This window comes from Pseudomonas sp. Pc102 (genome assembly GCF_018408275.1).
Lineage (GTDB): Bacteria > Pseudomonadota > Gammaproteobacteria > Pseudomonadales > Pseudomonadaceae > Metapseudomonas > Metapseudomonas tohonis.
On the sequence record NZ_AP021905.1, the window covers coordinates 2,193,688 to 2,251,358 of the forward strand.

Sequence of the window (57,671 nt, forward strand, 5' to 3'; positions counted from 1 at the left end):
GCGCTGGTAGATGCGCTTCACCTTGTTCTCTTCGGTGTGATTCAGGCAGCGCTCTGCTACCTCCGGCAGGACGCCCATCATCGTCATGAGGGTGGCCCCGGTTCGCCTAAGGTCATGCGGAGTCCACTTGCCACCTTGTAGGAGGAGGGCATGTGCCATCGCGCTACGGTTGCTCATGACCTTCTGGTCCGGCCTCCGTTGCCTGTCGCCGATCTGTTTGGTAACAGTCTTCGGGCAGACTGGTCCGCTACCGTCGGTGTTCGGATAACACCAGGGAGAGGACCCGGTGATCTCACGAAGTTGCTGGAACTTCTGCGCCGTGAATTCCGAAAGCGTTATCAGATGGGCCTTCTTGTTTTTGCTGTTTTGAGCCGGGATCAGCCAGGTGCGCTTATTCAGGTCGACGTGCTCCCATCGTGCAGCCAGTAGCTCTCCGATACGGCAGCATGTTGAAAGGGCAATCCAGATTGCGGCTTGTGAGGTGATCAGAAGACCGGCAGCCGGCACTTGGTTCGCCAAGGCACGGATCTCGTCCTCGCTCAGCACTCGATCACGTTCGACATCCTTGCCGCCTATTTTTGCTTTTCGGATGCTGGCCGTTGGGTCGCTATCGATAAGGTCGCGATCCACCGCGAAGCGGAACATCTGGCGCATCAGCGAGAAGATCAGCTTCGCCATGCGGTTGACCCCCCGGGACAGAAGCTTGTCCGTCACTTCCGTGATGTGCCCCTTTCTGACGTCCTCGACGGCCAGGTGACCAATCAGAGGCAGCACATCCTTGTTGAACATGCGGCGCACCTCGGCGCCGCTGTCCTTTCGGTTGATCAGATCGACACGTGCCCAATGGTCGAAAAGCTCAGATACCGTTTTGCGGGCAGCTTGGCGGGCTAATGCAGCTTCGGATGCTGCCTTTTCTGCTTCGAGCCTGGCGATCTCGGCGTCTCTTGCAGCCTTGCGGGCAGCTTCTTCGGCTTCGAGATGCTCGCGTACGTCTGTAACTCCGCTCAGGTATAGCTCTGTCAGCTCCCGGGCACGTTGACGGGCAGCCTTGAGCGTCAGCCCTGAGGTGCCATCCCGGTCATAGGAGCCAATTGGAAGGCGCACCCTAGTCCCGGTTGAGTCGGTGTAGCGGTAGTAAAAGAGACGCTCGCCGTTTGGTCTGATACGGGCCATGAAGCGGCCGTGACCTTTGGGCGCGGATTCGTTGAGCCAGATGTCCCGAGGGCCGGGCTTAATGCTCATCTGTCGGTCTGTGATGTCTGCCATTTCGTCGTCCTTATCGGTGCTACATCCGGTGACCGTTTGTGCGTGGATTCGGACGCAGGCTACAAGACGACAGTGGAAGCTAAAATAAGGCATTATTGTATAGGAAACAACAAGTTACGCTTTTTAGGCGGTTCTCCTTGGGTTGTGCTGGATGAGCTTTCACCAGTATGGGGTGCAAGGGGTCGAGTGTTCGAATCACTCCGTCCCGACCATATTTAGAGAAAGGCCCAAGTCGAAAGACTTGGGCCTTTTTCGTTTTCCCTCTTTCTATCCCTGGCTGCGCCTCGATAAAGCAGCGCCGTCGGATAGCGTGTTGCCCGAGCGCAACTCGGCTTCAATACATAAGGACATGAGAATGCGCATAGCCGCTTTGTTTCTGACTGCCGCGATACTTGCCGGTTGTTCCGGCATTCCTTCCGAGCCCTATGTCGAACCCACCCAGCAAGAAAACACCGCTCGGGTGCGGGTCATCACCAACTCCTCGGTTTTCGGAGACAGCATCCAAGGCAGCTGCGCTCCCGCCCTTCGCCATAAGATGGCCGAGGCTGGGCGCTTCTCGGAAGCAGGACATCCCAGTATCAATTATCCGCAGTTTCCTCTGAAGCCCATCAGTTTGGGCATGCCGGATCGGGTAGCTCCCAAGTTGGTCCAGTACGTCGGGGCCGTGCGCATGGGGGAAGGTTTGTATACCGAGATCGTTACCGAATACCGCGTCAGGGCTGACTTGCCTTTTCAGGTAGCGACCTTGGGTGCGGCCGTCGGTAGTCTTGGAAGCACCTACTCCACATGCCCTGCGCAAGCCAAGGTATTCCAGCTGGAGCCGGGGCAAGATTATGAGCTGTTTGTAGGGGTTGGTATCCGGGGAGAGCAGCTCGCATGTGGTTTTGGCATGTACCACCTGATGACATTCGGTAAGTCGCCTATGGTTGTGCCGTTCCCACTCGAGGCCACCGAGGCGCCGCAGGCACTCTGCAAAAACTGACTCACATCTCACTCAATCTGCACCTCATTCGAGATCGCGCAAGGGAGTGTTCAATGCCTACAGGCGAAGCCCCGCCCACTTCAGCATCACCGCTCTTCATCGGCTGGGATGTCGGCGGCTGGAACTGCGACAAGAACCCCGCAAGTCGCGATGCCCTGGTCGTGCTCGATGCCGAGCGCCAACTCCTCGGCAAGCCATGGCGAGGCAATCTACGTCGGTGCATCAACCAGGCGGCTGATACCCATGAGTTCATCGCCCGGCTGCTTGATCTCTGCGAGCTTGATGCTGCCTCCTTCGCCAGCGCTCCCGTGGTGCTGGCTATTGATACGCCACTGGGTCTCTCCATCGCCTTCATCGAGCTGGTAGCGCAGGGCAGGGCGGTCGGTTCGATTGAGGGCTCGTCCAGCAACCCCTACCTGTTCCGCCACACTGAGCGCTTTCTCTTCGAAAGAGGGCTTACTCCGCTGTCCGCGATCAAAGACATGATCGGCAGCCAGGCCACCAAAGGCATGCATGTGCTCGCCCGTTTCGCACCGACCGTGAAGAGCTGTGGTGTGTGGACCGACAGCCAGCGGCTGCACGCCATCGAGGCCTACCCAGCAGCCTGCAGGCGCTCTGCTGTCATGCGTGCACTGCTGGAGGAGTACGCGCCGCTGCAACTCGATCACATCGACCAACGCGACGCATTGGTCTGCGCTCTCATCGCTTGGGTGTTCCATTTCCAGCCGGAATTGCTGGCGCAGCCCGGCTCGGAAGCGCCCGAAAGAGAGGGGTGGATATTCGTTCCAGCAGATGGACTTACGATCGACTCGACCCGCGCTGTGTAGCTCGTCGGATTCGTCTCTTCTGGTTTGCGGGGCTCGGGATGCGGGCCTAGATTTTTTGGCTATCCGTTGTTTCACCCAGGGAGATAGCCATGCCGGACCGGCAGATCGCACAAACGGCACTGGACGCATTCGTTCAGGGGAAATCCCAGTTCACACTGAGCAAAACCACCTTCTGTGCCCTTGTCGCACATACAGGCGATGGCAAGGTGGTCGTCGTGATAGCAACCGCGGGTTCCTCCGCTGCGGGCATCTCTCAAACGGATGTGGACCGGGTGGAGATAGCGGTTGGGAACGACGTCATCGTCATCCCAGCCGCAGTGCCGGATGACTTCGAGTGGGAGCACATCAATGACGCCGAGCGCCAGGCTCTCCGCTTCGTCGATGGCAGGTACAAGGAAACGGGCGACCTGTGGCAGATAAAGGTTGTGCAAGCTAGCCGTCCGATATGCAGCGAGTGCCGCATCTCACTGGGAGCCAGAGCCATCAAGGTCGGCGGCAATCCCAATATCGCGTGTCACAGTTCCGCAACCTGAATTGCGTATTCGCCATAGGAATGCGGAGGCTCAGTCAGAGCCTCCCACCAACCGCCCCCGCAAATACTCCGCCGTCTCCGCATCCGTACAGAACACATAGCACCCCTTCATCCCGCGCGTCATGAGAGTGCGGTAGGTGTTCTTGATGATCAGGTCCGTCTCCTGGCGGGCCAGGTCCGGGTGCTCCTTCATCAGCTTCTTGTAGCCACGGATCGACTTGTCGTGTTTATCGCGCTGGTCCGGCGCGGTGATCACCTGGCCGTTCCTCACTACAAGATCGGGTCCGATGATCACACCGATGTAATCCACCTCCAGCCCCTGGCAGGTATGGATGCAGCCCACCTGTTCGATCGAATTCTCCGCGATGATCCAGAGGCTGCCGTCCTGATCGAGGTTCCACTGCCGACGGTAGTTCTCGCCGATGACGATATCGTCCGCGCTCGGGTCCTTCTTGCTGCGCCAGGGCCAGCAGTAACCTGCTACCACACGGGCCTTGTTGTCGGCGTTCCTTGCCTCTACCGCAGCATGCAGCGCTTCCGGTGTATCGAACACCTTGAATTCATACTCGCTGCCATCGAGTTGCTGGTTGGCGGTCGGGCGAATGCCCAACACATCGTCCAGCCATGCCAGGTAGCCGTCCGAGCCACTGCAGCGGAACTGCGAAGCCAGGTTGTATTCCTCAACCAATGCGCCTTTGGCCTTGGCGAACTCGCGGATGGACTGCTTGCTACCGATGTCGCTCAGCGTCACCCGCTGGTCTTCATCGATGAAGAAGATGGCGCACTTCGATGAGTCGATCAGCTCCTTGATCTGGTTTTCGCCCAGGTTGCCGTACAGGCCGCTCTTCTCATTGAGGCGGTGCGCCTCGTCGACTATCAGCATGTCGAAGGTGTTCGGCTCGGTATCGATGAACGCGCCCGAACCCGTGAACATGTGCGAAAAGCGGCTACGCGTGATTGAGCCCACCAGCTTCGACTCATACACCTTGCGGGGCGCCGCATTCTTCGAAACGTATTTCCCCACCAAGCCTAATGACGTGAGCTGAACCAGCAGATTGATCGCCAGCACCGTCTTGCCCGTCCCCGGGCCGCCCTCGATGATCAGCACCCGGGGTTGCTGCTCGGAAGCCACCTTGGCTGCTGCAATCGCCGCTTCGTAGACCTCTTTCTGATCATCGATCAGCACGAACTCCGCCTGCTGGGCCAGCAACCCCTTGAGCGAGTCGGCTAGCGCCTTGGATGGGCGGATGCGCCCATTCGCCAACTCGTAGAGCACCTCTTTCGAGTCGCCGAAGCGGATGTGCTTCTTGATGAAGGCCCGTAGCCGCTCCAGCTCGTCCTTGCCCTTCAGGAAGAGCGGAGCCTTGTCCATGTAGCCCTGGTAATGGGGCGAGTCGATCACCCCGTCACGCACATAGTTGTGCAGGCACGCGCAGGGGCGCACCGCGATGCTCTTCTCGTAGACCGCTTCGTTGAAGCCCTCCAGCAGCGAGGCATAGGACCAGGCCTGATAGGAGGGGTGAACCACTTCCCGCAGCCCATTACCGAGTGCGGTCTTCACGATGGCATCCTTGCCGGTCGCCACCGCCTTCTCCCACTGCTTCAGCTCCACGAGCACGGCATGCTTGGTACCGGCATCGTCATGGCCGGTCAGGGTGAAGTCGATGCGCTTGGACGATTGGGGGATGTGCAGCTCGATGGCGAGCCCCGCGCTGTCAGGCACGCCCTCGTCCCGCAGCACCTTGGCCATATAGCCCAGTGAATGCTTCCAGGAATTGATTTCCGAGGCGGCCACCTTCTTGCCCGTGGCCGACTTGAAATGCTGATGGATCACGTCCTCGATATCGTCGTTGTCGTGGTCCTGCAGAAACTGTCTCTTCGTCGCTTCGTAAACGATCAACTGATGTCTTCCCTGGCAACGCCCACTCTCAGAGCTGGTCGTATTTCTTGCTCGTATCCCTGGCTTTCTCCACCGGGTACTTCTCGCCGTTTCGTTGCAGCTTTTGCTGCGCTGCCGCGTTCAAATCAACATCCAGAACCGATGCCAGCCGCACCAGGTACATCAGCACGTCGGCCAGTTCTTCGCGCACCGCCTGGGCCGTGTCTGGGTGGCGCGCGGCACCCCGTGAAGCCTCCTCGGTCATCCACTGGAAGATCTCGGTGAGCTCGCCCACCTCTCCACTCAGCGCCATCGCCAGGTTCTTGGGGGAATGGAACTGCTCCCAGTTGCGGTCGTCGGCGAACTGCTTGAGCGCAGTGGCCAGCCCGGTGACATCGACCAGCGGGGCAGGGGGCATTGAGGTATTCGTCACAGCGGTATCCCATCGTTCATGAACGCGACCGGCGAACCGGATCGCTCAGCCCGACACGATACGTCCTTCAGACAAGATGAAAAAGATTGTAAGCACTCGCCGGTAGACCTTAGTAGTGGCCGCACATGCCAAAAGGCCATTATTTTAAGCAAAACCATTGATATAGAAGGCTTGCACAGTGATCTGGCAGAGGCGGACGCAAGGTATCCGAGCACTTTCGTACTTGATTTCGTGTAGGACAACGATGAAAGATGTGGGAAATCTCCTACAGCAAGGATGCGTAGTCGGTGCCCCAACTCTCCCTTCTCAAGAGCCCCGCAGCCGTTCAGGCCGCTCTGGATGAATTCGCGCAACTGGGGCGCACTGCCTTCCTTCAGCGCTATGGCTACGGAAAGTCCAGGGACTATCTGGTCCGCAATCCCCGTAACGGCGAACACTGCGACTCCAAAGCCATCGCCGGCGTCGCCTTCGGCAAACAGTTCCCCAACCAAGGCCCGCTGAAGGCGGAGGACTTCTCAGGCGGTGAGGCCACCGTCGTCCCGTTGCTGCAGTCCCTGGGCTATGAAGTGATCCGTATCGGTGAGGATTGGTCCGAGCACGAAGTGCACTCCACCGTCACCGACTACTTCGAAATGCTGCGGCTCGAGGCCGATGGTCTGGCCTACAAGAAAACCGACCACAACGAAGCGCTGCGCAAGCAGCTCAACGGCCGCAGCAAGGCATCCGTCGAGCTCAAACACCAGAACATCAGCGCGGTACTCGCCGGCTTGGGGCTTCCCTTCATTGCCGGTTACAAGCCACGTGGCAACAGTCAGCTGTTGCTGCGCAAGTCCGTCCAGGAATACATCACCCGCCACCACGCCTTGGTGGGCAAGATCGTCGACGCGCTGGAAGAGGTGAAAACCCCAGCGCAGAAGACCTATTCAGCCGTGCTGGTGGAGTCCCCTCGAAAGGAGGAGCGCCAGCCGCTTGTAGTCCCAGGCCAGAGCCGCCAGCGCTTACCACGCAAACTCGACTACGCCGCCCGGGACGAAGCCAACCGCAAGCTGGGCAGAACGGGTGAGCAATGGGTCATCGGTTATGAACAGCACCGCTTGTTCGAAGCGGGCCATCCCGAACTGTTCCAGCGCCTGGAGTGGATTGCGGATACCCGGGGCGATGGCGCGGGCTACGACATCCTCTCCTTCGAGAACGAAGAGAAGCATCGCTTCATCGAGGTGAAGGCCACCAACGGTGGTATCGCCACCTCATTCGTGATCAGCCACAACGAGCTGGAGTTTTCCCAGGAGATGGAGGAGCAGTTCTGTCTGTATCGGGTGTTTCAGCTTGGGAGCGATCCGAGGTTGTTCATTCTGAGGGGGGATTTGTCAGAGCAACTTCATCTGAAATCGATGGATTTTAGGGCGAGCTTTCTACGTACATTCTGAGTTTAATTGAGTAATGAATATAAGCTCTATGCGGTTTGAAAGCGAGTGTCTCGGCGGGATTTGGTTGTTTGATTTTGTCGATTATTTTTAGGGTTAATGTTATGCAAAGCTTAGAAAATCTAAGGCCGTATGTTCAGAATCAAATATTTAAGTTGGAAACGGTCGGGGGGATATTTTTCAGAATCTTCATTTGGATTATGAGGGGAAAGTATACCGTGAGCGAGAATTAGGGAGGTTGATAAAAGACTCAGTGGAATATTTCGCTCTTACTCCGAATGAGTTTGAGGATTTCAGTTCTTCAGGGAATCTTATTGAGGCCAGGCGCACAGCTTGGGGGCGCATTTCTGAGGCTAGGAAAAATAAAAAAGGGGACTATGGTGAGCTTCTCCTTTTCTTAGCCCTTTATTTTTTCTACCCAGCCAGTCCGCAAAGATTCGTCACCAAGGTGAGGCTTAGAAGTTCTGTCAAAGAGCAGATAAAGGGTTTTGACTGTGCACATTTTACAATTGAAAATGATGACGTGTGTTTGTGGCTAGGGGAAGCTAAATTTCATAATTCGATCAGTAATGCAATCGCCGATGCTTTCAAGTCCATAGAGGATCATCTGCAACTGGATTATCTAAGGGGTGAATTTAAAATTCTTGGATCAAATATAGAGGCTAATAGAGGTATTTCTCCTGAGTATTTAAAAAAACTCCAAGCTGTATTTAAAGGTCGATCTATAAATAGTGTTAAGATAAAAATACCCGTTTTGTTAACTTATGATTGTAAGGTTGTTGGGGGTAATGATTCTGTAAGTGATATTTTTCGTGATGAGCTTAGAGGTAATTTAGAAAAGCTAAAAACGCGTATTTCTGCGAAGGTGCCTGTCCTGCCGGATAATGTGTCTTTAGTATTCATACTGTTTCCTTTTAAATCTGTTGATGTTGTTAAGAGCTACTTGGAGAATGCTGAGGATGTGATGAAATGAATTTTATTTTTGACACTCCAGAGGCGCGAGCGCTAGCTATTTCTAAGGCTGAATTTTTTACTAAGGAGATCTTGTCTGGCAATGAAATCTTAGCAGATGAAGCTTTGGAGGCTGCGAATTTACTTCTGTCATACTCCACTGAAGAAAGTGAAATAAATGCAGCCTTGGCGGTAATCTGCCATGTCGCGGAGAAGAGTTCTCTTAACGAGCTGGAGGTGACGCTACTCCATGACTGTATTGATGCCTCTCGGAATTTTCTGTACTTAGATATGCTGGGCCGGAGAAGCGCCGAGTGGAAGCAGTCGCTGAGCTACTTTGCGGAGTTTAGAAGGGCTGTTTACACTACTGAGTATGGAACTACTCTTACAAGGCAGCAGAAACAAATTATTGATAAGTTTCGAGAGGTAAGAAGGCTAGTCGTTAGTGCTCCAACCTCGTTTGGCAAGACAATGGCCATTCAAGAGATAATACTCCAAATGCATTACAGGTCGGTAGCCATTATTATGCCGACTATTGCGCTTATGGCTGAAACGGTTGCTAAATTCAAAAGCAATCTGAACTTTTCAAGATTTGAAGTTATAAATAATACCTCCGGATCAAGTGATAATCCCAATAAAATATATGTCTTGACGCCTGAGAAATTAGACCTGCTTCTTGAAGAAGACGCAGAATTGAAGTTCGATTTTTTTGCAATGGATGAAATCTACAAAATTCAAGATGACTTGGATAGAAGAGCTGTCTTCTCGAGTGTTTTGTATAGTCTTGTAAGCTCTGGTGCTGATTTTTATTTGATTGGACCATACTTCAAGAGGTTTAGCGAAAGGTTCCTTGATAAGACAAAGTCTGCCTTTCTTAGATACTCAACGGAAATTGTACAGAAAGAAGTTCACGATCTATCGGGCATCCCAGTCGGTGAGAAGGTTCGATTCGGGAATAAATATTTCAATAAGGCCGCGACTGATGAGACAAATATTAAGAGAATAGCGGGTGCTCTTGAGGAGCAGAAGATTTTTTATTACAAGGACACTCGTGGCGTTGAGACGATCGCAAAGAAACTTAGCGAATATAGTGCGCTGGATTGCTCTAGTAGGGTGGCGGAGCTCGTAGATTATATTTCTGAGAGCATATCTGATAAATGGAGTCTTATTGGCTATCTAAAGAAAGGAGTTGCATTTCATCATGGAGCAATGCCGAGGCATATTCAGGGTGAGATAGTCGAATTTTTTAATGCTGAGAAAATTAACTCTTTGGTTTGCACTACAACTCTAACGGAGGGTGTAAATACAACTGCAAAAAATGTAATTATTTTGAGTAATAAAAAAGGGACTGAGAATCTGACGGGATTCGATTATAAAAATATTAAAGGTCGTGCAGGTAGATTTCTCCATCACTTCACGGGGCGAGTCGTTAATCTAGTAGATGTCCCGGAAGATGAAAAGGATGAAGTGTTATTTCATTATTTCGATAGCGATGAGCTTGCGACTGATGAGGTTTTGAGGATACGTGACGGGGATTTGACAGAGGAGCACAGAAAAACTAAAGAACTTATTACTCATGAGCTGAACGTCTCTAAGATTCCTCTTTCTCTCGTTAAGGGTAACAAATATATACCGATAGAAAAGCAGATGGCGCTTATTGCTGTTCTGCGTGCAAATTATGCTTTGGTGGATGATATATATTTTTCGGGAAGTTATCCTGAGAAAAAAGTGCTGGATACTATTCTTCAGCTGTGTCATATGTATCTTTTTTCTCAAAAAGAGCATTCTGATAAGAGTTTTAACATATTTGAGTTAAGTAGGTTGGTGAAATATCACGTATACCATCATCCTTCTATCAAGCAGATGATATCCGCACAGTCAGGAAAAAGTGAGGATACTAGAATTCGGAATGCTTTTAAGTTGATAGCTAGATATTTTGAGTTTTCCCTTCCCAAATACTTGGTTTGCTTCGCAAGTCTATATAATTTTGTTGCAAGGGAGATGGGTAAAAAAGAAATATCTCTTTCTTGGGTAATTACTCTTCTCCAGTATGGGTTTGAAAGCCCTCAGGCGATAGCACTGAAAGACTCAGGAGTGCCTTCGGATATTGTTGCAAAACTTGAGGAAGGGTTGAGTGACTGTACAAGTATCGAAGAGATAAGGGTAAGGATTAGACTGCGGCCGAAGATTCTGGAGAAACTATCTAGCTTTGAGCGAAAGATACTAGAGAAACATATTTGATATTAAAGAACTACAGAATGTGGACCGATAACAACTCCTACGCTCCATTGAGGTCTGTCCGGCGTCCTGCAGGCATTTTGCGGTCATGCATGAGTTGCTGGAAGAGTAAGCGGCGTTGCAAGTGGCCACATTGATTAACGCGATGCGCTGGCTTGCGCCGTGGTCGTATGGCTATTCCACTTCGACCAGAACCGCTCGCGTAACCTGGCTCTGCATTATCTGAACAATAAGACCGGATATTCGTCCGGCCAATGGGCTGGCCTGATTAGTGTGATCTGCGATGTGCAGTCTGAGCAAACTAAGGCACCAGGCCTTAGAGGATCAGAGCTTCTTGATCGAAACTCCCACCAACACCCGCCCACGCACTTCCACATCCGCCATCGGCACCGTGCGCGGCTTGTGGCTCGGGTTGTCCGCAATCAGTTCGAGCTGCCCTTGTCCCGCCAATTGCAGGCGGCGGATGAACAGGTGGCCGGCCCAGTTGATCAGGTAGATGCCATCCCCGTTGAACGCGCTCACGCCGCAGTCGACGATGACGGCGTCGCGGTCGTTGAGGGTGTCGGCCATGCTGTTATCCCAGAGGATGACAATGGCCAGTTGCTCCGCACTCGAATACGCCGCAGCTTTTTCCTGCAGGAAGGCTTCATTGAGCGTCAGGCTGCTAATGGTTTCGCTGTAATCAGCCGGCCTCGGAGCGCTGGAGGGCGATTGATTGAAGTTGTAGTGAGAGACTGAAATCTCTTTGCGATCGCCACTAGTTGGGTGAGTGGTGGCCCCTTTCAACTCTTCCAGCACGACTTGAATCGCATCTGCCGTGATGGGCTCTTCGAGTTTGCTGAATCTGGCCTGCGCAGTGGTTAACCAGGATTGGATATCCACTGAAGCGGTGTCTTTGCGTGGCGGGGCGCCGGTGCCGGTAAGCAGCCAGTCGATGGTGGTGTCGTACTTCCTGGCAATGGCGATGAGGTTGTCATTGCGCAGGTTCTCGGTATTGCCGCTGTACCACCTACGCACCGCTTCGTAGCTGACTCCACATGCATCGGCAATATCCCTCTTTATCCGCCGTACATCGATATCCGGCTTCCGTGCCTGCACGAGTAGATCTAAGCGGTCAGTAATTTTCATGCGGCGCAATCTACAAGAGCGCACAGCAAGCAAGATTGTGTTTATTTCACAACTATGCTTGTATTTCGAGGTGCATGTTTTCTAAATGAGAGGGAGCTCAATTTTATGAACGCGAGTCTCGCTGAATGGACCCACGACATCACCACCATCCTCACCCAACCCCCGGGCCTACCCCAGCTGCAGGCTTTGACCGACTGGCTGAATCGCACCGCCCCGGTCGATCACTTCGCGCTGTTCCTCTTCGAAGGCAGCGATGCGCCCTTGCCGCTGTTCCACACCTTGCCCGCCGAGCTGCAGGCCACCTTCATCGACGACTACCGGGGCGGCGCGTACCTGTTCGATCCGTTCTTCCTCGCCTGCACCTTCGAGCGGCCGGATGGCCTCTACAGCATGCGCACGCTGGCGCCGGGGAGCTTTCGGGACAACCACTACTTCCAGCTCTACTACCACCGCCTGGAATTGAGCGAGGAGCTGGGCTTCTTCACCACGCCGGCGCCGGGTAGCCGCGCGGTGTTGTCGTTGATGCGCGGGCAGGGCGGGGCGGCGTTCAGCGAGGAGGAGCTGGAGCTCCTGGGCATCGCGGCGCCGGTGGTGCAGGAGGTGGTGCGCCTGGCCTGTGAGGCGCGGGGCCAGCCGCCGGTGGATGCGCTGCAGCCCAGCGACCATGTGCGCGAGGTGTTCAGCCTGTTTGCGCGGGAGCTGCTGACGCCGCGCGAGTGCAAGGTGGTGCAGCTGCTGTTGCAGGGCTATTCCAGCAGCGAGATCGCCCAGCAGCTGCGCATCACCCGGGGTACGGTGAAGGTCCACCGGCGCAACCTCTACGACAAGCTGGAGATCGGCACCCAGGCGGAGCTGTTCGGGCTGTTCGTGCGCGAGCTGATGGGCGCGCGGATGTTCAGCCGGCCGCAGCGACGCAGCCGCGCTCAGTCGCGCTCTGCTGTCAGCCGGGGCCAATGAGCACCTTCCTTGCGCGCCATAGAGCGCTGCATCCATGTATCTGTCCGCCTGCCTTGGCGGGCCCGATCCAGGCACATTGATAAATTCCATGCATCAATGGATGCAAACAAAGCACTTATCGTTTCAAAGTGTGTCAATCAGAATCCGGCGGCAGAAAGCGCTAATAAGCCCAAACAAGACCGCTGGAGAAACACCTCATGCATGCCTCCCCCAAGCCAGGCTCGTCTGCCGCCCGTTCCAAGGCGGGCGCCGTATTCCGAGTCACGTCCGGCAACTTTCTCGAACAGTTCGACTTCTTCCTCTTCGGCTTCTACGCCACGCAGATAGCGGCCGTCTTCTTCCCTGCCTCGAGTGAGTTCGCCTCGCTGATGATGACGTTCGCCGTGTTCGGCGCCGGCTTCCTGATGCGCCCGCTGGGGGCCGTGATCCTGGGCGCCTACATCGATGATGTCGGCCGCCGTAAGGGGTTGATCGTCACGCTTTCCATCATGGCCAGCGGTACGCTGCTGATCGTTCTCGTGCCGGGGTATTCGAGCATCGGCCTGTGGGCTCCGCTGCTCGTGCTCGTGGGGCGGCTGCTCCAGGGCTTCTCGGCGGGCGCCGAGCTGGGCGGTGTGTCGGTCTACCTGGCGGAGATGGCCACGCCGGGGCGCAAGGGCTTCTACACCAGCTGGCAGTCCGCCAGCCAGCAGGCGGCCATCGTCGTAGCCGCCGCGCTGGGGTACGGCCTCAACCAACTGATGGCGCCGTCGATGGTCGCCGACTGGGGCTGGAGGATTCCGTTCGCCATCGGCTGCATCATCATCCCCTTCATCTTCTTCCTCCGTCGCAGCCTCCAGGAAACCGAGGAGTTCACCCGCCGCACCCAGCGCCCGACGATGAAGCAGGTCTTCGCCACCCTGGCCGCGAACTGGAGCATCGTCCTGGGCGGCATGCTGATGGTGGCTATGACCACGACCGCGTTCTACCTCATCACCGTGTATGCGCCCACATTCGGCAAGACGGTGCTGAATCTCAGCACCACCGACGCCTTGCTCGTCACCCTGCTGGTCGGCCTCTCGAACTTCTTCTGGCTCCCCATCGGCGGGCACCTGAGCGATCGCTTCGGGCGCAAGCCCATCCTCATCGCCATGACCACGCTGGCCATCTTCACGGCCTACCCGGCGCTGTCGTTCCTCGCCCAGGCGCCGAGTTTCGAGCACATGCTGGAGGTCCTGCTGTGGCTGTCGTTCATCTATGGCCTGTACAACGGCGCGATGATCCCGGCCCTCACCGAAATCATGCCGGTGGAGGTCCGTGTCGCCGGCTTCTCGCTGGCCTACAGCCTGGCCACCGCCGTGTTTGGCGGCTTCACCCCCGCGATTTCCACCTGGCTCATCCACCTGAGCGGCGACAAGGGCGCGCCGGGCTACTGGGTGACCTTCGCCGCGCTCTGCGCCCTCTGCTCCACCCTCGTGCTCTACCGCCGGAGCGCCTCGCGCGCGCCCGTCCCCGCTTGCTGAGGATTGATTTCGATGAAGGTATTTTCAAAACGTCTCGTCGCGCTCGCCTTCGGCCTGTGCGCGATCCATGCAACCGCACGCGCGGAAGAACTGAACGTCATGACCTCGGGCGGCTTCACCGCGGCCTTCAAGTTGCTGAGCCCGCAGTACGCGCAGAGCAGCGGCGACACGGTGAACACCATTCTCGGCCCCTCCATGGGCAATGCTCATGAGGCCATCCCCAATCGCCTGGCGCGAGGGGAGCACGCCGACGTGGTGATCATGGTCGGGTATGCACTGGATGAGCTCATCAAGCAGGGCAAGGTGGACCCGGCCTCCAGGGTCGAGCTGGCGGATTCGCGCATCGGCATGGTCGTGAAGCAGGGCGCCCCCAAGCCGTCGATCGATACCGAGGAAGCGCTGAAGCGCACGCTGCTGAACGCCCGGTCACTCGCCTATTCCGATAGCGCCAGCGGGGTCTACATCAAGAACGAGTTGTTCAGGAAGCTCGGCGTCCAGCAGCAGGTCGGCCCGAAGGCAAACATGATCGAACGGATTCCGGTTGCCTCCACCGTCGCCTCGGGTGAATACGAGATGGGCTTCCAGCAAGTCGCCGAACTCCTGCCCGTGCCGGGCGTCACCTTCGTCGGCAAGATCCCGGAGTCGTTGCAGTCCGTAACCCGCTACTCCGCCGGTATTCCCCGCAATGCCGAGCACCCGGAGAGGGCGAAGGCGTTGCTGGCCTACCTGTCCTCGTCGGCGGCACAACCCGTCGTTCGTTCCACCGGCCTGGATTCAATCCCCCGCTAGCCTGGCCGGCATGCTCCGGACCAGCCGTTCCAGCTCGAGCGCAGCGGGCGTCAGCGTACGCCCGCGCCGCTTGATCAGGCCCACGTTGCGCAGCACCTGCGGCTCTTCCAGCGGTACGGCCTTGAGAATCGGGTGAGGGGTACGCGGCATGGCGATCGAGGGGACGGCCGCCACGCCCAACCCGGCCTCCACCAGGCCTATCGCCGTGGTGACGTGCCGGGTCTCGCAGATGCTGTCCTTCGCGGGGTGCAGGCGCTTCAGCGCCTGGCTCATGATGAGGCGGTTCCCGGATGTCTTGTCCAGGGCGATGTAGTCGTGCTCATACATCTCCGACCAGGTCACCGAGGCCCGGTCCGCCAGGGGATGGTCACGCCGGCAGGCCATCACATAGCGCTCTTCGAGCAGCAGGTCGAACGTCACTTCCGGGCTCAAGTGCCCACTGAAGCTGACGCCGAAATCCGCCTCGCCACTGGCCACGGCGCCGTTCACTTCATGGGCGCTCGCATCCACGACCGTGATCCTGATGCGTGGATACAACCGATGAAACTCGCTGATCGCCTGCGGCATGAAGTAATAGGCCGCCGAAGGCACGCATGCGACCGTGACGCGCTCCGTCCTGCTGGAGGCGATATCGCTGATGCTCATCAACGCGTTGTCCAGCTCGTCGAGCACCCGCTCCACTTCGGGAACGAAGGCGCGCCCGATCGCCGTCAGGCTCACCCGGCGGGTCGTCCGCTCGAACAGCTTCACGTTGAGGGCGGATTCGAGTTTCTCGATGCGACGGCTCAGTGCCGGCTGGGTGATCTTCACCGCCTCGGCCGCCTTGCGAAAACTGCCGTTCTCCACCACGGCCCGAAACGCCTGGAGGTCGTTCAAATCGAAGTTGATGCTCATCCGAGTCACCGTATTGATAACGGGAGTGCATCAATACCATGTTTGGAAATGTCCGGGTCGATGGGTTTCGCTTCGGTTCCCCACCAGGGCTGTGCAGGTAGGGAAGGGCGCTTCGGCCAGGTGGCTCGCGGATTCCGGCGCAGTGATCGGCGGGCTCCCCGGCTGTATCGCTCGTCGGCCTCGGCCAGGTCCACTTTCCCTACTTGCCTGCTATTGACCTCAACTTAACTTGAGGTTCTATCGTCCTGCCCGTTCTTGCCCGCCACCCAGAGCGTGGCAAGCGTCTTTTGCAACCAACAAGGACCCTGAATGAACACCCAGACTTCATTGATGATCTTCCAGGCCACGTGCTTCCTCGGGTTTGCGCTGTGGCTCGGCATTGCCCTGGTCAACAACCTGCACGGTTTCGCCAGCTCGGTGGGGGCGGTGGGGGCGACGCTGTCGATGGCGCCCTTGCGCCAGCCGCCCGTGGTCGACATCCCCTTGCTCAGCCGGGCACTGGTTTCGCCGACGCTGCATCGCCTGGCGCTGGGGGTGATCGTGGTGCTGCAGGCGGTGGCCGTTCTCGCCGTGTGGGCGGGTTGCTACCTCCTGCTGTTCGGCGGTGGGCTGGAGGCCGCTCGACCCTGGTTGAACCTGGCGCTGAGCGTGGCCCTGGCCTCGCTCTTCGCCATGCTGCTGGGCGGGCTCTGGTTCGCCTACTGGATACGCCAGGAGGGCCTGCAACTGACGCACCTGGTGCTGGTGATCTGGGTGTTGCTGAACTTCCTCGTGCTCAATCTGCGCTGGAGCTGACCTTGTGAAGATGATGGTGATAGGCGCCAGCCGGGGCCTGGGTCGTGCGTTGGTGGAGGGGCTGGGCAAGCCGGGGGACCGGATCGTGGGCGTGTCGCGCAGCCGGCCGGATCGGCTGGCGGTCGCCGCAGGCGTCGACATCCAGTGGATCGAAGCCGACCTGGCCGAGCCGAAGGTGGCCGTGGCGCATATCGAGGCCCAGGCACCGGCGGAGCTCGATGTGCTCATCTGCAACATCGGCATCTGGGAGCCGCAGGCCTTCAGCGAGGGGTACGACTTCCTGAACGACAGCGATGAGACGCTCGCCAGGTTGGTGGAGGTGAACATCACCGCCACGCTGTTGTTGCTCAAGCGCCTGGTGCCGCGGCTGCTCGGCTCTGCCAGGCCGCAGCTGATCCTCACCGGCTCCACCTCCGCCCTGCATCGCAGCGGGCGGCCCGAGGTGGCGTTCGGTGCCTCCAAGTCCGCGCTGAACGGGATGGCCGATGCATTGCGCGAGGGCTTCCGCGAGCAGCGGCTGGCGGTGACGGTGCTGCAACTGGGCTACCTGAATACCGATGACGGCCTCGCCACTCCGCTGGATGAGGCGGCGGCACGAGGGGAGGGGCAACTGATCCCGGTGCACGACGTGGTCACCCTGGTCGACGCATCGTTGCGCCTGTCGACGGCGTCCTTCGTGCGCGAGCTGGTGCTGCCGGCGATGGCGGACGAGCGCTTCTGAGGCGGATCAGGGGAAGAGGGTAGAGGGCTTGCCATGAGAGCGGACGCCGCCAACGGGTGCGGAGAAGCGTGGGGCGATCCGCTATGATCGGGCGGTTGCTGACAGGAGGTTCACCGATGCCAACGCCGTCCCTGCAAGCCAAGAGGGCTTATTACGCCAAGGCGCGCCGGTCCAACTACGCGGCCAGCCTGCGCCTGGAAGGGTTCGAGACCACGCCAGCCGATGGCGAGCGAAAGCTGCCCTCACGTGAGTCCGTACTGAGTGCCTACCGCTCCAGGCAAGACTGATGGTCGACAAGTACGGTACGGGCCAGGACCCGTACTGCTACCCCGCCACCCGGGTCCTGCGCAATCGCCTGGGTCTGACCAGCGACGTGGCTCTGAACCGAGCCGAACGCTCCCTCTCCGAGATCGCTGCCAGCGAAATCGAATTCGCACTCCCCCCCTATGACCTGGCAGCACTTCAGCGAATCCATCGGCAACTGTTTGCGGATGTTTATGACTGGGCTGGCGAGCTCAGAACGTTGGATATCTCCAAAGGCGATACTCACTTCTGCGTCCAGCAGCGCATAGAACCTGAAGCCGGCAAGATCTTCGCGGCCCTGGAGAAGGCCTCCTGGCTGGAGGGGTTGCCCCGTGACGACCTGGTGATTGCGGCGGCTGAGTACTTTGGCGACCTGAACGTGATCCACCCCTTTCGTGATGGCGACGGTCGTGCCCAGCGCATTCTCTTCGAACACCTCATCGTCAATGCGGGCTATGAAATCAGCTGGTGGTCGGCAGAGGCGGACGAGTGGCTGCGGGCCAACATCGAGGCTGTGTTCTGTGACTACCGGGGCCTTGAGCGAATCTTCGAGCGCTGCATTGGCGGGCCCATCGCTTAGCGTGCGGCGGGTCTGTCGTGTGCGGACTTCCGCCTCCGCTCTGGCAGGTGCCCCTTCCGTGTGTGTCCGTGTTTCCAACGCCACCCGCATCGCGCCTTACATCCCCGCCATCGCCTCTCTACCGCCCACGCCATAGCCCCCGTTCTCCCTGCATTGCTAGCGTCGCTTTCGCCCATTCGGGGCTCGCTTCAGGGAGAAGCCTTCATGCCGAAAATCGTGCGTATAGCGGACATCATCGACGACAGCCCGCTCTCCTGGTTGCAGGTGCGGGTACTGGTCCTGTGTTTTCTCATCGTGTTGCTGGATGGCTTCGACACGGCCGTGATCGGCTACGTCGCGCCGGAGCTGATCCTCGAGTGGGGGCTTGAGCGCAGCGAGCTGGCGCCGGCCTTCGGCGCAGGGCTGTTCGGCATGTTGCTGGGGGCGGTGTGCTGCGGGCCGCTGGCCGATCGCTTCGGGCGCAAGCGCGTGTTGCTCGCCGGCATCCTGGTGTTCGCCCTGGGCACGCTGGCGGCGGCGTTCTCCACCTGGCTGGGGCAACTGGTGGTGTTGCGCTTCGTCACCGGCATCGGCCTGGGCGGCGTGCTGCCCAACTGCATCACCCTGTCATCGGAGTATTCCCCACGGCGCCGGCGGATGCTGCTGGCCACCCTGAGCTATTCGGGGTTCATCCTCGGCCTGGCCCTGGGTGGCAGCGTGGCGGCCTGGTTGATGCCGGCGCTGGGCTGGGAGGGGATGCTCGCCCTCGGCGGCCTGGCGCCGCTGGTCCTGGTGCCGGTGCTGATGCGCTGGCTGCCGGAGTCGCTGTACTTCCTGGTGGGCCACAAGCGCCAGCGCAAGGCGCTGTTGCGCCTGGTCACCGCCATTGGCGGCAGGGACAGCTGGCGCGGCGCGATCCTGGTGGGCGACCTGCCCGAGCAGCCGCGCTCGCCGGTGTCCGTCCTGTTCCAGCGGGAACGGGTGCTGCGCACGCTGATGCTGTGGCTGACCTTCTTCTGCGGGCTCTTCGTGTTCTACCTGCTGACCAACTGGCTGCCCACCATCCTCCGTTCCAGCGGCTACGGAGCGAGCGAGTCGGCGCATATCGCCTCGATGATTCCCATGGGCGGGGTGCTCGGCAGCCTCGCCATGGCGCTGGTGCTGGACCGCGTCGGGCCGCGCTGGGTGCTGCCGTTGCAGGCGGCGTTCTCGGCGCTGGCCCTGGGGATGATTGGCGCGCAGCTGGGCAGCGCCAGGGAGCTGATGCTGATGGTGTTCATCGCGGGCTTCGGCCTCAGCGGGCTGCTGGCCAACCTGAGCATCGTCGCCGCCACGCTGTACCCGGTGGATGCCCGGGCCACGGGCGTGAGCTGGGCGCTCTCGGCGGGGCGCGCCGGGTCCATCGTCGGCTCCATGCTGGGCGCCTGGCTGTTCGCCCAGGCAGGCAGCCTGCCGGGTTTCTTCCTCTGGCTCGCGGTGCCGGTGCTGGTGGCCAGCCTGGCGCTGGCGGTGCTGGGCTATCGCCGCCGCGCCTTGCTGAACGTGGCTCCGGAATGACGCTTCCCGACCGGCCGGCGCGCGCTCTTTTGCGTCGGCCGCCTTTCTACCCGGCTCGCCAGCGGTCCACCTCGGCCGAGCACTCCTCTGGCGAGGCCGGAGGGGAGTGGGCGGTGCTGAATGTCGCCGCCACCGCGCGTCGCCGGGGGCCTGCCCCGGGCGACGCCCACAGCCAGGGCCCACGCAGGCCCATGAGTGAAGGAACCACCATGAACGAGGCAACGCTCTACATCGATGGCTGCTGGGTCCGCCCGAGCCGTCCCAACCGCTTGAGCAGCATCAACCCCGCCACTGAAATGACCCTGCAGGAGGTGTCGGCGGCCGGCATCGAGGAGGTGGACCTGGCGGTGCAGGCCGCGCGCCGTGCCTTCGAGGGGGAATGGGGCCACACCCGGGGTGCCGTGCGTGCACGCTTCCTGGAGGCCATGGCCGATGACCTCGAACGCCGTGCCGAGGAGCTGGCCCTGCTGGAGGTACTCGACAACGGCAAGCCGCTGCCCGAGGCCCGGCAGGATGTCGCCGAGGCCATCGCCTGCTTCCGCTACTACGCCGGGCTGGCCTGCGAACTGGACGAGCGCCAGGAGCAGCCCCTGGCGCTGGACGACCCACGCTTCAGCTGCCGCATCCGCCACGAGCCGGTGGGCGTGGCCGCGCTGATCGTGCCCTGGAACTTCCCCCTGCTCATGGCCGCCCGCAAGGTGGCACCGGCCCTGGCGGCGGGCGCCACCTGCGTGCTCAAACCCTCGGAGCTGACCCCGCTGACCGCCTTGCAACTGGGCCACGCCGCCCATGCGGTGGGCCTGCCGCCGGGCGTGCTGAACATCGTGCCCGGCCGTGGCCACGAGACGGGGCAGGCCCTGGCGCAGCACCCGGAGGTGGACAAGCTGGCCTTCTCCGGGAGGCTGATCACCGGCGCCAGGCTGGTGGCCGATACCGCTGCCGACTTCAACAACCCGACCCTGGAGCTGGGCGGCAAATCCTCCCTCATCGTCTTCGACGACGCCGATCTCGATGCCGCCGTGGAGTGGGCCCTGTACGGCATCTTCCGCAACCAGGGCCAGGCCGGCAGCGCCACCTCTCGGCTGCTGGTGCAGCAGGGCATCGCCGAACGCTTGCTGGAGCGGTTGGTGGAGGCCGTGCGCGATATCTGCATTGGCCCCGGCACCGAGCCGGGCGTGCAGATGGGGCCGCTGGTCAGCGCGGCCCGCTACAGCCAGGTGATGGAGGTCATCGCCCAGGGCCGGCAGGACGCGCGCCTGCTCATCGGCGGCCGCCGCCCGCCGGGCTTGCACATCGGCTACTTCATCGAGCCCACGATCTTCGACGAGCCCCACACCGGCAGCCCCCTCTGGCGCCACGAAATCCTCGGGCCGGTGCTGAGCGTGAAGCGCTTCGGCACCGAGGAGCAGGCCGTGGCGATGGCCAACGACAGCCTCTACGGCTTCGCCGCCGCCGTGATGAGCACCGACCTGGACCGCGCCCGCCGCGTCGCCGGGCAACTGCGGGTCGGCGTGGCCTGGATCAACTGCTCGCAACCGGCCCTCGTCCAGGCCCCCTGGGGCGGCACCCGCCTCAGCGGCCTCGGCCGCGAGCTGGGCCCCTGGGGGCTCGACAACTACCTGGAGGTGAAGCAGGTGACCGAATACATCAGCGAGGAGCCCTGGGGGTGGTACGGGCGCTAGGGCGGGGCCGGCAACGGGGGGCATGCAGGCCTGCGCTACACGAACAACAAGAAAGGGGTAACGCAATGCAGAACTCGACAATGCGCCGTGGGCTCAATGCCCGGCATATCCGCTTCATGGCCCTCGGCTCCGCCATCGGCACGGGGCTGTTCTACGGTTCGGCGGCGGCCATCCAGCGCGCCGGCCCCTCGGTGCTGCTGGCGTACCTGATCGCCGGCGCGGCGGTGTACCTGATGATGCGCGCCCTGGGCGAGATGGCCGTGCGCACGCCGGTGGCCGGCTCGTTCGGCCACTATGCCAACCGCTACCTGGGGCGCTTCGCCGGCTTTCTCACCGGCTGGACCTACGTCTTCTCGATGCTGATGGTGTGCCTCGCCGACGTCACCGCCTTCGGCATCTACATGGGCCTGTGGTTTCCCGATACGCCACGCTGGGTCTGGGTGCTGGGCATCGTTTTCGTCATCGCCGCGATCAACCTGTGCAACGTGCGGGTGTTCGGCGAGCTGGAGTTCTGGCTCTCGCTGCTCAAGGTCGTGGCCATCGTCGCGATGATCCTCGCCGGGTTCACGGTGCTGGTGTTCGGCATCCGCCTGGGCGATGCGGGCGGGGTGGCCTCCTTCGCCAACCTCTGGGCCCATGGCGGCTTCTTCCCCAATGGGCTGGAGGGCATGGTGGCGTCCTTCACCATCGTCATCTTCGCCTTCGGCGGCATCGAGGTGATCGGCCTCACCGCCGGTGAAGCGCAGGACCCGCAACGCATGATCCCCAAGGCCATCAACTCGGTGCCGCTGCGCATCCTGCTGTTCTACGTGCTGACCCTGCTGGTGCTGATGGCCATCTACCCCTGGCCGAAGATCGGCAGCCAGGGCAGCCCCTTCGTGCAGATATTCAGCGGGCTGGGCATCGACGCCGCCGCCACCCTCCTCAACCTGGTGGTGATCTCGGCGGCCATCTCCGCCATCAACAGCGACATCTTCTGCACCGGCCGCATGCTCTACGGCATGGCCGGCAATGGCCAGGCGCCGGCGTCCTTCGCCCGGCTCTCGCCTGCCGGCGTGCCCTGGATGACGGTCCTGGTGATGACCCTCGCGCTGCTCGTCGGCGTGCTGCTCAACTACCTGCTGCCCAACGAGCTGTTCCTGCTGTTCGCCTCCCTGGTGACCTTCGCCGTGGTCTGGGTGTGGCTGATGATCCTCCTATCCCAGGTCGCCATGCGCCGTCGGCTCGACGCGGAGGAGGTCGCCGCGCTGCGCTTCCCGGTGCCGTTCTGGCCCTGGGGGCAGTACCTGGCGATCGCCTTCATGCTGTTCGTCTTCGCCGTGATGGCGAGCTTCCCCGACACCCGCACCGCGCTCTATATCGGCGGCCTCTGGCTCATGCTCCTCGGCATCGCCTACCTGATGAAGGGGCCTGGCGACGAGCCGGCCGACGCTGCATCGACCCTTCGTCCCTGATCACGCACGCAAAGGAAACCGCCATGACCCGGCACCGCTACGAATTCGAGCTACCCCATTCGCTGATCGAAGACTTCCACCGCGACGGCGCCATCTGCGTGCGCCAACTCTTCAAGGCCCAGGAGGTGGCGCTGCTCAGGCAGGGCATCGAGCGCAACCTCGCCAACCCCAGCGAGCGTGCCAAGGTCGCCAGCCGTCCTGACGACCCGGGCTGGTTCTTCGAGGACTTCTGCAACTGGCGGGAATTCGACGAATACCGCCGCTTCATCTTCGAGAGCCGCGTCGGCTCGGTCGCCTCGCAGCTCATGGGCGGCGGCACCGCGCGTCTCTACCACGACCACCTGCTGGTCAAGGAACCCAACACCCGCCAGCGCACGCCCTGGCACCAGGACCAGCCCTACTACAACGTCGAGGGCCGGCAGAACTGCAGCATGTGGATGCCCGTCGACCCGGTGGCGCGCGCCTCCACGCTGGAGTTCGTCGCCGGCTCCCACCTCGGCCCCTGGCTCATGCCGCGCACCTTCCTCGATAACCAGGCCCGCTGGTTTCCCGAAGGCTCCCTGGCCGACCTGCCGGATATCGAAGCCGACCGCTCCCGCTGGAACATCCTCGGCTGGGAGCTGGAGCCGGGCGACGCGGTGTTCTTCCACATGCTCACCCTCCACGGCTCCGGCGGCGTGGGCGGCAACCGCCGACGCCGCGCCTTCTCCCTGCGCTTTCTCGGTGAAGACATGCTCCACGCCCCCAGGCCCTGGAACACCTCCCCGGAGTTCCCAGGGCTGGCGGACGAACTGGCAGCCGGCGCACCGATGGAGCACCGCCTGTTCCCGGTGCTCTGGCCGAGGGTTTGAGGGGGAGAGATGTAGGTTGGGCCGAGGCACGAGGCCCAACGTGCGGGGTTGAGCCTTGTACCGGAGCTTCGGTGGGCACATGGCCCGTGCTTCAGCGCGTGGATTGCCCCGGACTGAAGTCCGGGCTACGGAAACGGACTGTGATCAGGCCGACAACAGCCGCGCCCTGGCCTCGGCATATTCGCGCTTGAGCTGGGCGATGTACTCCGCCGCCTTCTGCACCTTGTCGATCGGGGCGATGCCCTGGCCACAGCCCCAGATGTCCTTCCAGGCCTTGGCCTCGCTGCTGCCGAAATTCATCTTGCTCGGGTCGCTTTCGGCGAGGTTGTCCGGGTCCAGCCCGGCCGCGAGGATCGAGGGCTTGAGGTAGTTGCCGTGTACGCCGGTGAAGAGGTTGCTGTAGACGATGTCATCGGACGAGCACTCGACGATGGCGCGCTTGTAGCCCTCGGTGGCGTTGGCTTCCTCGCAGGCGATGAAGGCCGAGCCGATGTAGGCGAAGTCGGCGCCCATCGCCTGGGCCGCGAGGATGGCACCGCCGGTGGCGATGGCGCCGGAGAGGGCCAGCGGGCCGTCGAACCATTGGCGGATCTCCTGGATCAGCGCGAACGGGCTCTTCACCCCGGCATGGCCGCCGGCACCGGTGGCGACCGCGATCAGGCCATCCGCGCCTTTCTCCACCGCCTTGCGGGCGAAGGCGTTGTTGATCACGTCATGCAGCACCACGCCGCCATAGGAATGCGCGGCGGCGTAGATGTCCTCGCGGGCCCCCAGCGAGGTGATGACGATCGGCACCTTGTACTTAACGCAAAGCTCCATGTCGTGCTCCAGGCGGTCGTTGCTCCTGTGCACGATCTGGTTGATCGAGAAGGGCGCCGCCGGGTTGTCGGGGTTCGCGCGGTTGTAGGCGTCCAGCGTCTCGGTGATCTCCGCCAGCCAGTCCTCCAGCAGCGAGGCGGGGCGCGCGTTGAGTGCCGGCATCGAGCCGACCACGCCGGCCTTGCACTGTTCGATCACGAGTTTCGGGTTGCTGATGATGAACAGCGGCGAGCCGATGACGGGGAAGGGCAAGCGATCCAGCGGGGCGGGGAGCCGGGACATGTGTATTCCTACCAGTCTTTGAATGAGAAGAGTTTGCAGACTGTCGTTCCGCTTCCCTTCCGGTCAAGCACCGGTTCGCGGGTTCGGCATGAAGGCCCCCGGGGTTGGCGGGAGTGCAATGCCCGCCCGCGCCATCACCCGCGAACACGGCGGCGAACTGCACCTGCACAACCGCCCCGAAGGCGGCCTGCGCGCGCGGGTGGAGTTGCCGTGGGGCTGATGGGCGCAGAAGGCCGCTCTTGTAGGTTGGGCTGAGGCACGAAGCCCAACGAGCCAGGCCGAGCCTTGCCCCGTTGGGCCTCGCTACGCTCGGCGCCAACCTACGGCGCTTAAAGCTCATATTGCTCCCACCATTCGCTCTGCTGGCAATGTGCCAATAAGCGACTATTCCTATATCCAGTGCATCAACTGGCACACAGTGGTGATGGAATACTTCACAGGGAGCGTGCAATGAAACTGAATTGGCCAAGCGTTGGACCTATTGTCGGAGCGACCGGCCCCGACGAGACACGTGTCTTCATTAGGGCTGGGAAAGAGGTGCTCGGACAGGATCAGCGGCGCTGTTTTGGGGCTTTGCGTTGGCGCCAGGCAGGGAGCGCCACCTGGTCCTTGCCCATCTTCAACAAGCTCTCTCCTATCTTCGACTTCAGTTGCGTATTCGTGATTCAGGGGCTCGCCCCTGAGACCTTGTACGAGTACCAGGTCGGTTGGTTCTTTGCCGAGGCTGAGTTGGAAGGCGTCCAGGCCCTTGCCGGCGATCTGCAATGGCCGGCTCCAGAACCGGATTTCACACTGAGCTTCACGACGGGTCCATCGGGGGATACAGCCCCGCGCCGCTACATCGTGGGTTCCTGCCGCTATGTACTGCGGCTATTCGGTGGCAACTTCTTTGATGATCGGGGCGACAAAGCCTTCCGTTCTGTTCTGGAGCAGATCGCCGGTGGCCAATCCGTCGATGCATTGTTGATGATCGGCGATCAGATCTACGCGGACGACCTCAAGGGGCTGGCACCGGACCAGACCCTGGATCAATTCCTTGAGCGTTATCGAGCTGTTTTCGCGCAGGAATACATACGCAAGCTCATGGCGAGAGTACCGACCTACATGATCCTCGATGACCACGAAATCGAGGACAACTGGCCGGTTGACGCCACGAGCAGTGACCGGACTTCGAAGTACATCTGGGCAATGCATGCCTACCAGATTTACCAGTGCAGCCACAGTCCACTTTTTCCTAGCCATGGCGAGCGTATCGAGGGGACGCTCTCGCATTTCTGGTACAGCTTCCGGGACGGCTGCGCCGACTGGTTTGTCATGGATGCTCGGACCGAGCGGGTACTCGAGGCGGGCGCTCGAAGAATGGTCAACGACAGGCAAATGAGCGCGCTGCTCAAATGGCTGGATGATGGCTCTGGGAACGTCAAGTTCATTGTGACCTCGGTGCCGATGTTCCCCGATATGAAGAGCGACAAGAACGACAAGTGGGATGCATTCCCTGAACAACGCCAGCAGATCCTCGACTTCATTCACAGCAAGCGGATCAGGAAAGTGGTCTTCGTTTCCGGTGATGTGCACTGTTCGTTCACCAGTGAACTGCGCCTGGTAGGAGACGACGACTTCCTCGTGCACCAGATCGTTTCCTCCTCGTTCTTCTGGCCTCTGCCGCATATGCGCCAATCAAGCTTCGGTTTTGGTGAGGTACTGAAGGGCAAGGGGAACCACCGCTACGTCGGCGCTCTTACTTCGGAGATGCACTCCAAAGACAACTTCGCGCGTATCGAAGTCGACCAGACGTCTGTCGTGGTGTCGTTCTATGAACGCAAGGGCGACGCGCTTGGAAGCACCACACTGGTTTTCTAATCGCCAGACTTAAAAAGGGTCGAGCCAGCCTTTCGGTACACGCAGTTTGTGCTTTTCAACAGCGAGGATTCTTCATGGACGAGCAGATCACCCAGGCATCGGATGTGTTGGCTTCTAGCCCGACGGCGACTGGTACCGCCCGATCCATAACTTCCCAGTCCACCGAGTTGTATGACTTGATGAGGGTCGTTGTAACTGATGCAAGTTTGTCGACCGAGGAGAAGAAGATACTCATCGACGAACTGCGCAAGAGCACCCCGGCCAGTGACCGCTGGACCTTCCGGTGGGCCATCTGGATTCTCGGGGTAGCGGTATTGCTGACCATCCTGGCCCTTTGGAGCCTCAGCTTTGTCAAAATGGATATTCCGGATGGGCTTGTGGCCATTGGGTCAGCTGCGGCTGGTGGGCTGGCAGGCTTACTAACTCCCAGCCGACGTGAGTGATTCAAAGGTGTGCGGTTGCTATGGAGTAGGCGATGACCAGTGCTTGGTTCGTTCTGTAAGGTAACAGCGGATTCACCTGCATTGAGATTCGACTCATTCCTGAAGCCAACCCCCACCGTTGGGCCTCGCTGCACTCGGCGCCAACCTACGCTGAGTCGGGCATGCCGCTAGATCTTGCCAAGAATCGCCTGCAACCCCTTCTGGTCCGCCTCGCTCACCGTGCCTTCCAGCCCGCAGCTGCTGAACTCCACCTTCCCGCCGGTGGCGAGGGTCTTGAACAGGCCGAGGTCCACTGTCATCACCACCTTCTCGCTGGAGGTTTCGTCGTCGACCTGCAGCTCGCCGTAGCCTTCGTTGGCGACGGTGCCATCGACCTTCCAGGTGATTTCCCCGCACGGCTCCATGACGGGCGTGCGGGTGCGGTGGACGATCGCAAGCGTGGCGAAGCTGGCCTTGCCGTCTTTCGGCACGAGTACGGTGGCGTTGAGCCCGGCGGGGCCTTCGAGTTGGGTGTCGCTGGTCCAGTTCAGCACCGTGCTGCGCAAGGACTTTTCGAACTGCTCGGTGAGCGTGCCGGCGAAGGTGGTAGTGGCTGCCAGGGTGAGGAGCAGAACGGAGATGGGGCGCAGCATGGGGTGATCGTCCTTGGTTAAGTGGAGTTAGCGAATCGCGACACCTAGGGCGTTGAGTGTTGGCGTATCCATGCGTCCGTTGATTTCCAGGCCCGAGTCCATCTGGAAGGCCATCAGTGCACCTCGAGTACTTTTCCCGAGCACACCATCGATGGCGCCGCTGTAGTACTGCTTGACCATGAGTGCCATCTGCACGCGGACGATCATCTGCGAAAGGTCGTCTGCTGCGGGGCGTGTTCTAGGGGCCGTAGTTGTTTGCGATGTGGTTGGGCTGGAAAGGCTTGAGCTATAGCCTGAGCTGGAGCTGCCGTTGTAGCTTGGACTGCTGTATGTCGTGCTTGGTGTCGGTGACGAATACGTACGCGGTGAGCTGTAGCTGCTCGATCCGCTGTAGTGCGAGCTATGGGAGCTGTGTGAACTGTGGGAGCGATGAGAGCTGTGTGAACGGTGGGCCGCGTAGAGGTTCTCGGCGTTCTCGGCGTTCAAGGTGTTCTTGAATACAGGGGGTTCGTGGTTGGTGTTGTATGAAAGATCGTCGAAGGTCAGCCCGTGTTGCCCTGCCTGTACGACGGGTGCGCCGACTGCGGGAAGTAGCGCCATGGTTTGGCCGATAAGCAGTTTCCAGCGATCAAGTAGTTTCACGACATGCTCCTTGTGTAGTGGCTCAGTTCATCCCGACTCAGCGGGTGGATGCCTCGGCTTTGCCAGCGCTGCGAGTGCGACTTGAAGAAGCCCGCACAGTGCGTGGTCGCTGAACAGCCATCGCATTCTTCGATGAACAGATTTTTCCAGTCAGAGATGCTTCGCCGATAGAAGGGCATTAGCGATGGCTTCAGCACGCAAAGTGGGAGGTTGTAGAGCGAAACATTCATGCCTCGCACTTCAAGGAAGTGGCAGGCGCTGCTCAGTGTGTCCTGATAGTCCAGCGGATCGATCCACAGTGCCTGGTGGTTCTTCTTGGCTAACCCAGTATTCTCGATGCCCATCAGCGCGACATGTTCGACGAAGGGCATATTCCTGAAAATGAAGTGAGCCAACTGCGGGAGCCGTGGAGTGGTCAGTTGATTGAGGACCACGCGGATTTCTATGCGTTGGCCCGCGCGGCCGAGGTTGTAGATGCCGCGCATGGTTTCACTGAATGCTCCTTTGGCCTGGACCAGATGGTCATGGTCGTCCGCCGTATCGCCATAGAGCGGGATTCCCCAAGTAAGCGCCGGGTGGTCGATGTGTTTCAACTCAGCGATCCAGGTCGGATCACCGAGCAATCGACCATTGCTCAGTACATGAAGTGGCTTGTCCGGGACGACCCGCTTGGCTTTTTCGATAATCGCCAAGAGCCCGTCCTTGTAAAGCGTGGGTTCCCCGCCGCTGATACCCAGTTGCTCCTCACACGGATCGATGAGGTCTAGCAGGCGCAGGTTTTCTTCTACATGCCACCGGTCATCGACTTCTTTCGGTGGTTGCGAGCACATCAGGCACAAGCTGTTGCAGCGATCAGTCATGAACAGCAGGTTGCTGTTGGCGCCGCGACGGTACAGGACTCTTACCATCCGGGAGTTTGGGGACAGCGCGATGACATCTCCTGGGCGCACTACATCCGCATCCATTGGGTTGGACAGCAGCACAGTGCCTTCGTCGACGGCAGGCAGTTCACCCTTTGCGATCAGCAGCCCGCCCAATGGAAGGGATGAGAGCAACTGCTCGTCCAGAATGTCTGCATCTTCTACATGGAGGAGCAGATCATCGAGCGAGGCATCTCCGGCACAGCTGCTGGTGCCGGACTTGATCAGCTCATCCAGGGTGATGACCTTGAGCAACCTGGGAGCATGGAGGTTCCGTATCTCGAATTGCGTGTCCAGGCGCAGCATGCTCAGCTCCTGTATCCCGATGCCGGAAGGTCGTTCAGCGACCGTCTCGCCATCCACGACAACAAGACGCGTTGCGTACTTTCATCTCCATCACGTAGCAATCTGAAAAGATGGGTGAGCAAGGCTGTGTTCTTCTCACAGAACGAGCTGAACCGACGATGTCCGATGGGGTCGCCCTGGCGCGCGTAATGTTCGATGGGGTCTGCTCCGCAGTAGGGCACCAGCGCGCAGTCCGTGCAGCCTGGCAGGGCCTCGGCAACGCCTGTAGAAAGAAGAAGCTCCAGTACAGGGGAGCGGAGCAGGGTAGGCAGGGAGTCTTTTACGCTGCCTAGACGCAAACCGTTTTCCCCCATCTCCAGCAGCATTCTGGCTTCGTCCGAAGGGTAGACATCGCCGTCGTAGTTGTAGACGAGTGCGCCGACACCAGCGCCTGCGGGCGAGCGTAGGTCGACGTAACCAGAGGTGAATGGCGTCAGGATGTTGGTCAGCAGCAGCGAGCCATAGCCCTCGGACAGGTAAGTGCCCTGTTGGTTGATTTCGATCAGGTAACCCAGTGCTTCCTTGTAGAACTCGATGTATCGATGCATCGGATAGTCGAGCCGTTCACTGGACTTCCTGGCGAATCCATAGGGGCTCAAAGGCCTGAGCGAAATGCTGTTGAAACCCCGCTCCACATATTCGTCGACGATCTCCCGAGGATGCTGGAGGCTTCTACTGGTCAGCGTCGTCAGCGCGGAAACTGCATCGTGGCCCAAGGCTGAACGCACCCACTCGATGCCCTTCAGGGTTCGCTCGTGAGAATCTCGGGTCGGTGTGGGTCGGTTGGCGTTGTGCAGAAAGGCGGGCCCGTCCAGGGATGTCGAGAACTGGATGCGGTGTTTTTGGGCGAACTCTATGACGGTGTCATCGAGATGGTGAAGGGTGCTGGTGATGACGAACTGGATATCGCGTTGCTCTCGCTCATTTCGTTCGCTCACCTCCTCAACTACCTGGCGGATTCGGTCGAACGCCAAAAGAGGCTCTCCTCCCTGGAATTCGACCGTGAGTACGGGAGAGGGCGACTCGAATAATCTATTCACAGCATCGTGGGCGTGCTCGGCACTCATGTCATGCCCCGCGCCTGCCAGCGGTGCGCGTGAGACCTGGCAGTACTGGCAGGTATGGTTGCAGCGCAGAGTTACGACGAACAGATGCAGGGCGGGACCGCCGAACAGAAACGACTTGCGACTGCGGTACTGGGCGGCCATTTCCGGGAGAGGGTCGTGAATGCCTGGCTCGTGAATGAAGTGGCGGGCCAGTAGGTCCTTATAAAGCGGGGCATCCGGGGGTAATTGCCGATGGATGAGTGCTGGCAACTGGCTTTCCGGGATGAACAGGTACTCGCCTGTGTCTGAGGTAATCAGTACATCGTTCCGTGGGGCTTCCTCCATCCGCATGAAGCGGAAGGGAAGGAGCCGATAGCGGCTGTCGGTGGCAATCAGGGCCGTTGGCATCAACGTGCACCGCTCTCTTGTAGCGCCACTCTCGCCAGCAGTTCATGGAAGCCTCGTGTTTCTTGCCGAATGACTTCTCGCAACGTGAAGTCGTTAAGCGTCCTTAATAGCAGGGTATGGGCTTCTTCCTGGCTAACAGGCGAGCATGTAGAGGAGGGCGAGATGCTCAGGAGCAGGGTTTGTTCCTGACGGCTGATCAGAATCGTCAGCGTGTCCGCCAGGGCGTAGGCAGAGCGTTGGACGACGGAAAGCGGGTAGACACTTTCGTCCAGATCAAGGGACAAACACCAAGTCATTGGGATTCCATTCCAGACAAGCAAAAGTCGAACTGTACGAATATTGCCTCAGCTTGAAGGCAAATTGCCACTGTCTATGTAGGGCTATTTCCTTGTCCCGGATAAGACTTTCGACTAAAGCAAGGAACCTCTTTTCAGGTCTAAAGGCGCGTGGCTCCCTCTCGATATCATGCTAGGGCGCCTCGATTGGCGCAGACCATCGTCCTCATCCAGGGAAAGAGGCCAGGAGATATCTGGTGGAAGAAGCTCGTGAGTTTTTCTTGCGGGCGGGGGTAGAGGCATGAACAGCATGAGCTACAAGGGCTACACGGCCCATATCGAGTTCGATGATCGCGATGATCTCTTCGCGGGGCGGTTGCTGGGGATTCGCGACATCGTCAGTTTCCACGCCGATTCCGTGGCGCAGCTGCGTGCGGAGTTCCAGCTGGCGGTCGACAATTACCTGGCCGACTGTGCCGAGCGTGGCGTGAGCCCGGAGAAGCCTGCATCCAGCAAGGTGATGCCGCGTATTCGCCCCGAGGTGCATGCTGCCGCGACCATCGCCGCACAGCTGGCCGGCAAGAGTCTCAATCAATGGGCCGATGAGGTCTTCGAGCAGGCGGCCCTCACCAAGTAGCGATGGGTCCGCAGATGAACAGAGCCCGCTTGTGCGGGCTCTGTCGTTTCGGGCGATCGATTGGCCGGGCGCTTACCAGCGGTAGGCGACGCCGGCCGTGACCTGGCGTTCAGCACCGTAGAAGGCGGCGTAGGTGTAGGTGAGGTAGTCCTCGTCGGTGAGGTTGGTGACGTTGAGGGTGAGGTCCCAGGGGCCCATGGCGTAGCCGAGCATGGCGTCCACCAGGGTGTAGGAGGGCGCGACGATGCTGGTGTCGAACAGGCCGGGGACCTCGTCCACGTAGCGCACGCCGGCACCGGCGCGCAGTTCGCCCGGCCCGACCTGGCCGAAGCGGTAGTCGCCCCACACGGAGAACATGTTGCGCGGCATGCCGCCGCTCTTCTGGCCGGCTGCGCTGCTGGTGGTCTGCTGGGTCACTTCGGCCTTGGTATAGGCGTAGGAGGCGGTGATGCTGGCGTTGGCGCCGATGTCGGCCTTGGCCTCCAGTTCCAGGCCACGTGAGCGCACCTCGCCGGTCTGCACCTGGAAGCCGTTGTTCACGGGGTCCGTGGCCAGCACGTTGCTGCGGGTCAACTGGTAGATCGCGGCGGAGTAGAGGGCGTTGCTGCCGGGCGGCTGGTAGCGGATACCGGCTTCGTATTGCTCGCCTTCGGTGGGGTCGAACTTGGTGCCGGCGTGGGAGGTGCCGATCTGGGGTTCGAAGGATTCGCTGTAGCTGACGAAGGGCGCCAGGCCGTTGTCGGCGAGGTAGACCAGGCCCACGCGCTTGGTGAAGGCGTCGCTGTCCTGGCGTGAGCGGTCGTTGCCGTACAGCGCGTCTTCCTTCTGTTTGGCCCAGTCCTGGCGGCCGCCGAGCAACAGCACCCACTTCTCGTCGAACTTGATCTGGTCCTGCAGGTACACGCCGCTCTGGCGGGTACGGTTCCTGGAGCTGTACGGCGCTGGGCCGAGGGGGGTGAAGATGCCGCCGTAGACCGGGTTGAAGACATTCAGCGGGGTCAGGTCATAGTCGTAGCGGTCGGTCGTCAGGTGGCGATCGCCGTAGTCGACGCCCGCCAATACGGTCTGCTCGAGGCGTTCGTGATGGAAGCGCGCTTCCAGCTGGGTGTCGACGACGAAGTTGCGTGAGTCGTCGACGCGGTCCTGGGCGCCACGCGCGACGGTGGTCATCTGCGGGTCGATGAAGCGGTCGAGCCACACCGACGGCATGTCGTTCTCGGATTCGAAGTAGCGCAGGTTCTGGCGCACCTTGAGGTCGTCGTTGAAGGCGTGCTCGAAGCGGTAGCCGATATCCCAGGCGGTGATCACCGATTTGTCGTATCCCGGCTCGCCGGTGAAGGTGTGGCGGGAGATATGGCCGTTGGGGTTGGGCCGCACGGTGCCTTCTGCGGGCAGGCCGTAGACGTAGGCGGTGCGGCTCTTCTGGTAGGTGGCGAGCAGGGTCAGGCTGGTGGCGTCGTCCGGTTGCCAGGTGAGGGACGGGGCGATGTAGGTGCGGTCGTCCGGCACGTGGTGGGTGGTGGTGTCGCTTTTGCGCTCCAGGGCGGTGAAGCGGTAGCTGAGGGTGTCGGTCAGGGCGCCGGCGTGGTCGGTGGCCAACTGGTGGCGGTCGTTGCTGCCGGTTTCGGCCTTGATCTCGTGCAGCTCCTCGCGGGTCGGCAGCTTGCTCACCACGTTGATGATGCCGCCCGGCGCGGCCTGGCCGAACAGTACCGAGGAGGCGCCGCGCAGCACTTCCACGCGCTCCATGCCGTAGGGCTCCTGGGTGCCGTCGTAGATGTTGCTCATGTAGCGCATGCCGTCGCGGAAGGTGCTGCCGCTGATCTGGAAGCCGCGCAGGACGAAGGTGTCGGTGAGGCGGTCATCGGCCTCGGTGGCGATCACCCCGGCGGTGTAGCCAAGGGCGTCGCGCAGGCTCTGGGCGTGGATGTCGCTGATCTGGTCGCGGGTGACCACGGAGATGGATTGCGGCGTTTCGAGGATCGGTGTGTCGGTCTTGGTAGCGGTGCCGGCGGCCGTGGCCACGTAGCCGCTCACCGGGCCCAGGGCGGACTGCTGGCCGCTGGCGTTGATGTCGATCTGCGACAGGTCGAGGGTGCCGTCGCCGCTCGGGCGTTCCAGGGTGATGCTGCCCGCGCCGTGGCGGAAGTTCAGCCCGCTGCCCAGGAGGAGCATGCCCATGGCCTGGTCGGCGGTGTAGCGGCCGCGCAGCGCCGGCGCTTGCCCGGTGAGTGGCTCTTCGGTGGTGCGCAGCACGGCGATGCCGGTGGTGGCGGTGAACTCACCGAGGGCGTCGAGCAGCGGCTGGCTGGCGATATCGAACTGGAATTGCGGCTGGCGTTGCTCGCTGGCGGCTTGGGCGCTGTGGGCCTGAAAGGGCGCGGCAATGGTGGCGAGCAGGGCGCTGGCGAGCAGCGTTCGGGCCAGGCGGTGTCGGTTGGTCATGCAGTGGTTCTCCCCCGTAAAACGGCAAATGCGAATTATTCACTGCCGATACAACGGGCGAGACCGGGACACCCCTCAAGGATTTTTCAATTTTTTTGCATCAGCGATGCAACACCACCGCCAACCCCGGGATCTGCGTGGTCTTCAGGCCCAGTTCGGTGCTCAGGGCGCTGAGTACAGCGTGGGGGTCGCTGGCGCGGAAGGTGCCGGAAATACGCTGGTTGCGCAGGCCTTCATCGAGCAGCACGACGGGCGGATGGCCGAGGTGCTGGAGGCTGTCGAGCACCTCGCCTAGGCTGGCGCGATCGAAGATCAGCAGCCCGCGTTGCCAGGCCAGGGCGCGGTCGCTGTTGACCGTTTCCGGGCCGTGCAGGTCGGTGCCGTCGAGGCTGGCCTGTTGGTTGGGGGCCAGGGTGATGAGCGAGTCGGCGGCGGGGCCGCGCACTTCGACCCGGCCACGGCTGACCGTGACCCGCTCGGCCTGGCCGGCGGCGTCGACGGCGAAGGCGGTGCCGAGCACCCGGGTGCGCAGCCCCGGGCTTTCCACCACGAAGGGGCGGTTGGCGTCGTGGCTGACGTCGAACCAGGCGCGGCCGCGCAGCAGGGTGACGCGGCGCTCGCCCGGGCTGAAGTGCAGGTCCAGGGCGCTGTCGGCATCCAGCAGCACGTGGCTGCCGTCGGCCAGGGTCAGTTGCTGTTGGGTGCCGGGGGCGCTGGCGTAATCGGCCGCGTAGCGTTGCAGCAGGCCGGGGTCGCGCCAGAACAGCGTGCCCACCGCCAGGCCGAGCACGCAGGCGGCGGCGAGTGCCGGCCAGTGCTGGCGCCTCACCGGGCGACGGCGGTGCCAGCCATCGCCGGCGAGTTGCCGGGCGGGCTCGCCGAGTTTTTGCCAGAGCCGCTCCACCGCCTGGAAGGCTTCGGCGTTGGCCGGTTCGCTGTCCAGCCAGTGGCGGAAGTCCATGCGTTCGCTCGCCGACAACTGCGGGTTCTGCAGGCGCACGTACCAGCGGGTCGCCGTGTCCTGGCGATCCTGCCGTGCTTGCTGTTCGGGCGAGGTCTTCACTCTGCTTGCGTTCCACGAATCGAGGGGGCTGTCAGTACAAGGTGCGACACCGGGTCAGCCCTCCGTGCGCTGGCAATGCTGGAGGACGCGGATGATGTCCTTCTCCACCGTGCTCAGGGAGACCCCGAGCCGCTCGGCGATGCTCGCATAGGAAAGGCCATCGACGCGACTGAGCAGGAACACTTGCTGGCAGCGACGGGGCAGCCCTTGCAGGCGGCGCAGCAGGTGTTCGAATTCCTGGTGCGCTTCGGCTTGCTGCTGCAGGTCGATGGTGTCGTCTTCGTCGCCCTGTTCCCGGGCATGGCGGCTGCGCACCTGGCGTGCCCGCAAGTGGTCCAGGGCGAGGTTCTGCGCGGTGCGGAACAGCAGGCTGCGGTCGCCATCGCCGAGCTCCCGGTCCCAGAGCCGCAGGAAGGTGTCCTGGGCGAGGTCCTCCGCCGTGCTGCGGTCACCGACGATGCGTCGGATCAGCTGCAGCAGCCGGTTCTGCTCGCGCAGGTAGAGGGCCAGGAAGGGCGACGACTTGCTCATGGGCGGGCAGGCGACGGTTCGGTGGATGAAGGGAGTGCGAGATTAATGCGTATGCAATCACTTCTCAATTACATCTTTGCGCACCCCTACCGCCTCGCCGGCCCAGCGGATTCATCCGGCTTGCTGCCCCTGTGGCTCCAGCGGCAGGCTCAGGCGGAAGCAGATGGGCGCGTCCCCGCCGGTGCTTTCCAGGGCGATCTCGCCACCGTGAAGCGCCGCGATGCGCTTGACCAGGTAGAGGCCGAGGCCGGCGCCGGGGGATTGCTGGGCCTGGCTGCCGCGGAAGTATTTCTGGAACAGCAGCGGCGCCTGTTCGCGGGGGATTTCCGGGCCTTCGTTGACCACGCGGATGTCGAGCATCCCCGCGTCCGTGCGCTCGCGCACGTCGAGGCGGATGACGCTGTCGGCCGGTGCGTGGCGGTCGGCATTGGCGATCAGGTTGCGCAGGGCGATGCGGGTCAGGCCGGTGTCGCAATGCAGCGTCTGGCGCTGGCTGTGGTACTCGATGCGGGTGCGTCCGGGGGGCACGTCGCTGGTGCTGCGCGCCAGCAGCTCGGGCAGGTTCTCTTCGGTGCGGCGCAGCTCGGTGCTGGTCTCGGCCATGCGGTCGTGGTTGAGGTAGTTGTCCACCAGGGTCAGCAGGCGGGTGGTGGATTCGCGGATGTTCTGGCAGCGCTGCTCGTTGCGCTCGGGGGCGCTGCCGAGGTTGCGGGCGATCTGCTGGGCCGAGGTGGCGATGATCGCCAGCGGCGTGCGGAATTCGTGGGAGACCATCGCCACGAAGTCGCGCTGCTCCTCGCGGATGCGCTGCTCCTGGCGCAGCAGCTCGCGCAGCTCGCCCTCCAGCTCGGTGCGCCGGCGGATCTCGTCGCGCAGTTCCAGGGTGCGGGCGTCGATCTGGCGTTCGAGGTGGGCGTTCTGGTCCTGCAGCACGTGCTTGAGCCTGCTCTCGGCGCGGCTCTTTTCGTCCTTCAGCTTCCGGTAGTGATTGATGATGCGCATGCTCATCAGCAGCATGTGCAGGAGGGTGCCGAGCGCGGCGGCGTTGTCGGTGGCGAAGGAGGTGGGGACGATGCCGAGGTTGCGCAGGAAGCTGACGATCACCCCGGCGTAGTAGATGCCGAAGATGAGCAGGAATACCCGCGCCGAGGCATGGCCCTGGAACAGCATGCGCACGGCCATGCCGATCAGCAGCGGGATGGTCAGCAAGGAGGCGATCTGCACCAGCGGTGCGCCGGTCTGGTAGTGCCCGGCGAGCACCGCCGTGGCGGAGGCGAGGCCGATGACCACGCTGAGCACCGTGAGCACGCGCCGCAAGCTCACCATGTCCCTGGGCCTCAGCTGGCGCTGGGCGAAGATGAAGCCGAGCGGCAGGCTGGCGGCCAGCCCGCAGCCCAGCATCCGGTCGCTGATGCTCCCGGGGATGCCGAAGACCTGTTGCGGCAACCCGTAGCTGAGGCTCTCGATGGCGATGCAGCAGCTCACGTAGATCAGGTACCAGCCGCTTTCCGGCGCGCGGGTCATGCGCCAGAACACGCTGTGGAAGACGATCAGCGCGAGGTAGATGCCGAAGTACAGGCCCGAGCCCAGGTATTCCACGCGGGTGCGGTCGCCGAACTCGGCGGTGGGCATCAGGCGCACGCTCACCGACATGGCGTTGCGCGCCTCCAGCCGCAGCAGCAGCCAGCGCGGCTGGTCGGGCTGCAGGGTGAGGGCGAAGGAGGGCGTGCGGTAGTCCACCTCCCAGTGCTTGCGGTTGATGGATTCGCCGCCCTGGACCACCCGGGGCGCGCCGCCCGTCTCGTAGTCGTAGAGGGTCACGCCGTCGATCAGGGCGTTGTTCAGCGTCAGCATCCAGCGCTCGGGTGATTCGGGGCCGGCCTGCACCTGCAGGCGCAGCCAGATCACGCTGCGGGTGAAACCGGCATTCAGCGCACCGGGCAGCGCCTTCCAGCCGCCGGCCTGCATGGCGCCGGCGGCGTCGAGGCGGCCATCGGGGTCGTCCAGGCGCTCCAGGTAGCCCCGGGTGCCGTGAGCGCGTTCGCCCAGTTGCAGGGTGTCGGCGCCTGCCTGCCAGGGCAGCAGCAGGCACAGGCAGAACAGCAGGAAGTGCAGGGGACGGGTCATCGCTCGGCGCCGGGGCTTTTCGGAAGCCGGGGATTCTAACCGGGCAACGGCGCGATTCGCTGCGCCGCTCAGATTCGCTCGGTTTTGCCGGGGCCTGCATGGGGTACGGTGCCGCCGTGTTCCGGGCTTGTGGCCGCCGGGACGCCGTTCGTCAGCAAGGGGCCGCAAGGGTGGATCGTCGTGCAAGAACACAGCCGGGCAAACTCGCCTAAATCCGTCCTGCGCATGGCTGGCGGGGCCGCCGCATCGCTCGCGCACATGCGCCTTCTGGTGGTGGAAGCCGCTCCGGACAGCCAGCCGGACCTGTGCCTGCGCCTGCTCGGCAAGGTCGGCTTCGTGACCATGAGCACCGTCGGTTCCCTGCAGGAGGCCGAGATCGCCCTGTTCGGGCCGCACATCGTCCTGCTGGAGCTGGACGGGGCGGGCCAGGCCGGTCTCGAACTGGCCGCGCGCATCCGCACCCTGTGGCCGGGCATTGGGCTGATCCTGCTTACCGAGCCCGGCCGGCTCGACCAGCGCCTGGCGGGCTATACCCTGGGTGCCGATCACTGCCTGGGCCGCGCCGTGGCCGAAGACGAACTCCTGTCGGCCATGGAGGCGCTGATGCGGCGCCTCGGCATGCAGGCCGCACCGCTGGGCGACTGCTGGGTGATCGACGCGAAACGGCAGGCCCTCAGCGCGCCGGATGGACAGCAACTGGAGCTGAGCCGCAAGGAGTGCCGGGTGTTGGGACTGCTGCGGGAGGCGCCGGAACAGACCGCCAACCGCCGCGTGCTGATCGAAGGGCTGGGCGAGGACTACATGACCTACGACGAGCGTCGCCTCGAAGCCATCGTCAGTCGCCTGCGCCGCAAGATCGCCGGGCTCGATGGTGCGCCAGCGCCCATCCGCTCGCTGCGCAACCAGGGGTATGCCTTCATCGGTCGCCTGCTCTGCGCGGGCTGATCCCGGGCCGCTCAGGCGACGATGCGCACCTTCTCGTAGAAGCAGTAGCCGGTGTTGCGCAGGGTCTTGAGCGGCAGTTCCAGCCCGGCGGCCTGCTCCACGTTACGGCGCAGGCGGCGGATCTGCGTGTCCAGCCGGCGCTGGTCGTAGGTCATGTAGTCCTCGTCGAGGGCGCTGACGATCTCCCGCCGCGAGACGATGTCGCCGGCGCGCTGCATCAGGCACTGCAGCACCAGCATGTCCTGGTGCGACAGGCGTAGGCGCTGCTGGTTGGGCGTGCGCAGCTGGCGCGAAGCCAGTTCCAGTTCCCAGCGGGTGCCGCCGCGTTGCAGGCCGAGGCGTCGACGCAGGGCTTCGAGCACCGCCGTCAGCTCTTCGAGGTCGCAGCCCTTGGCCAGGTAGTGGTCGGCGCCCACGCGAAAGCCGGTGACCCGGTGGTCGGTGGAGCCCCGGGCGGTGAAGGCGACGATGCCGAGGGTGCTGCCGCGTTCGCGCAACTGCTGGATCAGATCGAGGCCGTCGCCGTCCGGCAGGCCCAGGTCGATGACCGCGAGGTGGTGGCGCTGCTCGTCGAAGGCCTCGGCGAAGCTCGCCAGGCTGTTCGCCGGGGTCACGCGGTAACCACTTTCGCCGAGGAACTCGCTGAGTTCCCGGGCGAGGATCGGTTCGTCTTCGAGCAGGATCAGATCAATCATTCACGGCGTTCGATACGGCATCTTCCCTGGTGCGAATTCCGCTTTACCTACGTCCATTCGGTAAAGCGCTGTCCTTCAAGTGACAACATTTCCTGCAGCTTATCGAACCTTTATGGGGATGGAAAAGCACGGATTCGTGCCGCTCCGCTTGCCCGAGCGCAACGGCAGGCGGCCGCGTGAGGCCCGTTCCAGAGCGCCGCAAGCGATGGATAAAGGGCGCGCGAGGGGGTGAATGTCAGCATTTGTCAGTTTCGCAAGATGGCAGAAAGCTACCATCGCGATGCCCGGTGCCCTGCCGCCGGACCATCACGATGACCTGTAGCGGTGAGCCCTCCATGCTTTCTACTTTGAAACCCGTCCTTCAAGCGCGGCGAGAGTTGCTCGCCACCTGCCTGCTGCTGTGCTCGGCGAATGCATCCGCGGAACAGGGGTTCGCCGACAGGCTCGAACGCATCCTGCGCGAGCACCAGCTGGTGCGCATGGTCGATGCCGACGTCGAGACCGCCCGCGAGCAGGTCGCCGTCGAGAAGACCGCCTATTTCCCCAAGCTCACCGTCAACGGCAGCGCCGGCAAGCAGCACATCGACCGTGAAAACGGCGGCAACGGCAGCTACGACCCGTCCGAGGGCAGTGTCGGCATCAACCAGCTGATCACCGACTTCGGCGCCACCTCGTCCCGCGTGCAGGCCGCCAAGGTGGTGCTGGTGAAGGAGGAGGCCGAGCGCGAGCTGCAGGTGCAGAACCTGACCCTGGCCGCCATCGAGGCGCAGCTGCAGGTGATCCAGGCCCAGCGCACCCAGGCCTACGCCCGCCAGTCCGAACAGAACATCAAGCAGCAGACCTCCCTGGAGAACGCGCGCATGGAGGCGGGCCGCGGCTACGCCACCGACGTGTTGCAGGCCAAGTCGCAGCTGGCCGGTGCCGAGGCGCGTCGCGTCATGGCCGACAGCCGCATGCGTGAAGCGCTGAACCGCTACCGGGTGATCTTCGGCGAGGCCGCCATCGCCGCCGACAGCCTGGAGGGCCTGGCCATCCCAGGGGCGCGCCTGCCGGCCTCCGAGGTGGACATCATCGAAAGCGTGCGCCAGCAGAACCCCGACGTGCTGGCCGCCATCAAGCGTGCCGAGGTGACCCTCGCCGAGCGCGACGCCGCCCGCAGCAAGGAGCTGATGCCGCGCCTGTCGTTCCGCCTGAGCCAGGCCCACTTCGACGACTACGACGGCTCCCCGGGCCGCCGCGACGACACCAAGGCCATGGTCAACTTCGACTGGCAGTTCGACCTCGGCATGCGTGCCGACCACGTCACCCGTGCCGCCGACCAGGCCGTGCTGAGCGCCGAGGAGAAGGCCGACTACGTGCGCATCCAGGCCATCGAGGAAGCCCGCAACGCCTGGGACTCCTGGCAGACCTCCCGCGAGCGTTCCGAGCACCTGCGCAACCAGGTGAACATCGCCGAGAGCTTCCTCGACCTGGCGCGCAAGGAGCGCGAGATGGGCCGCCGTTCGCTGCTGGACATCCTCAACGGCGAGATCGGCCTGATCAACGCCCAGAGCGACGCGACCGCCGCCGGTATCGACGAGATCATCGCCGCCTACCGCCTGCTGCGCGCCACCGGCCGCCTCAGCCCCGAGCTGTTCCGCCAGCCCGGCATCGTGCTCCCGGCCGAGCGGGCGCTGCCCCTGGCCGCCCTCGATGCCGGCCAGGCCGACGCCCGCTGAGGCCCGTTGCACGACCGATCCGTCCAGCGCACGCACCTGTCCCGGGTGCGTGCGCGTTTTTCCCAGTACAGGCTGTAAACAGCATCCGCAGGAGTAGCCGAGATGGCTGAATTGACGAGCGCGCAGATCGAAACCCTGGTACGTGCCGTTCAGGTGGTCACGGACTTCCTGACCGGCCATGCGCCCGCCGAGGTCACCTCGCTGGAGCAGGCCCTGCAGACCATGCACGACATGCTCCTGGCCGCCGGCGTCCCGCTGCAGATGGCCGCCGCGTTGCGCCAGGCCGTGGCGGCCCAGGCCAACGCCGCTGCCGCCGGCACCGGCGCGGTGGATGCCTCCGCCTGGGTCGGGGCCTGGCTCGCCGATGCCCAGCTCCCGGCCCAGCCGGATGCACCGGCGGAGCGCCCCGACGGCGTCCAGGCGCTGGAGGCGACCCGGTTCCCCGGCCAGCCGGACGGCTCGACCATTCCCGGCCCGGCGCCCTTCGACAGCACCTACCGCCCCGAGATCACCGGCCTGTTCGGCCAGGACATCGACCTCGACCGGCCCAACGTCACCTTCCGACCCGAGCAGGCCGCGCTCACCGGCGACATGACCGGCAGCGGCATGCTGCCGCCCGGCGTCCCGCCGGAACTGGCCATGCTCAACCTCGACGGCATGGGCCCGGGCCTGCTCGGCGGCGTCAGCTCCGGCATCGGCACCGGCGCGGCCAGCCAGGGCACCTCGGGCGTGGCCGGTGGTGGCCTCGGCGTGTTCCCCAACCTGCGGGGCGACACCGGCATCGGCAGCAGCCTGGCTGCCGGCACCAACAGCGAGCTGCCGGCGGGCTTCGAGCCGCCGGCCGCACCGACCCTGACCGGCGAGACCAGCGAGCCGGCCTCGGTACTCAGCGTGGCCGGCACCCCCGAGGTGCTCGAAGGCGACGACGGCGACACCCTGGTGCTGGTGTTCACCGTCAGCCGCAGCGGCGGCACCGGCGCCAGCCAGGTGCAGTGGAACCTCGCGGGCCTGGACCCGGCCCTGTTCGGCGGCAACCTGCCGGGCGGCCTGCTGGCCTTCGCCGAAGGGCAGATGAGCCAGGAGATCCGCATCGAGGTGCCCGGCGACTACCTGGCCCAGGGCGACCGCAGCGCCACCGTGACCCTCAGCGGCCCCAGCGCCGGCAGCCAGCTCGGCCAGCCCAGCGCCAGCACCCAGATCCTCGACAACGAAGCCACCGTCAGCATCGTCGCCACCCGCGTGCAGGTGCTCGAGGGCGACGAGGGCGACCAGCAACTGCTGACCTTCGTGATCACCCGTGACAACGGCCGCGCGGCCGCCACCGTCGACTGGAGCGCCAGCGGCCTGGACGCCGCCGACATCGGCGGCCCGCTGCCCTCCGGCAGCCTGGTCTTCGGCGTCGGCGAGGTGAGCAAGACCATCACCATCCCGCTGCTGGGCGACCGCGTGGTCGAGCCCAGCGAAGTGCTCACGGTCACCCTGGGCAACCCCAGCGCCAACCTCATCATCGGCACCGCCAGCGCCAGCACCACCGTGGTCAACGACGACGGCCTGGTGTCCATCCGTGCCAACCAGGCCCAGGTCACCGAGGGCGACAGCGGCACCACCACCACGGTCAGCTTCACCGTCACCCGTACCGATTCCCAGAGCGCCGGTTCGGTGCGCTGGTCGGTCAGCGGCGTCGATGCCGACGACATCGTCGATGGCATCGACGGCGGCATCCTGGAGTTCGCCGCCGGCGAGACCAGCCGCGACATCGTCCTCACCGTGCGCGGCGACCGCGACGTGGAGGAGAACGAGACCCTCACCGTCAGCCTGCAGAGCGACCAGAGCAACCTGCGCGTCTCCGGCGGCAGCGCCAGCACCCAGATCGTCAACGACGACACCGGCGTCAGCCTGCGCGGCGTGACCCTGGACGTGGTCGAGGGCGGCCAGGGCCAGCAGACCGCGATCACCTTCCTGGTGACCCGCTCCGAGCTGCTGGGCCAGGACCTCACCATCGACTGGCGCTTCGTCCGGGTCGGGGCCCACGCCGCCGACGCCAACGATTTCGTCGCCGGGCAGAACCAGCTCGGCATGGCCGATGGCATGCCCAGCGGCAGCGTCACCTTCGCCGCCAACGAGACCCAGAAGCTGGTCACCGTCTGGGTCAAGGGCGACAACCTGGCGGAAACCGACGAAACCTTCGGCATCGTGCTGCACAACCCGCCGGCCGGCGTGCAGGTCATCAACGGCGAGGCCTACGGCACCCTCCGCACCGACGAGTCCACCTACAGCATCGAGGCGCTGACCGCGTCCACCACCGAGGGCAACGGCACCGGTGGCGTGCAGGCCTTCGTCATCACCCGCACCGGCAACACCAGCGGCGCCGGGCAGATCGGCTACCAGATCGCCGGCTATGGCGAGCTACCGGCCGACGTCAACGACTTCGCCGCCGACCAGCCCATGAGCGGCGTCGTGCAGTTCGCCGCCGGCGAAAGCAGCAAGGTCATCTACGTGCGCCTCAACGGTGACAGCCTGATCGAGGGCACCGAGAGCTACACCGTGGCCCTGCAGGCCCAGGACGCCAACAGCCAGATCGACGTCGGCGCGGCCCTGGCCAGCATCGACCCGGACGACCAGGCGGTGTCCATCAGCGCGCGCACCGCCAACGTCCGCGAGGGCACGAGCGCCGCTCCGGTGCTGGAGTTCGTGGTCACCCGCACCGGCGAGCTGTCGCTGCCGGGCAGAGTGCAGTGGCACGTGCAGGGCTACGGCAACAACCCGGTGGACGCCGCCGACTTCGGCGGCACCCTGCCGTCCGGCACCGTCGAGTTCGCCGCCGGCCAGAGCAGCGCGGTGATCCGCTTCAGCCCCACCCCGGACAGCCACTACGAGCCCACCGAGGGCCTGCAGGTGGTCATCAGCACCAGCACCCCGGGCATGAGCGTGATCCAGGATCGCGCCACCGGCAGCCTGATCAACGACGACGCGCGCCTCTCCCTCGACGGCAGCGGCCTGACCGCCGCCGAAGGCAACAGCGACACCCCGCGCCAGCTCAACTTCACCGTGCAGCGCCAGGGCGACCTGACCCAGAGCGTCAGCGTCGACTGGCGCGTGGTGTTCGGCAGCGACGCCGACTCCGCCAGCCTCGCCGACTTCCTCTCCGGCACCGCCTTCAGCGGCACCCTGGAGTTCGGCCGTGGCGTGCAGAGCCTGGTGGTGACCCTGCCGCTGTCCCCGGACAACCTGCTGGAAGCCAACGAAACCTTCCAGGTGGTGCTGAGCAACCCCAGCGCCGGCGCCGAGATCTCCGTCGGCCAGGCCACCGGGGTGATCCGCAACGACGACGTGGTGTTCAACCTGCTGCCCCAGGCCGACAGCTTCGAAGGCAGCGGCGGCACCCGTGAGCTGCGCTATGTGGTCGAACGCAGCGGCGACCTCGCCGGCAGCGACAGCATCACCTGGAGCCTCGCGCCCGGCGCCATCAACGGCGTCGACGGCAGCGACTTCGTCGGCGGCGTGCTGCCTTCCGGCACCCTGGTGTTCGCCGCGGGCGTCGATCGCCTGGAGATCGTCCTGCACATCGCCACCGACTCGCAGCTCGAGGGCGACGAGAGCTTCGTCCTCAGCCTCGGCACGCCGAACCCCGGCGCCACCGTGGCCAACGGCAGCATCAACGGCCAACTGCTCAACGACGACCAGCAGTTCTCCATCCAGGCCCAGGCCTCCAGCGTCAGCGAAGGCGGTGACGGCCAGGTGGCCCAGCTGAGCTTCGTGGTCAACCGCAGCGGCTACCTCGGCGGCACCGGCAGCGTCGCCTGGCGCGTGGTGGGCGAGGGCGGCAACCCGGTGGACGGGGCCGACTTCGTCGGCGGTGTGCTGCCCGGCGGCATTCTCAATTTCGCGGGCGGCGACACCAGCCAGACCATCACCCTGCAGGTGGCTGGCGACTACCGCGTGGAGGCCAGCGAAGGCCTGCGCGTGGAGCTCTACGACCCGGCGACCGGCTCCAGCCTGGGCACGGCCACGACGTCTGCCACCGTCACCAACGACGACACCGGCCTCTCCATCGCCACCACCCGCAGCGGCCTGGCGGAAAGCGACAGCGGCACCGTCATCCATGAATTCACCGTGACCCGCTCCGGCGTCACCAGCGGCACCACCACCGTGGACTGGAGCCTTTCCGGCCAGGTGGACGCAGCCGACTTCGCCGGTGGCGTGCTGCCGGCCGGCACCCTGACCTTCGCCCCGGGCGAGACCAGCAAGGTGATCCAGGTCGCCGTGCGCGGCGACCGTGATGTCGAGGGCGACGAAGCCTTCACAGTCACCCTGGGCAACGCCAGCGGCCACGCCGAGATCATCACCGGCCAGGCCCAGGGCAGCATCGTTTCCGACGACGTGGGCATCAGCATCCAGGCGCAGCAGGCCGAGGTGGCCGAAGGCGCCACGGGCGAGACCCAGGTCCTGCGCTTCACCGTCACCCGCAGCGGCGACCTGTCCGGCCCGGTCAGCGTGACCTGGACCGCCAGCGGCCTGCAGGCGGACGACTTCGCCGCCGGCACCGCCCTCAACGGCCTGGTGCAGTTCGCCGCCGGCGAGACCTCCAAGGTGATCGAGCTGACCCTGGCCGGCGACGCCGTGCTGGAAAGCGACGAGACCCTCACCCTGACCCTGGGCAACCCGGCGGAAAACCCCGCCCACGACCAGACCCAGCTGCTCACCGGCAGCGCCAGCACCCAGGTGCGCAACGACGACGTCGGCCTGTCCATCGTCGCCGACCAGGCCAGCGCCGCCGAAGGCGATGCCGGGCAGGAACGCAGCTTCACCTTCACCGTGACCCGCGCCGGCGACCTGCGCGCCACCAGCGTCGACTGGAAGGTGGCGGTGGGGCAGGGCGTCGACGCCGCCAGCCTCGCCGACTTCATCAGCGGCCAGGACGCCCTGGGCGGCAACGGCGGCCTGCCGTCCGGCACCCTGCAGTTCGCCGAGGGCCAGACCAGCGCCCAGGTCACCGTGCGCGTGTCCGGCGACGGCCATATCGAGCTGGACGAGACCTTCGGCGTCAGCCTGGAGGCCCGCGACGGCAACACCGAACTGACCGTCGGCAGCGCCGACAGCCGCATCGACAACGACGACCTGGGCTTCTCCATCAGCCCGCTCGCGGCCGACAAGGCCGAAGGCCACAGCGGCACCACCGCCTTCACCTTCACCGTGACCCGCGCCGGCGACCTGGGCTCGGCCGCGCTGGTGGACTGGTCCCTGGCCGGCATCGCCAATGCCGCCGACTTCGACGCCAGCACCGGCACCCTGAGCTTCGCCGCCGGCGAGGCCAGCAAGACCCTGACCGTGCTGGTCAAGGGCGACCTGGTGGTGGAAGCCGACGAGACCTTCAGCGTCAACCTGGGCAACGCCCGCCTGGACGACGGCACCCCGCAGAACGTGGTGGACGGCAGTGCCGAAGGCGTGATCCGCAACGACGACCAGGGCTTCGCGGTGGTCGCCGAGCGCACCACCGTCAGCGAAGGCACCGGCGGCAGCCAGACCGTGATCTACCGCATCGTGCGCAGCGGCGAGCTGTCCGGCAGCGCCACGGTCGACTACGCCGTCAGCGGCGCCAATGGCGGCGATGCCAGCGACACCCTGGGCGGGCTGCCCAGCGGCACCCTGACCTTCGCCCCGGGCCAGTCCGAGCTCACCGTCAGCTTCGAGCTGGCCGGCGACAGCCGCGTGGAGGGCAGCGAGGCCTTCACCCTGACCCTGAGCAACCCCAGCGCGGGCCTGGTGACTGGCGCCACCGCCACCACCACCGTGCAGGACGACGACACCAACTTCAGCATCGGTGCCCCGGCCGCGCAGGCCGAGGGCACCCAGGGTGCCTTCACCGACATCACCTTCACCGTGACCCGCAGCGGCCTGAGCAATGCCGCCGGCTCCGTGCAGTGGCGCCTGAAGAGCGCCACCGGCCTGGACACCGCCGACTTCGCCAGCGGCCAGGACGGCAACGGCAACAACGGCGGCCTGCCCAGCGGCACCGTGAGCTTCGCCGCCAACGGCAGCGACACCCAGACCATCACCATCCGCGTGCGCGGCGACAACCTGATCGAGGCCGACGAGCTGCTCCAGGTGGAGCTGTTCAACCCGCAGGGCGGCACCGTCGAAGCGGGGCTGGGCAGCGCCAGTACGCGCATCCTCAACGACGACGCCAGCTTCGCCATCGCCGCCGATGCCGCGAGCCTCGCCGAAGGCAACGGCGGCGAGCGCCTGGTGAGCTTCACCGTGACCCGCAGCGGCTCGCTGTCCGGCAGCCGCGACCTGACCTGGACCCTCGGCGGCGGCCTCGACGCCGCCGACCTGGGCGCCGGCCAGGGCAGCACCGGCACCGTCAGCTTCGCCGACGGCCAGGCCACCGCCACCGTGGTCATCCGCGTCAAGGGCGACTCGCAGTACGAGGGCGACGAAGCGGTCACCGTGACCCTGTCCAACCCGCCGGCCAACAGCAGCATTAGCACCGCCAGCGCCACCACCACCCTGACCAACGACGACGCCACCCTGAGCATCGGCGCGTTGTCGGCGGACAAGGGCGAGGGCAACAGCGGCTATGTGGACTTCACCTTCAGCGTCAGCCGTGGCGGCTACCTGAACCAGGCCAGCAGCGTGCAGTGGCGCGTCGACCCGAGCGTTGCCAACGCGGTGGACGGCGCCGACTTCTACGGCAGCCAGCCGGGCGGTGTGCTGCTCGATGGCGACGGCATCCCCTACGGCACCCTGACCTTCGCCGCCGGCGAGAACAGCAAGACCATCACCGTGCGCATCGCCGCCGACAGCAAGCTGGAGGCCAACGAGGTGCTCAAGCTGGTGCTGGAGAATGCCTCCGCCGGCACCGAGATCACCACCGGCAGCGCCACCGGCACCGTGCGCAACGACGACGCCGAGCTGAACATCACCGCCGGCACCACCAGCCGCAGCGAAGGCGACGGCGCCCATGGCACCGGCGCGCCCTTCACCTACACCGTGACCCGCACCGGCAACCTGGACCAGGCCAGCACGGTGAACTGGAGCGTCCAGCACCTGGACAGCAATGCCGCCGACTTCACCAACGGCTCGGCCTACCTGACGCCCTCCGGCACCCTGAGCTTCGCCGCCGGCGAGAGCAGCAAGACCATCACCGTCTACGCCTACGGCGACACCGGCGTGGGCAGCATCGAGGGCAACGAGCGCTTCAACCTGGTGCTCAGCGGCGCCAGCAGCGGCACCTCCATCGGCGCCAACGGCAGCTACCAGAGCACCATCGCCAACGACGACACCCGCGTCACCGTCGAGTGGGTCCAGGCCAGCCAGGCCGAGAAGGTGGCCGGCGAGAACACCACCTACACCATCACCCTGACCCGCAGTGGCGACCTGGCCAAGACCTCCACGGTCAACTGGAGCACCACCGGCCAGGACGTCTGGTCCTACAGCAACGGCCGCTGGGAATACGCGGCCGACGGGGCCGACTTCAATGGCGGCGCCCTGCCGTCGGGCAGCGTGACCTTCGCCAGCGGCGAGACCAGCAAGACCATCACCCTCACCGTGCGCGGCGACGACACGGTGGAGGACGACCAGTGGTTCAAGGTGCTGTTCAGCAATGCGGGCGGCATCGACGAGCTGGTGGCGCCGCAGACCGGCAGCCAGAACATCTACACCAGCGACACCACGCTGCAGACCAACACCAGCGCCAGCGGCGTGTACCTGTTCGGCGAGATCCAGCGCGACGAGGCGGAGTTCTACATCCAGGACACCCCCACCACCGGGCGCACCCGCGTCGAGGGCGACACGGTGGCCGACGGCGGCAGCGCGGCCGATGGCTACATCGAACACACCTTCGCCGTGTACCGCACCGTTTCCACCTCCGGCACCGCCTGGGTGGACTGGGCCGTGCAGACCAGCGTCAGCGGCTACACCGCCACCGACGCCAGCGACTTCTGGAACAACACCGTGCCGTCCGGCCGCGTGGAGTTCGTCGACGGGCAGTCGGTGGCCTACGTCACCATCCGCACCAGGGTGGACGATGCCGGCGAGCAGGACGAGGCCTTCCGTCTCTACCTCACCCAGGCCAGCCCGGGCAGCAGCATCCAGGGCGGCTCCAGCGCCAACCCCGGCTACGTCAACAACCACGTGGTGCTGCAGAACGACGACACCCGCTTCGACGCCAGCGTGGCGCATGTCAACGAAGGGCAGGACCTCGTCTACACCATCACCCGCAGCGGCGACCAGCGCGGCACGGATTCGGTGGACTGGTCCATCCAGCTGGGTGGCTCCGAGAGCACCAACGAGACCAACAACACCCGCAGCACCTGGTACAAGCTCGACCCCGCCGACCTGGACATGGACTGGATCCTGGCCAACAACCCGGGCCTGTCGTGGAACGCCGGCACCCGCACCCTGAGCGGCAGCTTCACCTACACCGACGGCGAGCTGACCAAGACCATCACCCTGCGCACGATCAACGACGGCCTCGCCGAGACCTGGCGCGAGGAGGCCACCCTGGTGCTGGGCAACCCGCAGAACCTGGACGGCGACATCGAGACGCCTTCCATCGGCTCCAGCGCCACGGGCCGCGTCTACGACGACGAGCCGGCCGCATTGCTGGGCGTCAGCGCCGGCAGCACCCAGGTGTTCGAGGGCAGCGCCGCCAGCACCAGCGTGACCTTCACCATCACCCGCACCGTGCAACCCGGCGGCAGCATCGACTACGCCAGCTCCGTGGCCTGGCAGATCGTCGGCAACAACATCAACTGGGGTGGCAACAACGGTGGCCAGGTGAGCGGCTATGGCGGCAACACCGTCTGGTCCAGCTCGCCCTACTACAACACCACCTACGGCGTGGTGAGCTTCGCCGCCGGCGAGACCAGCAAGCAGGTGACCGTGACCTTCGGGGGCGACACCGTGATCGAGCCGGACACCGGCCTGACCATGACCCTGCTGGACCCGCGGACCGCCTACGACAACGGGTTCATCAGCGGCAGCTACCGCGACGAGTACGGCCCCACCAACATCGACCCGGCCCAGGCCAGCGCCAGCACCACGCTGCGCAACGACGACATCCGCCTGTGGATGGGCAGCTTCGGCAACACCACCCCGAGCGTCGCCGGCTACGAAGGCCAGCCGCTGAACTTCACCCTGGTCCGCTCCGGCCGCCTGGATAACGACATCACGCTGAACTACACCCTGACGAACGGCAACACCAACAGCGCCGACTTCGTCAGCACCAGCGGCACCATCACCCTGGCCGGTGGCCAGAGCAGCTACGCCATTTCCCTGGCCAACCTGCTCAAGCTCGACGGCAGCATCGAGAGCACCGAGGGCTTCACCCTCAACCTCAGTGCGCCGGGCGACAGCACCGGGTCCACCGTGCGCTTCGGCGTCGACTCCATCGCCGCCAGCACCGCCACCAGCATGAGCGTCGGCGGCACGCTGTACGACGGCGACACCGCCTACAGCATCACCCCCATCGCCACCAGCCTGGCGGAAACCGGTGCCGGGCAGTCCGCGACCTTCTCGCTGAACGTGGTGCGCAGCGGCTACACCGGCTCCGGCACGGTGAAATGGCGCGTGGAAGGCATCGGCGGCAACCCGGCGGACGCGGCCGACTTCACCGGCGGCGTGCTGCCCAGCGGCACCCTGGGCTTCGCCGATGGCGTCAACACCGGCACCATCACCTTCAGCGTGCGCGGCGACGGCGCGGTGGAGGCCAACGAGACCTTCCGCGTGGTGTTCTACGAGGAGACCCTCAACGGCCCGGGCGTGACCCGCAGCCTGTCGCAGAACAGCGCGACGCTGACCATCACCAACGACGACACCGGCATCAGCATCGCCGACGCCTCGATCACCGAGAGCGACGCCAACCAGGTGCTGACCTTCACCGTCACCCGTTCCGGCGTGACCAGCGGCAGCTCGTCGATGAGCTGGTCGCTGCTGCACGACAGCACCAGCGCCGCCGATTTCAGCGGCGCCACCAGCGGCACCCTGAGCTTCGCCGCCGGCGAGACCAGCAAGACCATCAGCGTCACCGTGGTCGGTGATGTCACGCCCGAGCAGGTGGAGCAGTTCCGCATCGTCCTGGGCAGCTTCAGCGGCGATATCAGCGACCCGATCCGCACCACCGCCACCGGCACCATCCGCAACGACGACGCCACCTTCTCCATCGCGCCGTTGCAGGGGGCGACCAGCGAGGGCCAGGCGCAGACCTTCGTCATCACGCGCAGCCACGGCACCGAGCAGAACCAGACCATCAACTGGCAGATACTGCTCAACGGCAGCGCCGATGCGGCGGACCTCAATGGCCAGGCGATGTCCGGCTCGGTGACCTTCGCCCCGGGCGAGCTGACCAAGACCATCAGCATCCAGTCCAGCCAGGATGCCGTGGCCGAGGTCGACGAGACCTACAGCGTGCAGATCACCCTGGGCGCCGGCACCACCGGCGACACCATCAGCCAGGGCACGGCCGAGGGCACCATCCTCAACGACGACGCCGCCTTCAATATCAGCGCCGACCAGGTCAGCCGCGCCGAAGGGCAGGGCGGTACCACCGCCTTCACCTTCACCGTGACCCGCACCGGCGACACCAGCGGCAGCGCCTCGGTGGCCTGGCGCCTGGGCTCGAGCGTGGCCAGCGCGGCGGACTTCGGCAGCGCCGACCTGCTCGGCGACAATGCCGGCCTGCCCAGTGGCAGCCTGGTGTTCGCCGACGGCGAGTCGAGCAAGACCATCACCGTGCTGGTGAACGGCGACACCCAGGTGGAAGGCGACGAGGCCTTCAACCTGGTGCTGGGCAACGCCAGCGGCGCCCAGATCCAGACCGGCAGCGCCAGCAGCACCATCCTCAACGACGACGCCAGCATCAGCATCGCCGCCACCGACGCCAGCAAGGCCGAAGGCAACGGCGGCACCACCGCCTTCACCTTCACCATCACCCGCAGCGGTTCGCTGGACCAGGCCAAGACCGTCGACTGGGCGGTGGTGGGCAACGGCGCGCACCCGGCCGATGGCAGCGACTTCGCCGTCGGCGTGCTGCCCTCCGGCTCGCTGGTGCTGCCGGCCGGCCAGGCCAGCGTCACCCTCACCATCAACGTGCGCGGCGACCTGCTGGCCGAAAGCGACGAAGGCTTCAGCGTGGTGCTGAGTAACCCGTCCAGCGGCCTGGTGATCGGCCAGGCCAGCGCCGACGGCCTGATCCGCGCCGACGACGTGGTGATCGACGTCGCCGCCCCGGCCGCCCAGGCGGAGGGCGATGACGGCCAGACCACCTGGTTCGACTTCGTGCTCACCCGCAGCGGCAAGCTCAGCGGCACCGAGACCATCCACTGGAGCGTCGCCGGCATCGGCGCCAACCCGGCCTCGGCGGACGACTTCCTCGCCACCAGCGGCAGCGTCACCTTCGCCGCCGGCCAGGAGCAGCTGACCATTCGCGTGCCGGTGCGCGGCGACTACAGCGGCGAGGCCAACGAGGACTTCCGCCTCAGCCTGAACAGCGCCGACGGCGTGGTCTTCACCCAGGCCACGGCGGACGCCACCCTCGTCAACGACGACGTTTCGGTGACCATCGTCGCCAGCGACGCGCGCCACGTCGAAGGCCACGACGGCGTGCAGACCGTCTACACCTTCACCGTGAGCCGCAGCGGCAACCTCGACCGCGCCACGAGCCTGGACTGGAGCCTGCAGGGCCTGGCCGATGCCGCCGACTTCCTCGGCGGCGTGCTGCCCAGCGGCAGCCTCAGCTTCGCCTCGGGCGACGCGGCCAGCCAGACCATCAGCATCGTGGTCCTCGGCGACCGCACCCTGGAGGGCGACGAGTCCTTCCAGGTGGTGCTGGGCAACGCCTCCACCGGCACCGACATCAAGGTGGGCAGCGCCACCGGCACCATCGTCAGCGACGACGTGCAGTGGAACCTCGCCGTCGTCGCCACCCCGGTGGAAGGCGACAGCGGCTCCACCGGCTACAGCTTCCTGGTCACCCGCACCGGCAGCGGTCTGGCCACCAGCCTGGCCTGGAGCGTCGCCGGCAGCGGGGCCAACCCGGCCTCGGCGGATGACTTCGTCGGTGGCCAGTTGCCCTTCGGCGAGCTGACCTTCGCCGAGGGCCAGATGAGCCAGACCGTGATCGTCTGGGTCGCCGGCGACAGTCGCCTGGAAGCGGACGAGGGCTTCACCCTCAGCCTGCAGGCGCCCGGCGACAGCCTCAGCCACACCTTCGCCAACCAGCAGGTGGAGGCGGTGATCCGCAACGATGACGACGTGTTCGCCATCGCCCCGCGCGCCGCCGAGGCCAATGAAGGCACCGCGCTGACCTTCACCGTGACCCGCACCGGCAGCACCGATGGCACCTCCACCGTGAACTGGCGCATCGTCCACGGCGACACCGATGCCGGTGACTTCAGCGTCACCAGTGGCACCCTGACCTTCGCCGACGGCCAGAGCGAGATGGTGCTGAGCATTCCGGTGCGCAGCGACCGCGACGTGGAGCTGGACGAAGGCTTCAGCGTCGAGCTGTACCAGCCGGGTGCCGGCAGCAGCATCGACCCGGCCGGCTCGAGCGCCGCCGGGGTGATCCGCAACGACGACGTCGACCTGACCCTGGCCAGTGTCACCGCCCAGGTGTACGAGGGCGACGCCGGCACGCCGGGCCGCCTGCACTTCACCATGACCCGCAGCGGCGATTCCAGCGGCGAGACCCGTGTCGACTGGGCCGTGCAGGCCGGCAGCGCCAGCGCCGCCGACTTCCCGGGTGGCGTGCTGCCCAACGGCCAACTGGTGTTCGCCGCCGGCGAGACCCACAAGGACATCTACATCGACGTGCTGGGCGACGGCCTGGACGAGGGCGACGAGCAGTTCACCCTGCAACTGTCCAACCCCAGCGCCCATGCCGACATCGTCGGCAACGGCCAGGTCGGCACCCTCCGCAACGACGACGACAGCCTGGCCCTGAGCGCGGTGACCCGCGAAGCGGTGGAAGGCGACGACGGCCTGACCCTGTTCACCTTCCGCATCGACCGCAGCGGCAGCTCCGTGGGCGCCGCCAGCGTCGACTGGCGCGCCGCCGGCGTGGGCGCCCATGCCCTGAGCGACGCCGAGTTCGCCGCCCTCGGCGGCACCGTGCACTTCGCCGATGGCGAGACCAGCAAGACCTTCACCGTGGCCGTGCGCGGCGACGAGCTGGGCGAGGAGGACGAGGGCTTCCAGGTGTGGCTGGAGAACCCGAGCTTCGGTTCCACCATCACCACCGGCCCGGTGGAGTCGGTGGTGCTCAACGACGACCCGGTGCTGTGGATCGCCGCCGACGCCGCCCAGGTGGTGGAAGGCAGCGACGGCCAGCAGACCGCGGTGACCTTCACCGTGACCCGTGGCGGCGACCTCTCCGGCCCGGCGAGCGTGCTCTGGGACCTGGTGCCCAGTGGCGCCAACCCGGTCGACGCCGAGGACTTCGGCGGCATCTTCCTCAGCGGCGTGGTGGCCTTCGGTGCCGGCGAAACCACCAAGACCATCACCGTCTACGTGGATGCCGACACCCTGGGCGAGCGCGACGAGACCTTCTCCGTGGTGCTCAGCGACGCCGAGGGGGCGACCATCCTCACCGGTGAAGCCAGCGTCACCATCGTCAACGACGACCGGGGCCTGAGCATCGCGGTGCTCGGCAGCGACCGCCTGGACGAGGGCAACCAGGGCCAGGTGACCGAGTTCACCTACCGCGTCGAGCGGGTGGGCGACAGCAACGGCAGCGTCAGTGTCGATTGGGCGCTGCAAGGCGCGGGCACCTACCCGGCCAACGCCGGCAGCTTCGTCGGTGGCGTGCTGCCGTCGGGTTCGCTGGTGTTCGCCGACGGCGAGACCTACAAGGACATCGTCATCCGCGTGCAGGGCGACGACGTGCTCGGCCCGGACCAGGGCTTCGAGGTGGTGCTCAGCGACCCGCAGGGCATCGACCTGATCAACGACCGCGCCAGCGGCACCCTCGTCAACGACGACAACCAGTTCGCCATCCGCGTGGTGGACAGCGTGCTGGCCGAGGGCAACGGCGGGGCGACCACGATCTTCCGCTTCACCGTGACCCGCAGCGGCGACACCAGCTCGGCGGCGAGCATCGACTGGTCGGTGGCCGGCAGCGGCTCGGCGCCGGCGGATGCGGCCGACTTCGTCGGTGGCGTGCTGCCGGGCGGCGTGCTGCAGTTCGCCGCCGGCGAGACCAGCAAGGTGCTGGAAGTGGCGGTGTACGGCGACGACCTGGGCGAGTCCGACGAGCAGTTCACCGTGCAGCTCTCCAGCAGCGGCGGTGGCAGCAGCGTCAACCCGCTGCAGGGCAGCGCCCGCGCCACCATCCAGGGCGACGACGTGGCCCTGACCGTGCTGGCCATGGACAACAGCCGCCTGGAAGGCGGCCCCGGCACCACCACGCCGCTGACCTACCGCATCCTGCGGGCGGGCCCGGACAACGCGGCGCTGACCCTCACCTACAGCATCGCCGGGGCGGTGGACGCCAACGACTTCAACGTGCCGCTGACCGGCACCATCACCCTGGCCGCCGGTGTGTCGGAGATGGTGTTCAGCCTGCCGATCCGTGGCGATTCCCTGCGCGAGGGCGACGAGTCCTTCACCCTGACCTTCAGCCACCCGGCCATCGCCGGCGGTTCCACCAGCCTCGGCGGGACCATCCGCGACGACGACCTGGGCCTGGGCATCAGCGGCCCGGACAGCGTGCTGGAGGGCGACGCGGGCACCAGCCTGGTGACCTACCAGGTGACCCGCAATGCCTCGGCCAGCGCCGAGACCTTCTACTGGAGCCTGCAGCCGGGCGCCGGCCAGGGCGTGGACGCCGACGACTTCGGCGGCGCCTGGCCGTCCGGCAGCGTCACCTTCGCTGCCGGCAGCACCACCGCGAGCTTCAGCTTCTCGGTGAACGGCGACCGCGCGGTGGAGGCCGATGAGCTGATGTCCATCGTCCTGCGCTCAGCGGCCAACAGCCCCTATGTGCTGATCAGCAAGGACGTGACCCTGCGCAACGACGATGTCGCCGGCGCTGGCGATGACCTGCTCACCGGCACCTCGGGTGCTGACAACCTGGCTGGCCTGGGCGGTAACGACCGCCTGTTCGGCGGGGCGGGCAGCGACGTGCTCGACGGCGGCGACGGCGACGACCTGCTGGTGGGCGGCAGCGGCGCGGACGTGCTGCGCGGTGGCGCCGGTGCGGACCGCTTCCACTACACCTCGCCGGGCGACGGCATGGACGCGATCCTCGACTTCCAGGCCGGCGTCGATCACCTGACCTTCGACCCGACGGCCTTCGGTGGGCTGAGCAACCTGACCTCGGTGTCCCAGGCCTTCACCGGCGATGTGATGGACACCCTGGCCAAGCTCGCGGCCCAGGGCGATGCCGACGTGTACCGGGTGAGCTTCGCCTCGGGGCAGTTCCAGTTCGGCACCGGCAGCAACGGCCAGCTCGACGAGCTGGAGGCCATGATCAGCGGCAGCGGCCAGCACAGCGGCTCGGCCTTCTTCCTGATCTCCAACGGCGACGTCACCCGGCTGTACTACGACGCCGACACCGCCAGCGGCACGGACGGCAGCGGCCTGGTCGCCCTGGCCGAGCTGGCCAACCAGCCCGATGCGCACAACCTGCCACAGGACGTGGTCCAACCCCACACGGTGTGACCCGATCCCCTCCGCGCTGCAACGCGGAGGGGATTTCCGCTTTTACCGAGTAGTACCGAGATGAACGAGTTTCTCCGCCGCATCGCCCTGCAGCCCAGGCTCCGCCTGGAATTGCTGCTGTCTTCGCTGTTGATCAACCTGCTCGGCCTGGCCAGCTCGCTGTACAGCATCCACGTGCTCAACCGCTACCTGGCCCTGGGGGTGGACGCGACCCTGCTGACCCTGACCCTGGGTGCGCTGCTGGCGGTGGGCTTCGAGGTGCTGCTGCGCAACGCCCGCCTGCGGGTGGCGCAGTGGCTGTGCGCGCGCGCCGATGCCGAGCTGGGCGATACCCTGTTCGAGAGCAGCGCGCGCGGCCAGTACGCGCTGGTGGAGCAACTGCCCCACAGCGCCCGGCGCGAGATCCTTTCGGGGCAGAGCACGGTGCAGCAGTGCTTCGGCGCGCCGAACC

40 protein-coding genes (2 of these 40 only partly in view) are annotated in these 57,671 nt (G+C 64.1%); 24 read left to right on the forward strand and 16 right to left on the reverse strand.

What is annotated here, in order from left to right; all coding sequences use genetic code 11:
- Positions 1-1,266, reverse strand: partial view of a site-specific integrase gene (locus tag PHLH3_RS10185; RefSeq protein ID WP_213629093.1) — the 5' portion only. Its footprint begins 108 nt before the window's first position; 1,266 of the gene's 1,374 nt are visible here — the first part of the coding sequence; it begins with the start codon at positions 1,264-1,266; the stop codon falls past the left edge of the window.
- A gap of 355 nt (positions 1,267-1,621) precedes the next feature.
- On the opposite strand from PHLH3_RS10185, the gene PHLH3_RS10190 reads away from it, so the two are divergent.
- The 3 genes from PHLH3_RS10190 to PHLH3_RS10200 all read left to right on the forward strand — a co-directional run bounded on the left by PHLH3_RS10190 (position 1,622) and on the right by PHLH3_RS10200 (position 3,608).
- Complete coding sequence (locus PHLH3_RS10190) at positions 1,622-2,248, forward strand: hypothetical protein (protein ID WP_213629094.1); 627 nt, start codon at positions 1,622-1,624, stop codon at positions 2,246-2,248.
- A 53-nt stretch (positions 2,249-2,301) separates the two neighbouring features.
- Complete coding sequence (locus PHLH3_RS10195; RefSeq protein ID WP_213629095.1) at positions 2,302-3,075, forward strand: DUF429 domain-containing protein; 774 nt, start codon at positions 2,302-2,304, stop codon at positions 3,073-3,075.
- An 89-nt stretch (positions 3,076-3,164) separates the two neighbouring features.
- Complete coding sequence (locus tag PHLH3_RS10200) at positions 3,165-3,608, forward strand: hypothetical protein (RefSeq protein WP_213629096.1); 444 nt, start codon at positions 3,165-3,167, stop codon at positions 3,606-3,608.
- 30 nt (positions 3,609-3,638) lie between these two features.
- Here PHLH3_RS10200 and PHLH3_RS10205 read toward each other — a convergent pair whose 3' ends face one another.
- Complete coding sequence (locus PHLH3_RS10205) at positions 3,639-5,507, reverse strand: DUF2075 domain-containing protein (protein WP_213629097.1); 1,869 nt, start codon at positions 5,505-5,507, stop codon at positions 3,639-3,641.
- Positions 5,508-5,535: 28 nt separating this feature from the next.
- The gene (locus PHLH3_RS10210; RefSeq protein WP_160481011.1) at positions 5,536-5,904 is read right to left on the reverse strand and encodes a nucleotide pyrophosphohydrolase; all 369 of its coding nucleotides are present in this window, start codon (positions 5,902-5,904) and stop codon (positions 5,536-5,538) included.
- Between the two features lie 302 nt (positions 5,905-6,206).
- On the opposite strand from PHLH3_RS10210, the gene PHLH3_RS10215 reads away from it, so the two are divergent.
- From PHLH3_RS10215 to PHLH3_RS10225, 3 genes are all read left to right on the forward strand, one after another.
- On the forward strand, positions 6,207-7,346 hold the full coding sequence (locus PHLH3_RS10215; protein ID WP_213629098.1) for a DUF3883 domain-containing protein: 1,140 nt from the start codon (positions 6,207-6,209) through the stop codon (positions 7,344-7,346).
- 190 nt (positions 7,347-7,536) lie between these two features.
- The gene (locus tag PHLH3_RS10220; RefSeq protein ID WP_213629099.1) at positions 7,537-8,316 is read left to right on the forward strand and encodes a DUF1837 domain-containing protein; all 780 of its coding nucleotides are present in this window, start codon (positions 7,537-7,539) and stop codon (positions 8,314-8,316) included.
- Complete coding sequence (locus PHLH3_RS10225; protein WP_213629100.1) at positions 8,313-10,535, forward strand: DEAD/DEAH box helicase; 2,223 nt, start codon at positions 8,313-8,315, stop codon at positions 10,533-10,535. The genes PHLH3_RS10220 and PHLH3_RS10225 overlap by 4 nt, the downstream gene beginning before the upstream one ends.
- Before the next feature lie 321 nt (positions 10,536-10,856).
- Here PHLH3_RS10225 and PHLH3_RS10230 read toward each other — a convergent pair whose 3' ends face one another.
- Entirely contained in the window at positions 10,857-11,660 is an 804-nt protein-coding gene (locus tag PHLH3_RS10230; RefSeq protein ID WP_213629101.1) for a LexA family transcriptional regulator, read from the reverse strand.
- A 105-nt stretch (positions 11,661-11,765) separates the two neighbouring features.
- On the opposite strand from PHLH3_RS10230, the gene PHLH3_RS10235 reads away from it, so the two are divergent.
- The 3 genes from PHLH3_RS10235 (at position 11,766) to PHLH3_RS10245 (ending at position 14,908) form a co-directional block, all read left to right on the forward strand.
- Positions 11,766-12,617 carry a helix-turn-helix transcriptional regulator gene (locus PHLH3_RS10235; protein WP_213629102.1) on the forward strand — a complete coding sequence of 284 codons (852 nt, stop codon included), beginning with the start codon at positions 11,766-11,768 and terminating at the stop codon, positions 12,615-12,617.
- Positions 12,618-12,814: 197 nt separating this feature from the next.
- Complete coding sequence (locus PHLH3_RS10240; RefSeq protein WP_173179392.1) at positions 12,815-14,119, forward strand: MFS transporter; 1,305 nt, start codon at positions 12,815-12,817, stop codon at positions 14,117-14,119.
- A 12-nt stretch (positions 14,120-14,131) separates the two neighbouring features.
- Complete coding sequence (locus PHLH3_RS10245) at positions 14,132-14,908, forward strand: substrate-binding domain-containing protein (protein WP_213629103.1); 777 nt, start codon at positions 14,132-14,134, stop codon at positions 14,906-14,908.
- Here PHLH3_RS10245 and PHLH3_RS10250 read toward each other — a convergent pair.
- Entirely contained in the window at positions 14,894-15,802 is a 909-nt protein-coding gene (locus PHLH3_RS10250) for a LysR family transcriptional regulator (protein WP_173179396.1), read from the reverse strand. The genes PHLH3_RS10245 and PHLH3_RS10250 overlap by 15 nt on opposite strands.
- 309 nt (positions 15,803-16,111) lie before the next feature.
- On the opposite strand from PHLH3_RS10250, the gene PHLH3_RS10255 reads away from it, so the two are divergent.
- From PHLH3_RS10255 to PHLH3_RS10290, 8 genes are all read left to right on the forward strand, one after another.
- Positions 16,112-16,597, forward strand: a complete 486-nt coding sequence (locus tag PHLH3_RS10255) for a DUF2165 family protein (RefSeq protein WP_213629104.1) — start codon at positions 16,112-16,114, stop codon at positions 16,595-16,597.
- Between the two features lie 4 nt (positions 16,598-16,601).
- Positions 16,602-17,318 (forward strand): SDR family oxidoreductase, encoded by a 717-nt coding sequence (locus PHLH3_RS10260; RefSeq protein ID WP_213629105.1) that lies wholly within the window; start codon positions 16,602-16,604, stop codon positions 17,316-17,318.
- Positions 17,319-17,434: 116 nt separating this feature from the next.
- Positions 17,435-17,605, forward strand: a complete 171-nt coding sequence (locus tag PHLH3_RS10265) for a YhfG family protein (RefSeq protein WP_111262206.1) — start codon at positions 17,435-17,437, stop codon at positions 17,603-17,605.
- Positions 17,605-18,201, forward strand: a complete 597-nt coding sequence (locus PHLH3_RS10270) for a putative adenosine monophosphate-protein transferase Fic (protein WP_213629106.1) — start codon at positions 17,605-17,607, stop codon at positions 18,199-18,201. The genes PHLH3_RS10265 and PHLH3_RS10270 overlap by 1 nt, the downstream gene beginning before the upstream one ends.
- Before the next feature lie 204 nt (positions 18,202-18,405).
- Positions 18,406-19,737: an MFS transporter gene (locus tag PHLH3_RS10275; RefSeq protein ID WP_213629107.1), complete on the forward strand. Its 1,332-nt coding sequence runs from the start codon at positions 18,406-18,408 to the stop codon at positions 19,735-19,737.
- A gap of 209 nt (positions 19,738-19,946) precedes the next feature.
- The gene (locus PHLH3_RS10280) at positions 19,947-21,419 is read left to right on the forward strand and encodes an aldehyde dehydrogenase family protein (protein ID WP_213629108.1); all 1,473 of its coding nucleotides are present in this window, start codon (positions 19,947-19,949) and stop codon (positions 21,417-21,419) included.
- Between the two features lie 65 nt (positions 21,420-21,484).
- Positions 21,485-22,873 carry an amino acid permease gene (locus PHLH3_RS10285; protein ID WP_213629109.1) on the forward strand — a complete coding sequence of 463 codons (1,389 nt, stop codon included), beginning with the start codon at positions 21,485-21,487 and terminating at the stop codon, positions 22,871-22,873.
- A gap of 23 nt (positions 22,874-22,896) precedes the next feature.
- A complete protein-coding gene (locus tag PHLH3_RS10290; protein ID WP_213629110.1) occupies positions 22,897-23,724 on the forward strand; it encodes a phytanoyl-CoA dioxygenase family protein in 828 nt (275 codons plus the stop codon).
- 144 nt (positions 23,725-23,868) lie between these two features.
- On the opposite strand, the gene PHLH3_RS10295 is transcribed toward PHLH3_RS10290, so the two are convergent.
- Positions 23,869-24,825 (reverse strand): nitronate monooxygenase family protein, encoded by a 957-nt coding sequence (locus PHLH3_RS10295; RefSeq protein ID WP_213629111.1) that lies wholly within the window; start codon positions 24,823-24,825, stop codon positions 23,869-23,871.
- 450 nt (positions 24,826-25,275) lie between these two features.
- Here PHLH3_RS10295 and PHLH3_RS10300 point away from each other — a divergent pair, with 450 nt between their 5' ends.
- Both PHLH3_RS10300 and PHLH3_RS10305 read left to right on the forward strand, forming a co-directional pair.
- Positions 25,276-26,685, forward strand: coding sequence for an alkaline phosphatase D family protein (locus tag PHLH3_RS10300; protein WP_213629112.1), 1,410 nt, complete (start codon positions 25,276-25,278; stop codon positions 26,683-26,685).
- Between the two features lie 74 nt (positions 26,686-26,759).
- Complete coding sequence (locus PHLH3_RS10305; protein ID WP_213629113.1) at positions 26,760-27,128, forward strand: hypothetical protein; 369 nt, start codon at positions 26,760-26,762, stop codon at positions 27,126-27,128.
- A gap of 167 nt (positions 27,129-27,295) precedes the next feature.
- Here PHLH3_RS10305 and PHLH3_RS10310 read toward each other — a convergent pair whose 3' ends face one another.
- The 5 genes from PHLH3_RS10310 to hxsD are packed head-to-tail and all read right to left on the reverse strand — an operon-like array spanning position 27,296 to position 31,405.
- Positions 27,296-27,760, reverse strand: a complete 465-nt coding sequence (locus PHLH3_RS10310; protein WP_213629114.1) for a hypothetical protein — start codon at positions 27,758-27,760, stop codon at positions 27,296-27,298.
- A gap of 27 nt (positions 27,761-27,787) precedes the next feature.
- On the reverse strand, positions 27,788-28,402 hold the full coding sequence (gene hxsA / locus PHLH3_RS10315; RefSeq protein WP_213629115.1) for a His-Xaa-Ser repeat protein HxsA: 615 nt from the start codon (positions 28,400-28,402) through the stop codon (positions 27,788-27,790).
- Complete coding sequence (gene hxsC, locus PHLH3_RS10320) at positions 28,399-29,628, reverse strand: His-Xaa-Ser system radical SAM maturase HxsC (protein WP_213629116.1); 1,230 nt, start codon at positions 29,626-29,628, stop codon at positions 28,399-28,401. The genes hxsA and hxsC overlap by 4 nt, the downstream gene beginning before the upstream one ends.
- Positions 29,629-29,630: 2 nt before the next feature.
- The gene (hxsB, locus tag PHLH3_RS10325; protein ID WP_213629117.1) at positions 29,631-31,121 is read right to left on the reverse strand and encodes a His-Xaa-Ser system radical SAM maturase HxsB; all 1,491 of its coding nucleotides are present in this window, start codon (positions 31,119-31,121) and stop codon (positions 29,631-29,633) included.
- Positions 31,121-31,405 (reverse strand): His-Xaa-Ser system protein HxsD, encoded by a 285-nt coding sequence (hxsD, locus tag PHLH3_RS10330; protein WP_244863008.1) that lies wholly within the window; start codon positions 31,403-31,405, stop codon positions 31,121-31,123. The genes hxsB and hxsD overlap by 1 nt, the downstream gene beginning before the upstream one ends.
- 292 nt (positions 31,406-31,697) lie before the next feature.
- Here hxsD and PHLH3_RS10335 point away from each other — a divergent pair, with 292 nt between their 5' ends.
- Positions 31,698-32,033 (forward strand): type II toxin-antitoxin system HicB family antitoxin, encoded by a 336-nt coding sequence (locus PHLH3_RS10335; protein WP_213629119.1) that lies wholly within the window; start codon positions 31,698-31,700, stop codon positions 32,031-32,033.
- 72 nt (positions 32,034-32,105) lie between these two features.
- Here the strand turns inward: PHLH3_RS10335 and PHLH3_RS10340 are convergent, their stop codons facing one another.
- From PHLH3_RS10340 to PHLH3_RS10355, 4 genes are all read right to left on the reverse strand, one after another.
- A complete protein-coding gene (locus tag PHLH3_RS10340; protein ID WP_213629120.1) occupies positions 32,106-34,478 on the reverse strand; it encodes a TonB-dependent siderophore receptor in 2,373 nt (790 codons plus the stop codon).
- 100 nt (positions 34,479-34,578) lie between these two features.
- Complete coding sequence (locus tag PHLH3_RS10345) at positions 34,579-35,541, reverse strand: FecR family protein (RefSeq protein ID WP_213629121.1); 963 nt, start codon at positions 35,539-35,541, stop codon at positions 34,579-34,581.
- Positions 35,542-35,595: 54 nt separating this feature from the next.
- Positions 35,596-36,072 carry a sigma-70 family RNA polymerase sigma factor gene (locus tag PHLH3_RS10350; protein ID WP_213629122.1) on the reverse strand — a complete coding sequence of 159 codons (477 nt, stop codon included), beginning with the start codon at positions 36,070-36,072 and terminating at the stop codon, positions 35,596-35,598.
- Between the two features lie 111 nt (positions 36,073-36,183).
- The gene (locus PHLH3_RS10355; protein WP_213629123.1) at positions 36,184-38,199 is read right to left on the reverse strand and encodes a sensor histidine kinase; all 2,016 of its coding nucleotides are present in this window, start codon (positions 38,197-38,199) and stop codon (positions 36,184-36,186) included.
- Between the two features lie 258 nt (positions 38,200-38,457).
- On the opposite strand from PHLH3_RS10355, the gene PHLH3_RS10360 reads away from it, so the two are divergent.
- Positions 38,458-39,144, forward strand: a complete 687-nt coding sequence (locus tag PHLH3_RS10360) for a response regulator transcription factor (RefSeq protein ID WP_213629124.1) — start codon at positions 38,458-38,460, stop codon at positions 39,142-39,144.
- 11 nt (positions 39,145-39,155) lie between these two features.
- Here the strand turns inward: PHLH3_RS10360 and PHLH3_RS10365 are convergent, their stop codons facing one another.
- Positions 39,156-39,839, reverse strand: coding sequence for a response regulator transcription factor (locus PHLH3_RS10365; protein ID WP_213629125.1), 684 nt, complete (start codon positions 39,837-39,839; stop codon positions 39,156-39,158).
- A 335-nt stretch (positions 39,840-40,174) separates the two neighbouring features.
- Between PHLH3_RS10365 and PHLH3_RS10370 the strand changes: the two genes are divergently transcribed.
- The 3 genes from PHLH3_RS10370 to PHLH3_RS10380 form a co-directional block, all read left to right on the forward strand.
- Positions 40,175-41,557, forward strand: coding sequence for a TolC family protein (locus PHLH3_RS10370; RefSeq protein WP_213629126.1), 1,383 nt, complete (start codon positions 40,175-40,177; stop codon positions 41,555-41,557).
- A 102-nt stretch (positions 41,558-41,659) separates the two neighbouring features.
- The gene (locus PHLH3_RS30645; protein ID WP_213629127.1) at positions 41,660-57,220 is read left to right on the forward strand and encodes a Calx-beta domain-containing protein; all 15,561 of its coding nucleotides are present in this window, start codon (positions 41,660-41,662) and stop codon (positions 57,218-57,220) included.
- A gap of 60 nt (positions 57,221-57,280) precedes the next feature.
- Positions 57,281-57,671: the 5' end (the start) of an ATP-binding cassette domain-containing protein gene (locus tag PHLH3_RS10380; protein WP_213629128.1), read on the forward strand. The gene runs 1,295 nt beyond the window's last position; only the first 391 of its 1,686 coding nucleotides appear in the window; its start codon is at positions 57,281-57,283; the stop codon falls past the right edge of the window.

Excerpts from the sequence above, each read along its gene's own strand:
- PHLH3_RS10190 (WP_213629094.1), top strand. The coding sequence starts at position 1,622 with ATGCGCATAGCCGCTTTGTTTCTGACTGCCGCGATACTTGCCGGTTGT.
- PHLH3_RS10195 (WP_213629095.1), top strand. The coding sequence starts at position 2,302 with ATGCCTACAGGCGAAGCCCCGCCCACTTCAGCATCACCGCTCTTCATC.
- PHLH3_RS10200 (WP_213629096.1), top strand. The coding sequence starts at position 3,165 with ATGCCGGACCGGCAGATCGCACAAACGGCACTGGACGCATTCGTTCAG.
- PHLH3_RS10210 (WP_160481011.1), bottom strand. The coding sequence starts at position 5,904 with ATGCCCCCTGCCCCGCTGGTCGATGTCACCGGGCTGGCCACTGCGCTC.
- PHLH3_RS10225 (WP_213629100.1), top strand. The coding sequence starts at position 8,313 with ATGAATTTTATTTTTGACACTCCAGAGGCGCGAGCGCTAGCTATTTCT.
- PHLH3_RS10230 (WP_213629101.1), bottom strand. The coding sequence starts at position 11,660 with ATGAAAATTACTGACCGCTTAGATCTACTCGTGCAGGCACGGAAGCCG.
- PHLH3_RS10235 (WP_213629102.1), top strand. The coding sequence starts at position 11,766 with ATGAACGCGAGTCTCGCTGAATGGACCCACGACATCACCACCATCCTC.
- PHLH3_RS10240 (WP_173179392.1), top strand. The coding sequence starts at position 12,815 with ATGCATGCCTCCCCCAAGCCAGGCTCGTCTGCCGCCCGTTCCAAGGCG.
- PHLH3_RS10245 (WP_213629103.1), top strand. The coding sequence starts at position 14,132 with ATGAAGGTATTTTCAAAACGTCTCGTCGCGCTCGCCTTCGGCCTGTGC.
- PHLH3_RS10250 (WP_173179396.1), bottom strand. The coding sequence starts at position 15,802 with ATGAGCATCAACTTCGATTTGAACGACCTCCAGGCGTTTCGGGCCGTG.
- PHLH3_RS10255 (WP_213629104.1), top strand. The coding sequence starts at position 16,112 with ATGAACACCCAGACTTCATTGATGATCTTCCAGGCCACGTGCTTCCTC.
- PHLH3_RS10265 (WP_111262206.1), top strand. The coding sequence starts at position 17,435 with ATGCCAACGCCGTCCCTGCAAGCCAAGAGGGCTTATTACGCCAAGGCG.
- PHLH3_RS10270 (WP_213629106.1), top strand. The coding sequence starts at position 17,605 with ATGGTCGACAAGTACGGTACGGGCCAGGACCCGTACTGCTACCCCGCC.
- PHLH3_RS10275 (WP_213629107.1), top strand. The coding sequence starts at position 18,406 with ATGCCGAAAATCGTGCGTATAGCGGACATCATCGACGACAGCCCGCTC.
- PHLH3_RS10280 (WP_213629108.1), top strand. The coding sequence starts at position 19,947 with ATGAACGAGGCAACGCTCTACATCGATGGCTGCTGGGTCCGCCCGAGC.
- PHLH3_RS10285 (WP_213629109.1), top strand. The coding sequence starts at position 21,485 with ATGCAGAACTCGACAATGCGCCGTGGGCTCAATGCCCGGCATATCCGC.
- PHLH3_RS10290 (WP_213629110.1), top strand. The coding sequence starts at position 22,897 with ATGACCCGGCACCGCTACGAATTCGAGCTACCCCATTCGCTGATCGAA.
- PHLH3_RS10295 (WP_213629111.1), bottom strand. The coding sequence starts at position 24,825 with ATGTCCCGGCTCCCCGCCCCGCTGGATCGCTTGCCCTTCCCCGTCATC.
- PHLH3_RS10300 (WP_213629112.1), top strand. The coding sequence starts at position 25,276 with ATGAAACTGAATTGGCCAAGCGTTGGACCTATTGTCGGAGCGACCGGC.
- PHLH3_RS10305 (WP_213629113.1), top strand. The coding sequence starts at position 26,760 with ATGGACGAGCAGATCACCCAGGCATCGGATGTGTTGGCTTCTAGCCCG.
- PHLH3_RS10310 (WP_213629114.1), bottom strand. The coding sequence starts at position 27,760 with ATGCTGCGCCCCATCTCCGTTCTGCTCCTCACCCTGGCAGCCACTACC.
- hxsC (WP_213629116.1), bottom strand. The coding sequence starts at position 29,628 with ATGCTGCGCCTGGACACGCAATTCGAGATACGGAACCTCCATGCTCCC.
- hxsB (WP_213629117.1), bottom strand. The coding sequence starts at position 31,121 with ATGCCAACGGCCCTGATTGCCACCGACAGCCGCTATCGGCTCCTTCCC.
- PHLH3_RS10335 (WP_213629119.1), top strand. The coding sequence starts at position 31,698 with ATGAACAGCATGAGCTACAAGGGCTACACGGCCCATATCGAGTTCGAT.
- PHLH3_RS10340 (WP_213629120.1), bottom strand. The coding sequence starts at position 34,478 with ATGACCAACCGACACCGCCTGGCCCGAACGCTGCTCGCCAGCGCCCTG.
- PHLH3_RS10350 (WP_213629122.1), bottom strand. The coding sequence starts at position 36,072 with ATGAGCAAGTCGTCGCCCTTCCTGGCCCTCTACCTGCGCGAGCAGAAC.
- PHLH3_RS10355 (WP_213629123.1), bottom strand. The coding sequence starts at position 38,199 with ATGACCCGTCCCCTGCACTTCCTGCTGTTCTGCCTGTGCCTGCTGCTG.
- PHLH3_RS10360 (WP_213629124.1), top strand. The coding sequence starts at position 38,458 with ATGCGCCTTCTGGTGGTGGAAGCCGCTCCGGACAGCCAGCCGGACCTG.
- PHLH3_RS10365 (WP_213629125.1), bottom strand. The coding sequence starts at position 39,839 with ATGATTGATCTGATCCTGCTCGAAGACGAACCGATCCTCGCCCGGGAA.
- PHLH3_RS10370 (WP_213629126.1), top strand. The coding sequence starts at position 40,175 with ATGCTTTCTACTTTGAAACCCGTCCTTCAAGCGCGGCGAGAGTTGCTC.
- PHLH3_RS30645 (WP_213629127.1), top strand. The coding sequence starts at position 41,660 with ATGGCTGAATTGACGAGCGCGCAGATCGAAACCCTGGTACGTGCCGTT.